Origin of the sequence: Paenibacillus sp. OV219 (genome assembly GCF_900110075.1) — a bacterium.
Taxonomy (GTDB): domain Bacteria; phylum Bacillota; class Bacilli; order Paenibacillales; family Paenibacillaceae; genus Paenibacillus_Z.
Map to the genome: position 1 here is coordinate 461,372 of NZ_FOCJ01000001.1, position 57,671 is coordinate 519,042.

Sequence of the window (57,671 nt, forward strand, 5' to 3'; positions counted from 1 at the left end):
CTCGCTCGATCTTGACGGCTCACATGCGGTATTGAATAACGGCAAACCGCTTGATCTCTCTGGGCGTACTTATATTCCAACGCTGAAAGAGGGCAAGTCGGCGATCGCGCCGCCTGCATACTCGAAGGTCGATACGTCTAGAATCATCGTTCCGCTTGCTGCGCCGCTGATGAAGGAAGGCAAAGCCTACGGCTTCTATTCCTCCTCCGTCGAGATTGCGGACGCCACGAAGATTATCCGCGATACGAAGATCGGTGATACCGGATACGCTGCGCTGCTGGACATGAACGGCAATTTCATCTATTATCCGGACGATTCTTACATCATGAAGAAGAACATCGCTGATGTTGGGGTTAGCGTACTGGCACAAGCGTTTGAGGATGCTAAAGCAATGAAGCCATCGAACTATTCCTTCAAGACAGCAGACGGTGTTAAGCAGATTGGCTATGCATATGCAACGGAAACAGGCTTTGTCGTCATGCTGGCTGTCCCGGAGAAGGAAATGACCGCGCCGATTAGCCGCATGATGACGACGACGCTCCTCATTGCGATTATTGCTTCCATTGCTGCACTCGCAGCGATTTATATTTTCTCGGTTCGCTTGGTGAAGCCGATTGTGTATATTACCGATGTCGTGAAGAAGCTAGCTACTGGCGACTTCCGGCCGCGTATTGCCGTTACGTCGAAGGATGAGCTCGGCACCCTTGCGGCTCATATGAATGAGATGCTTGATGGGCTATCCAGTATGATTGAACAAGTGTCGCGTGCTTCAGTTAACGTCTCCGCGACAGCCGATCAAATCTCGATGAGCACCGATGAGGTGGCCAAAGGCAGTGTCGATCAGGCGACGCAGGCCAGCAACATGACAGATCTGTTTGGCAGCTTGGATAGATCCATTAAGGTAGTTGCGTTCAGTGCGAAGGAAGCGAAGCAGATTTCAGAACAGACCGAGTCTATTGCGCTCGAGGGTACGAACCGAATTAATTTGACGCTTAGCCAGATGGATGAAGTGAATCGTCACATGGAGCAACTGGAGCGTGATTCGAAACAGATCGGTGAGATCATCTACGTTATTAACGAGATCGCGGAGCAAACGAATCTGCTTGCGCTAAATGCCGCAATTGAAGCGGCACGAGCAGGCGAGCAGGGCAGAGGCTTTGCCGTTGTTGCGGATGAGGTGCGTAAGCTCGCGGAGCGCAGCGGCGATGCAACGAAGCAGATCGCGGACATTATTAAAGGCATGCAGCAGAGCGCCGTGAAGAGTGTGCATGCTGTTGGGGATAGTGTCGTTCAGTTTGCGCAGACACGCGATTCGTTCGGCGAAATCGTCGGCAATGTGAACAAGACGGCGAATAAGGTCGACGAGATTTATCGGGAGAGCGAGGGACAGGCGGAGCGAGCGAATGATGTGATGTATTCCATTAGCTCGGTCGCTGCGATCAGTGAGCAGTCGGCTGCCGCTGCGGAAGAGACGGCAGCATCATCCATGGAGCTGTCCTCCATGGCGGGTCGTTTGAATAGTTCAGTGGAGCACTTTAAGTATAAATAAGTAGTGTTAATGACAATAGGCAGCTGGGCTACATACGCCCCGCTGCCTATTGTTTTATTTGAACTCCTCTATAATCGGCATATAAATGTTGAAGCTCGTACCAACACCTGCCTTGCTGTTGACCTCGATTTCTCCATTCATCCCTAGAATCAGGCTGTAGGCGACCATCATACCAAGGCCTGTACCTTTCTCCTTCGTCGTGAAGAATGGCTTGCCAACGCGCTTTAGCATCTCTTCATCCATGCCAATTCCGGAGTCCGCAATCACGATATGCGCAATGCCGTTCACTGCTCCCGTGCATTCAAGTCTCAGCTCACCTCCGCTTGGCATCGACTCAATCCCGTTCTTGATGAGATTGATTAGTGCCTGCCGAAACTTTTTGGAGCTGCCATAAATAAGAATGCCTTCGGCTTGATTCAGCAGATAGAAGCGAATATCTTGAATGGTGGAGTAAGGCACCATCATCTTCGCGATGTACGCGAGCTCGTCGTAAAGGGAGAAATTCGCTGTATCATCAATGATCGGCTTGGCGAAAGATAAATAGTCTGTAATGATGCTTGCTGCCCGGTCGAGCTCCTCCAGTGAGATTTTAATATAGTCCTTCTTCTTCTCAGACGTTAATCCAGGCGTATTGAGCAGCTGCAGAAAGCCTCGCGTAACAGAGAGCGGATTGCGGACTTCATGGGAAATGCTGGCGGCGAGCTGGCTGACGGTTGAGAGATGTTCCATCCGATTAAAGTCATAGGCTGCTGGTTCCTCGGCAAGTTGTCTCAGGTGCGCGGGTTGTTTGGAAATTGTGATATAAAATGTGAGTGCTTGAACGGCGGAATCGGCGGAATCGGCTTGCGGTACGAGCATGATGCGAAGAGGGATAGGGGCATGTCCCTTGGTCCAAAGCGGAAGCTCGAAACGCTGCGCTTCGCCGAAAGTAATGGCATGCTGGATGTGCTGATACAGGTCAGGCAAGTCTTCTTGTGCGAATAACGTATGTATGCGTTGTCCGAGAAGCGATTGTGGAGGAGGATGTGCGAATGCTTGTACGGCTGCCGGATTGGCATAGCGGATGAATGCTTCCAGATCGGTTGTTAGAATAGCCTCAGGGTGACGGTCGAATAGAATCGGATAAAGAAGTGAAGGGCTTCTTGGATTCATCTCTCACACCTCAACGTATAGTTGTCAAAGGCTGATGTATATGATTTTGTAAATAACTACCATGATCATAGCATAGAAGTCGTCTTTCGTGAACTAAATAAGCTGCAGCGTACTTGGAATGTTCCTAGCAGATTGCAGCTTATCGTGATTGTATTATTGTTTTCTGCCCTCGCTGCCCGTGAGCAGCTTCTTAACGAACCATATCGGACCGACGAGCAGGTAGATCGGATTGGAGAAGAAGGAAGGCTTCTTCCCTTCGAACGCATGCCCGATGAATTGTAAGATCCATCCGAGTACGAATAGGATGATCGCCCATTGCCAGCTGAAGATCAGCACCGGTATGGAGATAACGATCATTGGGATACCGATCGTATGTGTCAGCTTGTTCATCGGATGCTGGTGATCCTCTTTATATTTTTCCAGGAACTTGTTCTTAGCCAAGCGTGCCGCCCTCTCTTGATCTCATCATGCTGTTAACGCTACTCTATTCGACCATTTGCATCACTTTCCTCTTTCAGCTTCGATGTGCTATCGTTGTTACTATATAGGGCAGAAAGCGAGACGTGAAGATAATGAAAGTGCTGTTATTTGGTGCTACAGGCATGGTTGGCCAGAGCGTGCTGCGAGAATGTCTCTTGGATTCTGAAGTGGAGCGTGTACTCGCCGTCGGCCGTAGCAGAACAGGGAAGCAAGATCCGAAGCTTTCAGAGATCGTCCATACGAATCTTCTCGATCTGTCGGCGATTGAATCGCAGCTCTCCGGTTACGATGCATGCTTGTTCTGTCTTGGTGTCTCCTCTGCAGGGATGTCTGAGGAGAAGTATCGCTCCATTACATACGACCTCACACTCAGCGTTGCGCACATGTTAGTTCGCTTGAACCCAGGCATGACATTCATCTACGTCACGGGAAGCGGGACGGACAGCACGGAGCAGGGCCGAAGCATGTGGGCGAGAGTGAAGGGCAAGACGGAGAATGATTTGCTGAAGCTGCCTTTCAAAGCGGCGTATATGTTCAGGCCTGGCGCGATTATTCCCAAATATGGCGTCAGATCCAGGACAGGATGGTATATGTTTATCTATGCCTTTATAAGGCCTTTCGCTCCGCTGCTAGAACGTGCATTCAAGAATTCAGTCACGACATCGGATCAATTAGGCCGAGCGATGGTCAAAGTAGCCAAGCAGGGGTACTCGAAGCCGCATATCGAGAGCAGCGATATTAATCACATTTAACAGAGGAACGCAGCCCCCACCGGCTGCGTTCTTCTTATGATTACGACTCAATCATGCCGAAATCTTTGATTTGGAGCTGTAACCGGACATTTACTTTCGTCTTTGGATAGACTTGTTCCCAGTTAAGCTTCTTCCAAGCCCCATAGCTCATGCTGTTGCGAACGGCGATGCCGATCCCGAGCGAGTCGGTGCCAAGCTGCTGTAAACGCCGGACGATTCCGACCATTTCGGATTGCAGTGTCTCCTGCAGCTCGGCTATCAGCTGTTTCTTGGCTGCTTCTTTTTCCAGCTTCAGCTCACCGATATACTCCAGCATAATGCCTTCCAACTTGATCTTAAAATCGACTTCCGGCGGCGTAACGCCATTGTCTGCGCGGCGAACGGACAATTTTCTTTCGCTTATGAGCGAAGTAAGCATTGCTCTCTCCGGATGTGTTGAAGAGCTGTCCTTGATGTGAACGAGCACTTCGCCGTTCTTGAAGCTTCGAAGCAGCATGAAGAATGTGATGGATTGATCAGGATCAATATTCGAGACATACCTTTCATCTTTGAACAGCGCAATACCACTCACTTCTATCGCATCCTGCTTTAATGCAATCTGAGGCAAAATCGGGTCAATCCCGTCATCAAAATAATCGCGAATAAAATCATGGAGGGTGCCGGCTGGGAGAACATTTGCTTTCTGTTCCGTCAGCATCAACGCGCTAATCGCATCGCTGATGGATGCGATCCTTCTGTAGGGATGCATAAGGAGCTGAACCGAGCTTCCCTCTGTAATAATGAGGCGCATCCGTTCGCTGACGGAGTAATCGCGTCTATAAGAGTCCAAATGATGCATGATGCCATGCTTAGCAAGCTCTTCCCCGAACAGTAAATTTTGCAGTTGTCCGGATACGAGCTGTTGACTGACCTTGCGGTTAAGCTTCCGGCGCGCTTCTTTCGTTGACTCCGCTGTCGTCTGGATAATATTCATCTGCGTTCCTTTTGTCTGTCCCGCAATTGGAATAGCAATTGCGACATTGATTTTCATTGATGAAGCATCTTTCTCCTGATTTTGCGCGAGATCGGCAGCAGCCGATGTCACCATTCCGAGATCCTCGAGTCTCTTCTGCTCCACGCACCCTGCAAGCAGGAGCATCATACAAATAATCGCGAATTTAAGCATATTTTCTCCGTTCCTTCACCTTATGAATAAATACCAGTAGAAGCAGCAGGAGGGGCAGGCAGAAAGCGACACCGATCTCGATGGCCCCAATCTGGGATAGAAATTTCCTCGTTCGCTCCAAATTCGAAGGGAGAAGGAACATTACTAGGACGTAGATGATCATCATTACGACATAAGGCAGCTTCTGTTTCTTCGTATTTGGCCTCATTTTACTGATCGTATCAAATGCCATCCAAATAAAAATCGTCGTAATAAACAGAGCTCTGAGTAAAGTTAAGTTGAAAATAATATCGTCCAATCGCTGTGCGAACGGGGAGCGGATATTCGAGAGCATATTAAGAAGCGGATAAGACAGCTGCTTCAGCTGCCCGAAGCTGAAGAAGCCAATTGCCAGAAAGGACATGAAGCTGTAAAGTATCGTGCAGATGCCGTTGCCGATTTGAAATGCGCGGATGAGACGCGTATGTTTGTCCGAGAAGGGCATGAGGAGCAGCATAACCTCATAGCCAAGAAAAGCATAGTAGATCTCAACCATACCTTTGAATGAATGCTGTGAATTCTCAAACCAGAAGGTCGTCAGTCTGGAGAATTGAAACCCGGTACTCAAGGAGTAAGGAATCAAAGGCAGCATCCAAATGGAGAAGAAGAAGAAGAGGACGGCCGAGTTGGAAATGCCGAAGATTCCTTTACTCAGCAGGAGAAATACTAAATAGCCGAACAACAGATAGAGATAAAAAGGTGCTAAGGTTGGGAACGACAGCGAACGTAAAATTAATAAATATTCTTTGCCGACAAGCGCCCCCAGTACTCCCCATTGGACGGCTAGCAGGCAGAATAACGGGATCGTTATAAAAGAAGGCAATACTCTTCTTGCAATCGTTACGATATCGGCCCCTTTGGCATAGTGGTACACGAGTGCAAATAGTCCGATGTTAATCGCGGCGATGGATCCAAATAACGGGATAGCTGCCCAACCGTTCGTTCCGATGTTCACGGCAACTAATCGAGGAAGAGTGAATGCCGTAATCCCGTACTCCGCCGCCATGGACACATATACAATTTGGTTAAATCTGACTTTGGCACTCATTGGCTTTTCCTCCCATTGAACTTTGGATTGTTTGCAATTTCGTGGCGCACCTTGTCAACCAGCCTTATAGGGCCGCGAATGATCATATCCATCCACAGCTGCGGTTTAGGAGGTACGAACGGGTACAACTTGGAAAGGCCAAACATGTTGAGCCCGGATAGTTCGATCAATATCATGGTCAATCCGACGACTAAGCCGAAATTGCCGAAGAACCCGGCAAGAATGATGATGGCAAAGCGCAGCAATCTTATGGCAGAGCTCATCATGTAGCTTGGAATGACAAAAGAAGCGATCGCTGAGATGGAAACCGCAATAATGAGAATATTGCTCGTTATTCCGGCTTGAACGGCAGCTTGCCCGATTACGATACCGCCGACAGTGCCGATTGTCGTACCGATCTTCGTTGGCAGTCTCGCACCGGCTTCCCGAAGCAGCTCAATCGTTATTTCCATAATGATGGCTTCCATGAGCGGTGAGAATGGGACTTTGTTGCGTGATTCCATTAAGTTGGATAGCAGCTCTGGCGGAATCATCTCATAGTGGTAGGTGACGATTGTTACATATAAAGCGGTAGCTGTGAGCGTAATGAACAGTGCAATGATTCGCAGCAGCCGTATGGCCGAGCCGATGTTCCATGTCATGTAGTAATCTTCGGGAGAGGAGAAGAACTCGAAGAAGGTAGTCGGCGCGCTGAAGGCAGCCTGACTGCCATCCATGAGACCGACGACTTTGCCTTCCACAAGCTTGCTCACGATGAGATCCGGGCGGACGCTTGTAAGGAACTGCGGCATGATATGAAAGAGGCTCGGCGAGATATACTGAACAAGTGTATTCGTATCGAGCACGAGATCAGTTTGGATCGATTCGATTCTGCTTTGTATGAGCTCTACATGTTCTTTGTCAGCGACATCTTCCAGATAGAGCAGGGTCACCGAGGTCTTGGTCTTCGCTCCGACAATGAAGGAAACGCTCTTCAGACCCGGATCCTTCAAGCGGCGCCTTATTAACGATAAATTAGTGCTAAGCGACTCGGTTAACGAATCTTGCGGTCCGCTTATGACAGTTTCTGACTCACTGCTCGTGATGGCACGGGATTCCGGCTTATAAGCATCATACAAATAGGCGAGATCCTTATAAAAAATAGCGGCTTTCCCTTCAAGGATTCCTGTCGTGAGCAAGGAGGCATCCATCGTTTGTGAATACTGGGATTGTCCGAGCTTTTTCTCGATTTCGTAAGGTCCCGTATCACTGCTGCCAAATGGATTCAGCACATCGTTGTGCAGATCCGATTTGCTTGTCAGATGCCCGAAATAAACAAAGTGCAGCTGTTGAGCCGGGAAATGGTGATGGACGAGGTCCGAGCAATTCTCGAAGGATTGCAGCGTGCGCGCAAGCAGGCTTGTCTCAGTTTTACCTACGTCTCTCTTCATTTCCGATCATCCCCTTTCCTGGCTTAATCTGGTATAGTATGAAGCCAAGAGGCGACTAGTATGCAGCGAGTTGATGTAAATTGGTGCTGTCTGCATTCGTGTCTCCCGCCGAAATCGTGGTAAACTAAAACGGAAATAGAGATCCAAAGGGTGGGTAGTATGCGAATATTGAAATTTATCGTGCCGCTTGTTATTGCGCTTTGCGTCGCGGCAGGGGCAATTTATGCTTCATCGGACAGCACGTCCAAGGTGAAGGAAATGGATGCGGAGTGGGCGTTTACGCAAGCGAACCAGCAGCCGGATAAGCTGTTGATTAGCGTCATTAACGAGGCGGCCACAACGCTGGATATTGCGATCTACAGCTTGACGAAGCCGGAGATCGTCGATGCGATCAAGAAAGCGAAGAAGCGCGGCGTTGCTGTACGGATCATTACCGACCGTATCCAGTCGGCGGGCAAGTCGCAGAAGGAAGCGCTCAAGCTGCTCGGCAGCGCTGGCATCCCGCTGAAGATCAACAAGCACAGCGGCTTAATGCATTTGAAAATGACGATTGTGGACGGGAAGACGGCGACAACAGGCTCCTTCAACTATTCGAAATCGGCGAGTACCGATAACGATGAGGTGCTGATGGTGCTGCGCAGCGCCGAGGTAGCGCAATCATTCGCGCGACAATTCCAGGTCATGTGGGAGGATACCGGCGCGTTCGAGGCGATTACACCAATCATTGCCGAGGATGCCGTCGAGGTGACAGGGGACGAGGAGTCTGGCGAGCAGACTTCTGTTCCAGCCTCGCATAGTCCGCAAGACTCGTCCGGCGCCGGTGCGGCCGATGTGGTATACAAGAGCTGCGCCGAAGTTCGCAAAGCGGGTAAAGCGCCGCTGCACAAGGGCGATCCGGGCTACAACCGGAAGCTCGACGGCGACGGTGACGGCGTCGCATGTGAAGTGAAATAACAGGATAGTAGAGCAAGTGTGGCCCGCGAGTCGAATCGCGGGTCTTTTTTCTGTACAGCAGCGGCTACTCGTAATACTTTCACCATGTTCGCTGCCGCGTTCATAGGCGATAATCAAGTTGTTCCTGCGAAGAGCACTCGGCTTCCAAGGCTGGAGCTTCAACAAGGTTCCGCAGTGCGTGGCACCTGTGCCTACGTATACTGATGACCGAGCTGCGCCAGGAACTCCAATTGTGAGGGGTTCGATTCCCCACTCGCCTGCTAAGCGAACTATGGTGTAGAGTCATTTATTTCATCAGCATAAAGGAACGCTCACGCTCGCTTGCCGAGCACGATGGAGAAGTGCTTTGTAGCTCGCGGATACCGATTGCAGCGAGGCGTGCACAGACCGCCGAAAGTCGTGATTATTTATGCAGCTGCCTCTCGTTTGGGGCTAGCGAGGCATACTTTTCTCAGGTGCTTACGGCAGCAATGTGCACGGAAGCTTCTCTCTCAAGCGTTAGCTCCGTTCCTCTTCATGGGAGCGTTCCTGGCTTGATGAACCACATGAAGGATGTATTTCGATTCTCTTTAGGGAGGTTTTATAGATGTTTAGAACGATTACAATTCAGAACGACCAGCGCGGCCTGCTCTTCACGAAAGGCAGCTATACACGCTTTTTGCAGCCAGGCACTTACCGGTTCACTATGTTCAACGATGTGAAAGTCGAGTTGCTCGACGTGACGAAGCGATTCGAGGTGCCAGGCAAAGATTTGCAGCTGTTTCTGCAAGATGAGCAGTTGCGTGAAGCGCTTGAAGTCATTGATGTTCGCGACTCGGAATATGTGCTGCACTATGAGGACGGGAAGTTCGCGGGTCTCTACAAAGCGGGCAAATACGCGTTCTGGAGAGGAATTAAAGAATTCCAGACCATCCGGGTGAATCTGCTGGAGCCGGAGCTTCCTGAAGCTATTGACCGTTCGATTCTGCCTAAGCTTGGCAATACGGTTGTGCAAGGATATGATGTCGCTGCTGAGGAAGCGGGGCTGCTCTACTTCAACAATCAGCTCGCTCGCCGCCTTGAGCCAGGCAAATATTACTTCTGGCGAGGTCCCGTCGCCGTCATGGTGAAGACGGTTGATCTGCGCAGGCAGCAGCTAGATATGACAGGGCAAGAAATACTTACAGAGGATAAAGTACCATTGCGGCTTAACTTCGTATGCCACTATCAAGTGATCGATCCACTGCAGACGGTGCGAATTCGCTCGATGGAGGAACAAATTTATGTGAGCTTGCAGCTTATTTTGCGGGAGTACGTCGGCACGCTGAAGCTGGACGATCTGCTGCGCATGAAGCACGAGATCGGTGCTTTCGTGCACAAGCGGCTCTGCGAGTATCAAGGCGAATATGGCGTTCAATTTCTGTCTGCCGGGGTGAAAGATATCATATTGCCTGGAGATGTGAAGGAAATTCTGAACACGGTGCTCATTGCGGAGAAGCGGGCGCATGCGAACCTCATAACGAGAAGGGAAGAGACCGCGTCGACGCGCAGCCTGTTGAACACCGCGAAGCTGATGGATGAGAACGCGACGCTGATGCGGCTCAAGGAGCTTGAATATCTGGAGAAAATATGCGAGAAGATCGGCACGATCTCCCTTATGGGCAGCGGCGGCGGTCTGCTGGAGCAGATGAATGTGCTGCTGAAGCCGAGAAGTGAAGCGTAATGATAGGTGAACAAAAAAATGGTGGCATAAGGGAACGAGTTACTCTCGTCCTTGTGCCACCATTTTTTATGCGACGCCGTACGTCACTTTGCGAACTAAATGCTCGATTTTGTCCATCATCAGCGTATCATCAAAGGAAGCATAAATATTCGGCTTAAACCACTGGAGCTTCTTGATTTGATAATAGTCGCCAATCGCATTCCGTAGTGTCAAATTATTCTTCATCAAGTACATCGGGTCAAGCAAATGCCGGAACATGAGCTCGTCCTCGAGAATAAGCAGCGTTGCATTAAGCGAATTCAAGTAGCCTTCCGCCATGCCGCGCTCATAAAACTTCCGAAGCCGTGCATTGCGCTCGCTAATCGCCACGTCTATCGAAGCCATCAGCTGCGGATAGATCTCGCGCAAATCTCTGAAGAAGATCTCCGTGCCGTAGTTGGCGATCAGCAACGTCTGGCTGAACGTCGATTGGAAGCCTTCAATATATCCGTCACAGCTGCCTTCGATGAGATCGACATCAGCGCCGCCGCCGATGACATATTTGACAATAAGTGCCGTAAGCCGCTCGATGATCTCATCCCGCGAAGGGAAATATTTGTACAAGGTCGCCTTCGACAAATCCATCGCCTTGGCAATATCGTCCATGCGCAGGTTATGCAATCCATTAGTTTTGATGGGATGAAGCAGCTTCGCTGCATATTTATTAAGAATAGATTCGTCTGTATATCGGCAAATCGGTGCTTCGCCGCCTGTCGTCTCCATAGCGCTCACACTCGCTTTCTAGTACACAGTATACACAATGTCGACTGACAAATAAACCATTTAGTCAAACTAAACTAAAAGTGACTAAAATAGTTTACTTTATCTATGTTTTGCGATATGATCATTTTTACATAGAGCCCAAGTGGGCAAATAGGATAGGAGTAGATAATCTAATGAGTACAACAACAACGGCCGCTCCGAACGTTCGATTCTGGCCGATCATGATCGCTATTTTCTTTGGCGCTTTTCTTAGCATACTCGGGATCAGTACCATTAACGTGGCTTTGACGATCTTCATGCAAGATTTTCATTCTTCGCTAAGCACGGTTCAGTGGACGCTGACCGGATTCATGCTCTCGCTTGGTACAATTGCACCGCTGACCGGCTACCTGGGCAATCGGTTTGGCTACAAGAACGTTTACCTGTATGCGATGGTCGGCTTTGTTGCTTTCTCAGTACTGTGCGGCTTCGCATGGAGCATTGAATCGCTGATCGTCTTCCGCATTCTGCAAGGCCTCTTTACAGGTCTGGTCGTTCCGGCGACGATGACGATTATTTTCCAGGTTATTCCGAAGGAGCGCCAGCCTTTCGCAGTCAGCATCTGGGGCTTATCGGCGATGCTTGCGCCAGCATTCGGCCCTACGCTTAGCGGCTGGCTCATCCAACAGTTCAGTTGGAGATGGTTGTTCTTTATCAATGTACCAATCGGCATTATTGCGATTATCTTTATAGTTATGATGATTCCAAGCTACCGTATCGGTTCGGCGAAGAAGCTGGACGTTTGGGGACTCATTACAGTTGTACTTAGTAGCGCGTCACTGCTTGTCGGACTGAGCCAAGGCCGTACATGGGGCTGGGACTCCGCGCGTGTTATCAGCTTGTTCGCTCTTGGCGCTGCAATGCTTGTGTTGTTCATTATCCGCGAGCTGATGGCGAAGCAGCCACTGCTGAACTTGCGCGTATTCGGTAACTACCGCTTCTCCATTACGCTCTTAGCGAATACCATCATCACAATCAGCCTCTATTCCGGTACACTGCTCATTCCACTGTTCTTACAAAATGTTCAGCACGAAACGCCGATGGACACGGGGCTGATCTTGTTGCCGGCTTCGCTCATTATGGCGCTCGCTATGCCAATGGCAGGGAAGTTGTACCCGATTCTTGGACCACGCATAATGACGATTGCTGGTCTTGTCCTAATTATCTACGGCAGCTATGAGCTGACGCATATGCATAATGAAAGCACACATCTCTACATCATCCTGTGGATGTCCATTCGCAACCTTGGCGTATCGTTCGCTGCTGCGGCGACAAGCACGGCGGGTATGGAAGAGATTCAGCCGACGATGATCGGCGATGCGTCTTCGGTTACGAACTGGGTGCGTAACGTGGGCGGCTCGTTCGCGATTGCGCTCTTCACATCGCTGCTGGCATCGCACACGATCACGCATGTGGCGGAGCTGACACAAGAAGGCAAGGAAAGCGCGAAGCTCATTCCGCTGTTCTCCTTCACGATGAGCGTGAACGACGTGTTCCTCGTAGCGACCTACATCGCAGTTGCGGCGATTCCGTTCACACTGCTCGTCGGCAAGAAAACCGCTCGTACACGTACGGAAGCGGCAGCAGCATAATAAAACCACCTTTAGTAAAAGGTGAAGCCGGACCTTGGATGGTCCGGCTTTTTTGTATGCTGCTAATGGGATAGGTTTCGAATGTCTTGTCACCAACAAAGACTTCAAGGAAATAACAGGAAATCGCTCGATGATGTGGAAGTAGTCTACGGATAGACGGAAGCTGAGCATCTAATTCGGGGAGCAGGAGCTGATCGGGGATGGACATTAAGCAAGTCGTCGTAACGGGACAAAATGAGGTTGAGCTGCAAAATTTGAGTTTGAAGGATGAGGTTGGACCGGAAGAAGTGCTGATTGACACGGAGTATACGTTCATCAGCGCAGGCACCGAGCTCGCCAATTATACGGCAAAGGACGTGAAAGTATTCGAGCCAGGCCATTGGCACTCTTATCCGTGGAAATCCGGCTACGCTAACGTAGGTATTGTTCGCAAGGTTGGAGACAACGTGAAGCGAGTGAAGGCTGGGCAGCGCGTCTACACATTTGGTCCACATGCTTCGACGATTATCGTCAGCCAGCAGCAGCTTATTATTGAGGTTCCTTCGGATATTAACCCGGCGATTGCGGCATCCTCACGGATGGCTGGCGTTGCGGCGACCTCGATTATTTTGAGCGACATTCCGCATAATGCTTGGGTTGCCGTGTTTGGCCTTGGCATGGTGGGCAATCTAGCTGCGCAAATGTTCCGGAATCTGGGCTGTAAAGTAATCGGCGTCGAGCCGAATGAGCAGCGCCGCCAGCTCGCGAAGGCGTGCGGATTGGACATTACTATCGGCGGCAGCAATGAAGAAGTGCAAGAGCAGATCCGCGCCTTAACAGGCGGCAAGCTTGCGCATATTACGGTCGATGCTGTCGGCCACAGCAGCGTTGTTATGCAAGCGCTTCAAGCAACGGCGAGTCTTGGTCAGCTCGTGCTGCTCGGCAGTCCGCGCGTTCCGGTTGAGGGCAACTTGACCGAGCTGCTGTCCGACGTTCATCTGCGCTGGATTACGATGCGCGGCGGGCTGGAATGGTTCTTGCCAGTTTACTCTGAAGTGTCGACTGCAGTGTCACTCTACAGCAAGCAGGAGCTGGTGTTTGATTGGATTCGCCAAGGCAAGCTGGCACTAGAGCCGCAAATCTCCCATTACGTGAACCCAAGTCAGATCAAGGAAGCGTACGACGGCCTGCTCTATGAGCCGCAGACGTATACAGGCGTCGTGCTGGATTGGACGAAATAGCAATAACAAAACAATAGCAGTATAGAGGCGCTACCTTTGGTGGCGCTTTGTTTATTTTGCTTATTATGTGCGCGGTCCCTTCTTATACACACGTGGGCTGACCTGATGCCGCTTGCGGAATTGGTTAGCAAAATGATTATAGTTCTGGAACCCGACATCGAGTGCGACTTCCGTTGGGTGACGATCCGTATGCTCGAGAAGCAGAGCCGCTTGGCGGATGCGCATGTCGTTCAGCGTATCGACAATTGAGCTGCCGGTGGATTCTTTGAACAGGTGAGAGAGCCGAGACGGAGACAAGCCGACAGCCTTTGCCAGCTCGTCAATGCGGACAGGCTCCTGCATGCGTGTGGCGAGCATATGCTGAATCTCTTCAATGCGCGGATCAAGCTGCTTGCTCATTCTTCTTGCGAGCAGCAGAATAATATGCCGCATCGTGTTCTCGCACAGCTCGTTCCAATACATGCCGCGTTCTATGGAATCGGAGACGAGGCTGCGAAACGCCCGGTAGATACGTTTACGCACGGAGTCGCTGTCGATCGCATGAATGAGCAGCTTCTCGTTTGGCAGTAGATTCGTCTCCATAATGCGCGAAGAGAAGTGTGCCCATATGAAATGCCACTGGCTCCCTTTCCGCGTCCCATATTGATGCGGAACGCCTGGCTGCATCAGCACAACATCCCCGGTCTGGCATAATCGCTGCACACCATCAATGATGAAATATCCTTCGCCGCTGAGCGTGTACGCAATCAGCCAGTCGCTCATGCCTTGCGGCCGCCGGATACCATAGCTATCTGGCTGGTTGAAATGATCAGCAATGACGGTGTTGCCACCTTGCTCCTTAATATATGAGAACAGCTCATCGCGCTTCGCGTTCACCTGAAATCCACTCTCCCAGCATCATGGCATTTAGGCTCATTATAGCAGGATTGTTGTAGTAATCAGCATAATTGTTACTTTTGCATAAGTAGTCTTAACCATACAATAAATCTATAAGCAATGAGCATATTTATCATCATTAGGGGGAAGACGAATGACACAAGCGCTGCGTGTGCTGACAGAGGAACAGAAGAAACAGTTCGACACAGATGGCTACTTGATTGTAAAAGGGCTGTTCTCGAATAGCGATGTAACTGAAATTGTGGAGACTTTCGATAAAATAAGCACTGAGACGATTCCTGGCTATTTCGAGCCGAACCTGGAAGGGGACGGATCAGACCCGCTGCAGCGTTACCCGCGTGTTATGCATCCGCACCGCTTCAATGAAACGGCGATGAAATATATGCTGCATAACCCTGTCCTGGAAGTTCTTGCCGATCTGTATGGCGAAGAAGCGTACGCCGCTCAGAGCATGTTCTATTACAAGCCGCCGGGCTCCAGAGGCCAGGCGCTGCACCAGGATAACTTCTATTTAATGGTTGAGCCGGGCAACTGTATCGCGGCTTGGACGGCGATTGATGCTGCTTATGAAGACAATGGCGGTTTACTCGTTGTTCCGAAGTCGAATACACATGAGATTTCGTGCCCGGATAAGGCGGATGCGAAGGAATCATTCACGACTCATTATGTGAAACCGCCTAAGGATGGCGTTGTCATGCCGGTTAATATGGATAAGGGCGATGTGCTCTTCTTCAACGGCAACCTCATTCACGGCTCGTATCGGAATAAGACGAAGGATCAATTCCGCCGCGCGTTCATTTGCCATTATGCCAATTCATCTGCTACGAAGATCAGTCAACATTACAACCCACTGTACAGAGCGGACGGGTCAAAAATCGAATTGGAAAGCAATCCGGATGGCGGCCCTTGCGGCGTCGAGGTTGGAGCGGCTTTCTATCATTAATGGAATGGTTTATGTGGAGCCGCAGCCGGTGGAGGCTGCGGCTTTTCTTCCGTTCCGAAGATATGCATATTTTTTCGGTAAAGAAGAGAAGCGCAGAGGGTAGGGAAGCGGGGATAATGAAACCATAAAGAAACGAAAGCGATTATCTTGAGGAGGTCCTCTACATTGTCTAATATTGCAAACGGTAAATTGTCGCAAGCTGAGCTTGAATTCTACGAGAAGAACGGCTACACCTTATTTAAGAATCAACTGTTCAGCACTGAGAAACAGGCGGAACTTACAAATATTTTCGAGGAACAATGGAGTGTGCTTGGACGTCGCTTGAACAGCGAGCTGGATACACCGCATTTCCGCGACGAGCGACTCTTGAAGTTTCTGATGAGCGACGAAGTGCTTGATCTTGTTGAGCCGATTATCGGGCCGAACATCGGTCTATGGTCGTCCCATTTCATCTGCAAAGAGCCGCTGATCGGCAAGCCGACGCCATGGCATGAAGATTCCGCGTATTGGAAAGGCCGTTTGACTAGCTACGACAAGATCGCTACAGTATGGCTTGCGATTGACCGCAGCACCAAAGAAAATGGCTGCATGCGCGTTATTCCAGGCACGCATAGTAACGGCTTCTCCGACTACGAAGATGTCGATACGGATGACGATATTTTCACCATCCAAATTAAAAATATTAACGATGCCGAAGCGGTCTACTTCGAGCTTGAGCCGGGCGAATGCTCGATTCATGACTCGCGCATTATTCACGGTGCTACGGCGAACACAAGCGAGATGCGTCGCTGCGGCTACACGATGCGCTACTTCTCCACAGAGGCAAGCGTGATTCCGGAGAAGAACAGTGGCCACAAAATTTGGCTGGCTCGCGGCAAAGACATCGCGGGAAGCAATTTCGTTAACGTATAATAAGAACAATTTGAGCGAATTGAGAGCGTGGAGGGGAACTTGTGATGAGCGTCTATAAAGGACCGGAACGATTGACGAATGACCGATATATGACCTTGTCCGCTCCTTTCCGCTTGTTCAAGCATTCAATTGACGGGCTTATCGATACACATTGGCATGAGTTTTTTGAAATGGCCTTTGTGGTTTCCGGTTCGGGTACTCATATGTTGAACGGGGTGCCCTTGCGCTTGACGCGGGGCGCCGCTTTTTTGCTGTCACCGGCGGATTTCCACAGCTTGGAGCCGGACCCGGGCGAGACACTGCAGCTGTACGATTTTATATTTAATGATCATTTCATACGCGAGCCGTTGCCGGAGCTGCTGTTCGATCATCGGACGGCGTACACGCACTGGTATGTGGAGGAGCAGATCGCTGAGCTTGAGCAGGAATACGAACGGATCTGGGAAGAGTCGATCACCTGGCAGCCGGAGAGCGAAATTCTCATTCAAGGCACTGTTGAACGGCTGCTCATAGATCTATTCCGCAAGTGTCGAGCTGCCGATCAGCAGCAGGGTAGTGATGGAGAGCCGTATCAGGCGCTGCAATCGGCTGTGCGCAAAGGGCTGATCTATATTCAGCATCACTTCCGTGAGCCGCTGTCGCTCGAGGAAGTCGCAACCTATTGCGGCCTGTCTGCCAACTACTTCAGCGAATGCTTCCGCAAAGGGACAGGCTCTACGTTCCAAAGCTATCTGCAGGAAGTGCGGTTGCAATTCGCGCGGTCGCTGATCAAGACGACTCAGTTGCCGATTACGGAGATCTGCTTCGCTTCCGGCTTTAATACGCTGCCGCACTTTGAGCGGGCGTTCAAGAAGCGGTTCCTGCTGCCGCCGAGGGAGTATCGGAAACAATAATGAGTGACGACTCTCAACGTGAATGAAAATGTAAGCTCATATCGTTCAGCAAAGAGGATGGCTCCTGTCTTTATAGGGAGCCATCTTTTTATTTTCCAGGAAGGGAAGGTGTGAACACTTTGCCATTTTCAGTGTCAACGATTGATGTAGACTTTTTAAATAGTAGATTATATTTTCTCGATATCAGGTTGTTTAATAAATTATTGAATAGGGACTTTGGAACTAATTGGCGAAATTTTGCTGGGGACAGGGGCGCATGTGTTTACCATCGATATGAGTGCAGGAATCGATCCGACGCTGACGGTAACGATCAGCGATACGGTGACCGCAACCGTTCCAGCTGCACCGACGAATGTGTCAGCAGTCGCTGGGAACGGGCGAGCAACGATTACCTTTACTGCACCAACAGACAATGGTGGAAGTGCCATTACAGAGTATGAAGTGACAGCTTGGCCAGGAGATATTAAGGTGTCCGGATCCGCAAGTCCGATTATATTCACAGGATTGATTGACCAATGGAAGGGGCTACACCTTTACGGTGAAGGCGATTAATGGTGTGGGCAAGAGTGTGGCGTCCATCGCTTCAAATTCCGTTGTGCCGGTCACGCCGTCCAACAATAGCAATGGCGCTGATAGCGGAAACATCACTCCAACAGAGCCGGCTATGCCAGAGTCTACAGACGTTATTGTATTAGTCAATGGCAAGGTGGAGAACATGGGGAAGGCCACTGCAACCACAGTGAATGGTCAAACCGTAACTACAGTAGCTGTCGACCAAAAGAAGCTGGAAGAGAAGCTCATAGCAGAAGGTCAAGGAGCAGTAGTTACGATTCCAGTAAGTACGAATTCTGCTGTCGTTGTTGGTGAACTGAACGGTCAAATGGTTAAAAATATGGAGAACAAGCAGGCGGTAGTAGTAATCAAAACGGATCAAGCAACGTATACGCTCCCTGCACAGCAAATCAACATAGACGCCATTTCTAACCAAATTGGAAAGTCGGCTGCCTTGCAAGACATTAAGATTCAGATCGAAATTGCTACATCGACAGCGGATACGGTGAAAGTGGTTGAAAGTGCAGCAGAGCAAGGAACATTTACACTTGTCGTATCTCCGGTTAACTTTACCGTCAGAGGTATATACGAGGATACGACATTTGAAATTTCCAAGTTCAACGCTTATGTGGAACGGACGATTGCCATACCTGATGGTGTAGACCCGAACAAGATTACGACAGGTATTGTGGTGGATCCTGACGGAACGGTTCGCCATGTGCCGACGAAAGTCGTTCATATCGAAGGAAAGTACTACGCTATAATCAACAGTATAACCAACAGTACTTACACCGTCGTGTGGCACCCGATTGAGTTCAGTGATGTAGCAAATCATTGGGCGAAGAATGCGGCTAACGATATGGGATCGAGGATGGTCATTAGCGGGTTCGACAATGGCTTGTTCAATCCAAATCAAGCTATAACCCGCGCGGAGTTCGCGGCTATCATTGTTCGCGGATTAGGTTTAAAGCTGGAGAACGGAGCGAGTGGCTTCTCAGATGTGTTAGAGTCAGATTGGTACAGCAGTGCCATTAAGGCAGCTTATGCTTATCACTTAATCAATGGTTTTGAAGATGGAACATTCCGCCCGAATGACAAAATCACTCGTGAACAAGCGATGGTGATCATTGACAAAGCAATGACGATCACTAACTTGAAAGCAGAGCTTTCCGTTCAATCGTCCGACGTGGTACTTCAACCGTATGCAGATGCGGCAGATGCATCCATATGGGCAAGAAGCAGCATAGCTAATTGTGTGCAAGCTGGGGTTGTATCGGGAGAAAGCAGCACAGAGCTAGCACCGAAGAACAATATGACAAGGGCAGAGGTTGCTATGATTGTGGAGCGACTTCTTCAAAAGTCAAAACTGATCTAATGTCTGTGAGCATTTGACAAGTAAGCCATGCCGATTACGAACAGGCATGGCTTATTGTAACTTCGTTTGAGTCGGAGGGTTTCTGGATGAGAAGTGAACAAGAAATGATGAAGCTCCTTCTAGATTTTGCGATTCATGATGACCGAATTCGGTTGGTAACATTGGAAGGTTCGCGCACAAACAAGGCGATTGCTCCCGACACATTCCAAGATTATGATATTTCTTACTTTGTCACCGATATGGATTCCTTCAGAGAGAAAGACCAGTGGCTTTCCGTTTTCGGGAAACGTATCATGATGCAGAAACCCGAGGATATGGAGCTTTTTCCGAACGAATTAGGCAATTGGTTCTCCTATTTAATGCTGTTTGAGGATGGAACCAAAGTAGACCTGACCCTCATTCCGCTTCTTGAAGCGGAGGAGTATTTTGCAGGGAGCGACGGTTTGGTTGAGCTACTGCTTGACAAGGATACTCTGATCAAGAGGGAAATAATCGCAACGGATCGTCAGCATTGGATTACGAAGCCGAGTGCAAGAGAATTCGATGATTGCTGCAATGAATTTTGGATGGTTTCAACATATGTCGTAAAAGGGTTAGCGAGAAAGGAAATTCTGTTTGCGATTGATCATTTACATGGTATTGCAAGACCTAACTTATTGCGAATGATGGCTTGGTCCATCGGAATAGAGCATGGATATACCTTCAGCGTAGGGAAGAACTATAAATTTATTAATCGGTATCTCCCTGGTGAAGATTGGGAACAGCTGCTGTCAACCTATTCGGAGAATGGGTATAAGGAAATGTGGCAGTCTTTATTCACTTGTTATGAGTTATTTAGAAAATATTCAAAAAAAGTATCGGAAGCTCTAGGGTATGAGTATCCAGATTATGATGATGCCATTACGAAGTATACGGGTACTGTTTATCATTCGTTGCCGTGAACACTATATAAATCTAGTGCCCAAGATAGAAGTCTTCGAGACTTCCTCAAGGGCACTTTCTTTTGTGAAGCACTAATAGAATCTAACGCCTTCCGTCGGAATTCCGCTCAAGTGGTCCACAAGATCAGCTACATTCTCACAACTCGCCTGGCTCCCCCAATGTAGATCCCTGAAGTACACTCTTTGGCTCATTTCGCCGTAATCAGACGGAACATTTGCTGGAGTGAATCTAGCAAAATCGCATTTTGCCTATGAAATCGGTATACTGATAGAAAAGATAGCTCACAGATATCAAGGAGGATGTATGGCTACTCGATTGATTATTATTTTGACGATTTATACGGGTTTGCAGGTTTATATCGGTTGGCATTTGGACTTGTTTATTACCGTGAGTGGCGGGCAGGTGCCTGGCGCGGTCTTCTGGCCTGTGTTTGCTCTCGTTTCACTCTCATATTTGTTCGCGATGCTGCTCCGCAAATTTCTGCCGAAACCGGTGACAACGCTGTTGAAATGGATCGGTTCTTATTGGATCGCTCTTATGCAGTACAGTGTGCTTCTGCTGCCGGTGGCGGATTTGGCTGCATGGGGGATGCGCGCTGCTTCGATGACAAGACAGGATTCGATAGTAGCGTCAGGCTGGGCGGTTATTGCTGCACTTGTACTCATTATGGCGCGAGGGTCGCGCAACGCATGGAGCCCCGTTGTTCGCGAGTATGAAGTGACGATTCCGAAGTCCGCTGGCAGCTTGAAACAGCTGCGGCTTGCAGTTGCTTCCGACCTTCATCTTGGCATGACTGTCGGTCGCAAGCATCTGCAGCGGCTCGTGGACGGAGTTAATGCTTTGAAGCCTGACCTTGTTCTACTTCCTGGCGATGTGCTTGACGATGCAGTTGAACCGTTCATTCGCAATCATTACGCCAAACAGCTCGCACAGATCAAGTCTAAGTACGGCACATACGCGGTGCTCGGCAACCACGAATATTATGGCGGCGGTATCGATACGTATGTCCAGGCGATGAAAGAGGTCGGCATCCCTGTGATGCTCGATGACCATGTCCTCATTGGCGACAGCTTCCATCTAATCGGGCGCAAGGATAAGACAGATCATGCTCGCAAGAATGTAGCTGCATTAGTCGCGGACCTAGACACGAAGCTGCCGATCATTCTGATGGATCATCAACCTAGCGCAATTCGTGAAATCGCCGATGGTGGCGTCGATCTGTCGCTTCACGGGCATACGCACAAGGGCCAAATGGCACCGAACCATCTCGTGACGCGCCGCATCTTCGAGCTCGATTATGGATACAAGCATATAGCAGAGCGCTTGCACGCATTCGTCTCTTCCGGGTTCGGCACGTGGGGACCGCCGATTCGGCTTGGCAGCCGGAGCGAAATATGGTCGATCACCGTTAACTTTACCTCCCATAACAACAAATAGCTGTTGGTTACGCCTTTCAACCATCGTATAATCGAATAATAGCGTCATTTTACTATTCTGATAGACTAGGAGCCCGATATGGAACTTGAACTCATACCGTCGATACCTGCGCCGCCCGCGCGCGGCAGTATGTGGAAGAGAATGGCGAATTGGCTCTTTGACCGGGGTAAAGCGGCTCCCCAGTTTGATACCGCTGTATGGAAGGCGGCCATTGCCGGCGTATGGCTGATCTGCAACACGATACTAATTATCGCAGCGCTTGGCATGCCTACAGGCTTCGGCATCCTGTTCGATTGTGTGGTTGCGGTCCTGTTCTGCACCATCTTAATGGGGGCGGCTTCGCTCGTTATTGCTTATATTCTTGCTTTACTCTATATACCGATTCCGCGTCTAACTGCGGGAGCCAGCTTGTTTACAGGCTGCGTGGTCTGGTATGAATGCGATCAGACGGATCTTGGTGATCCGCTGTCACTCATATTAGCCGCTAGCATTACGGCAATTGGCCTTATTGGAGGGCTCGTGATCAGCCTGCTGCTGCACCGCCGCGTGCACATGGCGATCAAGCTTGCGCTTATTGCATCTGTTGCCGCAAGCATAATCAGCTTCCGCTATTGGCCGATTAATGAAACGGCTGCGGTTGCGGCTTCTGCAGACGTCCAGTCGGTGGACGAGCAGCAGGTTCAGGCGCTTCTTGCCGATGATCCTGCGGAGCCTGGATTGTACCGAGTGAAGAGCTTCACGTACGGCAGCGGTGACGATTCGCGCCGTGATGAATACGGCGAAGATGCGGAACTCATCTCAAAGCCTGTCGACGCTTCTGCTTATATTTCACGTTGGAAGTGGCTGCGCTCCTTGTTCTGGGGCTTTGACGAGAGCGCCCTGCCGGTGAACGGTCGTGTCTGGATGCCGCAAGGCGAGGGGGAATTCCCGCTCGTGCTGATGGTACACGGCAATCACTTGATGGAACAATTCTCCGACGAAGGCTATGCGTATCTCGGCGAGCTGCTGGCAAGCCGAGGGTTCATCGCCGTTTCGGTCGATGAGAATTTCTTGAACTATTCGTACTGGGGTAATATCCCTAACAACGATATGAAGGTGCGGGCATGGATGCTGCTCAAGCATTTGCAGCAAATCGCCGAGTTCAAAGAACAGGCGGGAACACCGTTCTACCACGCGGTTGATCTGAAGAAAATCGCGCTGATCGGTCATTCTCGAGGCGGTCAGGCCGTTGCGATGGCGGCCGATCGGTCACGTTGGTTCGCTGATGACAAATCATTGGCTAGCTTGAGCAGCAATAACGTATCGATTCAAGCAGTAATCGCGATCGCACCAACTGATAACACCGTTGACAAGCAGCAGGCACAGCTGAAGGACACGTATTACTTATCCTTGCAAGGCGCCAGCGACGGAGATGTCGATACGTTCAACGGCGAGCGACAGTATATCCGTTCCTCATTCTCTTCTGGCTCGGACCGCTTTAAGTCCACACTCTATATTGGTGAAGCGAACCACAGCCGGTTCAATACCGAGTGGGGTACGATGGATGACAGCTTGCCAGGCGGCTTGCTGCTCCGCAGAGCGGGCATGATGGATGCCGATTACCAACGCGAAGTGGCAAAAGTATACGTGTCCGCCTTCCTTGAAGATGCGTTGCTTGGGAAGAAGGAGTATACGCCGCTCTTCACCGATTATCGGAGAGGCGCCGCGTGGCTGCCGCAAGCGACGTATATGAACCGCTACGAGGACGGCAGCTTCATACCGCTTGCCCGCAGTGAAGAGGATTATGACAAGACGACAGAGAACAGTGGTGTGACAGCAAGCGCCGAGAAGATAATTTGGACCGAAGACTCGGCCAAAGACCGTGACGGTAAGGACAAAGGCACGCGCGGCGCTGTGCTGCAATGGAAGCAGGGAGACGGCAGCTACACACTGCAGCTGCCCGACTCGCTGACTGCGAAGCTGCAGCAGAATGCAAGCGAAGCGAAGCAGCTGACATTCGCCATGACGAATCTGGCGCAGGATCTGCCTGCGGACAACAGCGGCACAGCTGCCCCGCTTCCAGTCATTGATGTCGAGCTGCAGAGCAAGAACGGCGCAGTTGCCTTGCTGCCGCTCGCACAATTCAAAGCGGTTATGCCATTGCCATACACGACGTTTACCCGCTTCGCATGGACGGAAAAAACGATAAAGAACGGCAAGTATAAAGTGCCCTCTGAAGCGGTATTTCAAACGTTCAGCCTGCCGTTCGCGCAGTTCCAGAAGCAGAATGCTGATTTTGATCCGAGCGAGCTTACTCGTGTCACGTTCTATTTCACGAGCGACCGGGGCAAAGTGATGCTCGATGATGTCGGCATATGTAAGGTTGTTAACGTCGTAACCGAATAACGACTACAATAAAAACACCGCAGCACACGCGCTATCTTAGGCGCTGGCGACTGCGGTGTTTTTTGCTTGCTCTAGCTATCGCTCGCTTTCGTCAAGCCGTTTCACGGACCGCCTAACAATCAGCTCGGGAGGCAGCACAACTTTTTTCCAAACCGTCTTCTCCGGTCCTTCCCGCTCCCCAATGCGATCAATAAGCAGCTGCATTCCCAAGTATCCGAACTGGTAAGCCTGCTGCGCCGCTACAGTTATGAATGGGTCCATCTCCGAGTAGAGTCCGAAGTCATCGAAGCAAACAATAGAAATATCTTCGGGAATGCGTAAGGACCGGGCGCGCAGCAGCTTGATAATGACAACGGCAAGCACATTATTGCCTGCCATAATTGCGGTAGGAAGCGGGTCCATTGAAGCAATCCACTGCTCCATCGCATCCACGTCCAGCTCAGGCCCAAAGCTGGTCTCATGCACATAACGTTCATCGAACGAGAGATCGTTCAGCTTCATCGCTTCCTGAAAGCCCGCAAGCCGCAGGCGAGCGCTGCTGATTGACGCCGAGCCGTTCACGAGCGCGATGCGCCGGTGACCCTGCTCCACCAAATGTTCAACCAATCGGCGAGCGCCATCACGGCTGTCGCCGAGCACGATGTCGCAAGCGACGCCCGGCACTTCGCGATCGAGCAACACGAATGGCACATCATGCTTGCGCAGTTGTTCCAGGTGAGGATGCGACGGATCACCGGCAGGCGCAAGCAGCGCACCGTCAACCCGAGTTGTCAGAATCGTGTTGATGTATTCGCCTTCCTTCTCCACGCTCTCATCGCTATTGCCGAACAGCAGCCGGTAGCCGTTCTTGCGCGCAGCATCCTCGGCTCCGCGGGCAAGTGTAGTATAGAAAGGGTTCATAATGTCTGTAATAAGCAGAAACAGAATACGCGTCTGCTGAAGGACGAGGCTGCGCGCCATCTGGTTGGGCACATAGCCAAGCTCGTCCATCACTTTTTTTACTTTGGTGCGCGTTTTATCGCTAATCTTGCCAGTGTTATTGATAACTCTAGAAACGGTCATAGCCGACACATTCGCTTGAGCTGCGATATCGTAGATGGTTACCATAGGTTTAAGCTCCTCATAGGTCTAATCATGCATTTATATTACCTAACGGATGGATTGACAGCAAGCGGTTACATTGTTATTTTAGAGTTATCGGTAACATTTTTTATCACATTCATTCGTTGGAGGGATTCGTTCGTGGCAGATATTAGCACTCGTTATCAATCCGCTTTCCCTAAGATTGGCATTCGACCTGCAATTGACGGCAGACGCAAGGGCATCCGTGAATCGCTTGAAGAGCAAACGATGGAGATGGCGAAGTCCGTTGCAAGGCTGTTTGCTGAGAATTTGCGCTATCCAAATGGTGAGCCTGTAGAATGCGTGATCGCAGATACTTGCATTGGCGGCGTTGCTGAAGCAGCTGCATGCGGTGAGAAGTTCTCGCGTGAAGGCGTCGGCGTATCCATCACTGTAACGCCTTGCTGGTGCTACGGTACGGAAACGATTGATATGGACCTATCCATTCCGAAGGCGGTATGGGGTTTTAACGGCACAGAGCGTCCGGGCGCGGTTTACTTGGCGGCAGTATTGTCCGGGTATGCGCAGAAGGGCTTGCCGGCATTCGGCATCTACGGCAACGAAGTACAAGATACCGGCGACACGACGATTCCAAGCGATGTAAGAGATAAATTGCTGGGTTTTGCCCGTGCGGGTCTTGTTGTAGCACTCATGAAAGGCAAGTCGTATCTATCAATGGGCTCCGTGTCCATGGGAATCGCCGGTTCGATTGTGAATGACACGTTCTTCCAGGAGTACCTCGGCATGCGTACCGATTACATCGATATGTCGGAGTTCGTCCGCCGCATGGATCAAGGCATCTACGATCCGGCTGAGTACGAGCGTGCGCTGTCGTGGGTGAAGGAGAATTGCAGCGAAGGAGCGGACAACAATCCTCCGGCGCTTCAATCGACCCGCGAGCAGAAGGATAAGGATTGGGAGACTGTTGTCAAAATGACGCTTATCGCGCGTGACCTCATGATCGGAAACCCGCGTCTGGACGAGCTGGGCTACGGCGAAGAGGCGCTCGGCCGCAATGCGATCGCTTCCGGTTTCCAGGGGCAGCGGGCGTGGACGGATCATTTTCCGAATGGTGACTTCTTAGAGGCGATGCTGAACTCATCCTTCGATTGGAACGGCATTCGCGCGCCATATATCGTTGCGACGGAGAACGACAGCTTGAACGGCGCAGTGATGCTATTTGGTAATTTGCTGACGAATACAGCTCAAATCTTCGCGGATGTGCGGACGTTCTGGAGCCCGGATTCCGTGGAGCGCGTAACGGGCCATCGTCTAAGTGGCCATGCGGAGAACGGCATTCTGCACCTGATTAACTCTGGGCCTGCAACGCTTGACGGAACAGGACAGCAGGAGCAAGACGGCAAGCCAGTTATGAAGCCGTTCTGGGACATTAGCGAAGAGGAAGCACAGAAGTGCCTAGATGCAACATCGTGGCGGCCGGCTTCCCTGGAGTATTTCCGCGGCGGCGGCTATTCCTCGGATTACCTTACGCGCGGCGGCATGCCGATGACGATGTCGCGGATCAACCTGGTGAAGGGCATCGGCCCTGTACTCCAAATCGCCGAAGGCTATTCGGTTGATTTGCCGGAGCATGTGCATGACACGCTCGACAAGCGGACGGATCCAACGTGGCCGACAACCTGGTTCGCACCAAGGCTGACAGGCAGCGGCGCATTCCGTACGGTGTATGATGTCATGGACAACTGGGGCGCGAACCACGGCTCAATCAGCTACGGCCATATCGGCGCAGATCTCATTACGCTCGCTTCGATGCTGCGCATTCCAGTGAATATGCATAACGTGCCTGCGGAACAGATTTTCCGTCCGCGCGCATGGAGCCTGTTCGGCACCGACAATCCGGAGAGTGCGGATTACCGGGCATGTACGAACTTCGGCCCGCTGTATAATTAATTAGCTCGTTTCAACAGGAGGATTTCCACGATGCTTAATGGTATTCCTAAAGTGCTGTCACCGGATTTGCTCAAAATCTTAATGGAGATGGGCCACGGTGACGAAATCGTCATTGCGGACTCGAACTTCCCGGCTGCAAGCCATGCACAGCGGCTCATTCGCTGTGACGGGCATGAGATTCCGGCGCTGCTTGAAGCGATTCTCCAGCTGATGCCGCTCGATCAATATGTCGACAAGCCGGCTGCGCTTATGCAGGTCGTGCCTGGCGATACCGTTGCGACGCCGGTGTGGGACGTTTATGGTAGCATCATTCAGGAGCGTGCAAGCTTGGAGTCGCCGTTCGAAATGGTAGAGCGGTTCGCCTTCTACGAGCGGGCTCGCAATGCGTATGCAATTATCGCAACGAGCGAAACGGAGCGGTATGCGAATTTAATTCTCAAAAAAGGCTGTGTCCTCTAACGGCAGCCGTTTCAACCGGTCTCTTCGAGCTTATCGCTCGAACGGGGCCGGTTTTTTTATGTCTTTTTTGGTAAAACTATGCCGAAATGGAAAGGGGGATCAATAAGCTTCGATGAATGGAAAATCGCTTGAGCTCGGGTTCTGGCCGGTCTTTATGATGCTAACCCTCTCTGTTGGTCTGTCCTCGCATGTATTGGTCCTTCCGACGGTGCTGGAGGTGAGCGGCAGGGATTCGTGGATGTGCGGCCTTATTGCTTTTGCCATCCTCCTTCCCTGGTCGATCATCTTCATCACCGGGACGATGAAACGAACGAAGCAAGTCAACATACGGAAGTGGCTACGTACAAGGGTATCTCCGTTTGGTGCTTGGCTTATTATTTTGCCAGTTATTATCGTTCTTCTGCACTCGAGCTTTCAAACCTTCGTCGAAACGGTCAGTTGGTCAGCATCAACTTATCTTCCGGATACACCGCTGCTCGTCATCATGTTCAGCTTGTTGACGCTCGTCGGATTTGCGGCATATAGCGGGCTGAGGGCGATCGCTTATATGTCCTGTTTGCTGCTGCCCACTGTTGTCATCCTGGGCGATTTCGTTATGAGTGCGAACATGCCTTACAAGAACTATAGCCTGCTGCTTCCGATGCTCGAGGGCGGATTGGGGCCGCCTATGCACGGTACAGTCTATGCAATCAGCTGCATGATGGAGCTATCGGCACTTTTATTTATCCAGCATCATTTGCGTGGCCGCATCAAGCACTGGCAAATCGCCCTCCAGCTTGCTTTCATCGCTCTGCTGATGCTCGGTCCGTCCATTGGGGCTCTCACCGAGTTTGGGCCAGCTGAGGCCGATAAGCTGCTCTATCCGGCGTTTGCGCAGTGGAGGCTCGTAACGATTGGCAAATATATCGAGCACGTGGACTTTTTTGCCATCTATCAATGGCTCTCCGGTGCTTTTGTACGAATCTCATTCGGTATCGTGCTCGCCATCGAGCTGCTTCAGCTTCGCAAGCCGCTCACCAAAGGGATGTTCGTTGCCGGAATATGTTTGGTTTATATGATCGCTGCGCTCTTTCTTCTCGCATCGGTGAGCGCTCCCGAAGCCATTATTCAATACGCGTTTGTAGTTGAGATCTGTGTCATAGTCTGCGTTACAACACTGATTTGGCTGTTATCATTTAAAGGCGTTCCGAAGGAGGGTGGTGCGGATGAGAATTCGAAGCCAAAAAAATCCGCCGAAGCATCAGGAGCATCCAATAACCTTTGAATGGGTGCTTGATGCTGTGCAGCATTGTGGTGACGTTGAAGTTCACAAGCTGTCATACGATCGTGAAGGGACAGCAGATCGCGAGCACATCTCAGTACTGTATTGCAGCAGTATGGTTGACACGCAGTTATTGCAGAATTTGCTGCGGCCGGACGGTCTTGGTGTTCGCATCGACCCGGAGCAAAGTCCGTTTATCCAAGGCTTAGATCCCGGCAGCGAAGGGAAAGAACTATTCAATCAACTGTTCGCTGGCTACCTCATTGTGTGGAAGCCGGAGGATGGGCAATTCTACGCGATGGATTGTGCGCAGCCGCCTGGGCGGACGACGGAAGAATCAACGCTGGAGCTGTCCATTAAGGGGCCCCGTGACGGGTTCGTAGAAGAAATTGATACGAATTTGGCGCTGATCCGGAAGCGGCTGCGCTCACCGAAAATGCATGCCGAATGGTTTACAATCGGTACGGAATCGCAGACGAGGCTATGCTTGCTCTCTATGGATGGCATTATATCGCCGGCTACGCTTGAGGAGGCAAGACACAGGATTCGCGGCATCAATATCGCGGTGCTCCATGGGGCTGGAGAGCTTGAAGAAATCATCTCTGATAAATCGATTGTTCTGGTTCCGCTGATTGATTATATCGGCCGGCCAGATGCTGTCATCCAATGCATCATGAACGGCAGATTTGCCATTCTCGTAGACGGCTCGCCTGCCGCCTTAATCGCGCCAGTCAATGTCTCTCTGCTCGTCAAATCCCCGGAGGATGCCTATCAGCCGTTCTATTTTGTCATCTTTGAACGGACGCTTCGCCTGATTAGTTTCTTGTTGTCCGGTATTCTTCCGGGCTTCTGGCTTGGTTTGCTTGCTTTCAATAATGACCAGATTCCGTTTGCTCTGCTTGCGACAGTGACGATGTCCAGAATTGGGCTGCCGTTCAGTCCGCAGATGGAGCTGATTCTCATGATGATTATGTTTGAGATCTTCCGCGAAGCCGGCGTGCGCTTGCCTCGTGCAGTCGGTCAGACGGTAACCGTGGTCGGCGGTTTGATTGTAGGCGATGCAGCCATCCGCGCGGGGTTAACATCGCCAACGATGCTGGTTATTACGGCTGTGACGGCTGTGTCTACTTTTACGCTCGTGAACCAGTCCCTCAATGGCTCCGTTACCGTCATTCGGTTCTATATGATGATCGCCGCCTCATTCCTTGGGCTGTTCGGCTTCTTTATCTCCCTATTCTCCGTCATGCTGTACTTCTGCACACTGGAGTCGTTCGGCATGCCTTTCATGAAGCCGCTAGCTCCATTTGAGTTCAAAAAGATGATTACCGCGGTATGGCAGCTGCCGTGGAAATACCGAGTGAAACGGAACCTACCATGATGGCTTACAGACGCTCGCTATTACTATTGCTGCTTCTGACGCTAGTACTGCCAAGCGTCTTAGTCGGCTGCAAAGGGCGAATGGATACAAGCGATCTCAGCGCACAAGCGTTCGTGAAGGCGATGGGCATCGACTATAAGAAAGGGCAATATGTCGTTACAGTTCAATTAATGGACTTCTCCGCGATCGCGAAGACGGAAAGCCCCAAATCGCAGAAACCTTCTGTCTGGATCGGCATCGGACACGGCAAAAGCATTAGCGAGGCTAACAAGCAAATTGCGGTGACGACGCAGAGCACGCTTAATTTTGACCAACTGAACGTTGTCATTGTGAGAGAGCCTGCTATGGAAAAAATGGCTCAAATTCTCGATGCAGTTAACCGGGTACGTGTGACCAGGTACACTTCATGGATCTATGGAACGCGCAGTGAACTGAGCGATATCTTCACGGCAAGCGCCTTCTTCGAACTGTCGCAAATATACAGCTATATCTACAACCCGCTTACGCTCGAGCAGCAGAGCAGCAGCGTGCCTCCTATGACGATGCAGAAATTCGTCGCAGCCTTCAATGAGAAGGCCGTTACCGCGCTGCTGCCAAGCGTTGGGGTCTCGAGCAAAGTGTGGCACGAGAATAAGCGGCCGATTACTGTGCAGGAGCTGGATGGCGTATTTGCCTTCAAGCTAAAGCGCAAGCCGGTCTATTTGCCGTTGAAGCAGGTGGTCGGCGTGCGTTTTGCGAAAAACCCGCTCTACCGCGCACAATACACGGTGCAAGCAGGCGAGAATAAGGATGTGGCTGTCGTCGGGATCACGTACGCGAAGGTGAAAAAGAAGGTATTGAAACAGGCTAAGGGAGGGCCGAAGTTTGTGCTGCATGTGAAGGCATACGGCGACTTGACCGAAATCAGCGGATCGATGATGGTAGGAGAAATTGAAAGCAAGGCGCGCCAGCTCATAAAGGACGAAATTAAGCTCGCCTATACCTCGGGCATCCGTAAGCATGCGGATTTATTTAACTTGGAAGAAGTGATGTACAGGTATCATTTGGGGCAGTGGAAGAAATTCGCGCGCAGCGGCGACTGGCTTCCAGGCGAGGAGGATCTGCAAGTGGAAATATCGTTTAGTATCCGGAGAGCGGGCGTGTTCGAAATGCAGTAGTGGTGCTACATTACATTGCAGAGCCTACATTTCTCCATATGATGGCGTCATGCATCCATATTGATCGAATTAGAATCCCCCTATACTTGGAGACGACAAGTGAATTTGAGCGGTTTTTAGCGCGCTTCAAATAGAGTCGTTTTGTCCATAAGGAGGATACATTAAGGATGTCAATTACATTCAATGCCGAAAGCGGTATGTTCCATCTGCAAACACGAAACATGAGTTATATTTTTCAAGTGCTGCATGGCTATCCAGCTCACTTGTATTGGGGTCGCCAAATTAGCGAGCCTAATCCAGCGCGTTTGCTGCAGCGCATCGAACGCGCTTCTTTCTGTCCGACTCCGATTCCGGAGGACCGGACGATCTCCCTGGATACATTGCCGCAGGAATATCCGGGCTACGGCTCTGGCGACCTGCGTTCACCGGCATATGCGGTTCAGCTACCGAATGGTACGACAGTAACGGAGTTGCTCTACGAATCGCATACGATCATGCAAGGGAAGCCTGAGCTGGAGGGGCTGCCAGCCGTTTATACGGAACAGGATTCCGAGGCGCAGACGCTTATTATTACATTGGCGGACAAGCTTGCCAGCCTTACGGTCGAGCTGTCCTATACGATATTTGAAGCTTACGATGCGGTCATTCGTTCTGCGCGCATTAAGAACGACAGCACTGGCGTTATGCAGCTGACGCGCGCGCTCACCGCAAGCGTGGATCTGCCGCATGACCGCTTCGATATGCTGCAGCTGTCCGGTGCGTGGGTACGCGAGCGATATGTCCATAAGCGTCCGTTGACGCCGGGCTTGCAGGCAATTGAGAGCCGGCGCGGCTCCAGCAGCCATATGAATAATCCGTTCTTTGCGCTATTGTCCGAAGGCTCAACGGAGGATTACGGCGATGTGTACGGCTTCAGTCTCGTTTACAGCGGCAGCTTCTCGGCTGGTGTTGAAGTGGATCAGTTCCACACTTCACGCGCGTTTATAGGCATCAATCCGTTCGACTTCTCGTGGCGCCTTGAAGCAGGCGAGTCGTTCCAGACGCCGGAAGCGGTTATGGTCTTCTCGGGCAGCGGTCTCGGCACGATGTCGCAGACATTCCATGAGCTGTACCGGACACGCCTGTGCCGCGGCGCCTTCCGCGATGCGGTTCGGCCGATTCTCGTAAACAACTGGGAAGCGACGTACTTTAACTTCAACGCGGACAAAATTGAAGCGATTGCTGCAACTGCCAGCGAGCTCGGCATTGAGATGTTCGTGCTTGACGACGGCTGGTTCGGCCGCCGAGACAGCGACAACTGCTCGCTAGGCGATTGGGTCGTCGACGCGAAGAAGCTGCCTCGCGGCCTTGAAGATTTGGCGGAGCGGGTGCGCAGCCACGGGCTGGAGTTCGGCTTATGGTTCGAGCCGGAGATGGTGTCGCCGGACAGCGATCTGTATCGCGCGAATCCGGACTGGTGCTTGCACGTGCCTGATCGCCGCCGTTCGGAAGGCAGGAAGCAGCTCATTCTCGATCTCTCCCGTGCGGATGTGCAGAACTATATCATCGAAGCTGTGAGCGCAGTGCTGCGCAGCGCGCCGATTACGTATGTAAAGTGGGACATGAACCGCAACATGTCGGAGATCGGCTCGGCTTTATTGCCACCGGAACGGCAGCGGGAAACGGCGCACCGCTACATGATTGGCCTCTATCATGTGCTGGAGCAGATTACGTCTGCGTTCCCGCATGTGTTGTTTGAGAGCTGCTCAGGCGGCGGAGGCCGATTCGACCCTGGCATGCTCTACTACATGCCGCAGACGTGGACGAGCGACAACTCCGATGCGGTTAGTCGGCTGCGTATCCAGTACGGCACGAGCATCGTCTATCCGATTAGCACGATGGGCGCGCATGTATCCGCCGTGCCGAATCACCAGGTTGGACGCAATACGCCGCTTAAGACACGCGGCGATGTCGCGATGTCCGGCAACTTCGGCTATGAGCTGGACTTGACGGTATTCAGCGAAGCCGAGAAAGAAGAAGTGATGCGCCAGGTAGCGCTTGTGAAAGAAGTACGCGAGCTTGTGCAGTATGGCACATTCTACCGGCTGCTCAGCCCGTTCGAAGGCAATGAAACGGCATGGATGTTCGTCTCCAAGGATCAGCGCGAGGCACTCGTCGTACACGTTACCGTGCTGAGCGAGCCCAATCCGCCGCTTAGCCGCTTGAAGCTGAAGGGACTTAGCAGCGATCTGCGCTATGAGTGGGTTGGCACAGGCGAAGTTGTCGGCGGCGATGAGCTGATGCATGCCGGCGTCGTGAAGCCGCTGCCGCACGGCGATTACTTTAGCTCGGTTTTCCGGTTCAACGCGAAGTAAGCCTATCTTGTACGATCTTGTACATGTGAAGGGACAACCTGCATTTCTCCCGCATATGATGTATAGCAATTGCATCAGGAAGGGAGGTAACGATCGTGCCACACACCATCGTTTGCAGTATTACCGCTGTGCTCGGGTCGCTGCTCACGTTCTCCTTTGGTATGTGGCCGGAATCATTGACATTACTCATTGTGGCAATGGGCGTAGATTACGCTACCGGCGTTACAGCCGCGGTTAAGGAGAAGGGATTAAACAGCGAGGCTGGTTCATGGGGATTAGCGAAGAAAGGCATTATGCTGCTCGTTATTTTGCTTGCCCACCGGATCGACATTATGCTTGAGCTTAATAATATTGCAATGGGCGGAGCCATTTATTTTTATTTAGCGAACGAGCTTATCTCTATTACGGAGAACTTAGGTCGCATCGGTATTCCTCTGCCGGATCGTCTTAGACAGATTATTGAGGTATTGAAAGATAAGAGTAAATGAACGTATAGCTCTCTTCATTTGAGGTCATCCTTTTTAGGATGGCCGTTTTTCTTGTCCTCCATATGTGCGCCTTGGCAGCTGCTTGCATCTCGAAGCCGGCACTGCTATAATGAGAACAAATGTTCTTATTGTTTAGGGGCTTGGAGGGGTTACATTGGCTGTGGAGATGAATCAAGCATCGCCGCCCGTTCAAATCGGCAAGGAACTGGAGCTTGTGAAGCGATATGTGCTGCTTGGCGTCGTAAGTCAAATTCTTGATCATGACATTCGTATCGTGGGAGCAACGGCAACGAAGCTGCCGCGTCTGTACGAGTCGATGATGCGTGGTCTTCAGGATCGAGTGCTGCTGGAGTTGGCGTCGATACGCAGACAGTTTCGAGCGTGCAGCATCCACCTGTATCAGGAGAAGCGCACGACAGAGGGGCTGACGGCGTCATACAGCTGCATGGGCTATCAGCATCACTTTTCAATGCCGTGGACGTTTGTGAAAGCGGAGGCTGAGCGTCTGCTTCGGACATATTTGACGAAGTAGGGCGTTCATCGTTTTGTCAAAAAGGTGAAAAAAGTTTATTTGTTGACACAGTTTAAGGTTGAGAAGAACGGACGATCTTATGTAATATAAGGAGTAGACATTTGATGAAAAGGGGAGCAAGAAGCAATGCATAAGTGGATTATGTTCATCGTTTTCGCAGCAGCTTCGATTTTAGGCGTTGTTTTGCTGACGACAGAGCTTCCGGGCAAGCCGGTAGACGAGGCAGCATCTTTGCCGCCAGGCGTTACTCTCATGAAGGTAGAAGCATCCTCAGACTTCGTATTTGACCAAAAAGAATACAAAGTAAAGACAGGCGATAAAGTGAAGCTGAAGCTCATCAACAAGAGCGGCGTTCACGGCCTGGCAATTCCGGATCTCGGTATTGATCTTCAAGGCGACAAGATGGAGCAAGAAGTTACGTTCGATAAGCCAGGCAAGTATGAGATGCACTGTGCCGTTATGTGCGGAACAGGTCATGCGGATATGAAAGCCGTTCTGATAGTTGAATAAAGAGTAAAAGGAGCCCAAATTGCGGCTCCTTTTTTTGCAGGCTCACCTGCTAGTCGTATGAACGGCGTTTTCCTTTTGTTCGGGCAATTGTCCAGTCACAGATATAACCAAGAAGAGCGTAACTGGCAATCGTCAGGACGTACATGAAATAGACATTCACATTATGAATGTCCATAATCATGTCCGCGAACCAGGCAGGCACGCTGAACATGAAGAAGACGAAATTATGCGGATCGTATCCTGTGGAGTTATAGAGGCATAACAGGAAGCCGATCAGCGAGGCTACAATAGTAACCGGATATCGCATACTCTGCACACACCTTTGCTGGAAGATTGCCGAATGACGGCACCTTGAGTTATTATGTGACAAAAGGATGTTTCTCAATCCACTACATTGACGAGGGAGCGGTTCGCATTATGATTACGCATATCGTATTGTTCAAGTTAAAGGATGGCAGCCCGGAGAGCGTTGCACGCACCGTTCAAGTGCTGAAGAATATGGAAGGCAAGATTGATGAGCTGCTCTCGATCGAAGTAGGCACTGACGTGCTGCATTCAGAGCGTTCGTACCATATTGCTCTCATTACAAAATTTGAATCGATGGAAACACTCGCGGCTTACCAGGTACACCCTGTACATAAAGAGGTTATCGCGCATATGACTGAAGTTCGTGAAGCTTCTGCGAGCGTAGACTTCGAATCGTAGTAAAGGACGGCTTAAACAATGGGTGACGTATTTGAAATGATGACTTATCTGATGGTCGTTATTATTAGTGCGATCGTGATGGTCTTGTGGCTTAAGCGCAAAGCACGTAAAAATAAAACGAAACGGTCATAAGCAGAACAGGAGATTTAGCAGGATGTACTATGTGAATCGTGAACAGTTGAATGTGCGCTTGCATGTCATACCAGAAGTTGTTGCAGCACTGGAATTGCTGCAGCAAAGCTGGGATGGCAGCTTGCTGCAAGGGCTTGCCCAGGAGCGGGCGCTCCATCTGGCAATCGAGGCGGTTACCGATATCGGCAGCTACCTGATTGACGGCTTCATTATGCGGGATGCGAGCAGCTACGAGGATATTATTACGATCATTGCTGGCGAGGGCGTATTCCCGGCGGAGCTGCAGGAGACCTTGCTTGAGCTGGTTCGCTTGCGCAAGCCGCTCGTACAGGATTATTTCGAGTGGACAAGAGGCGAGTGGCATCCGCTAGCGGCTGAGCTGCCTAATACGCTGACGGAGTTCAAAGCGGCGGTGGAGTCGTATTTGGTGCAGGAGCTGGGGGAGTAGTCAGAACCTATGCTCTTGTCGATTTACGAAACGGTGAAAATGCGTTACATTTGCGATAGGGTTTGGAACGATTAAGGTGGTGATTGGAATGGAACAGGATGGGACGCCGTTTTCGCAGAAGGAGCAGGCATTCCGGCAGGAAGGCTCGACACGGCAGACTGTGCTTTTCTTGCTGAAGACGAACGGGCAAATGAATGCAGGCGAGCTAGCCAAGCAGCTGCAAATTACGGAAATGGCCGTGCGGCGCCATTTGAGTACGCTCGAGCGTGACGGACTCATAACGCCGACCGTTGTCCGTCAGGCAATGGGCAGACCGACGCATATGTTCAGTCTGACTGAGCAAGCCGAGCTCTTGTTCCCGAAGAACTACCACGTACTTGCACTTGATTTTCTGGAAGAACTGGAGGACGATCCGGAGACGGCACTTATCGTTGACCGGTTGTTTGAAGGCCGTAAACGGAAGCTCATTGACCGGTACGCGCACCGGATGGAAGGCAAGACACTGGAGCAGAAAGTAACGGAGCTTGCGGTGATTCAGAACGACGGCGGCTACATGGTGCAGGTCGAGACGAATGAAGGCGGCATTGTGCTGCACGAGTACAACTGTCCGATTGCCCAGGTGGCAAACCGTTATCAGCAAGCTTGCGGCTGCGAGCTGGCCTTGTTCCAGCAGCTGCTCGGCACAGACGTGGAACGGACGGAGTGCTTGGCCAAAGGCGGCGGCAAGTGTAGCTATCGGATTGGTAAGGTGGGGGCTGTCCTTTAGGACAGTCCTTTTTGCTTAGGGGAAAAACCAATATCGCTCCGCAGACCGCTCCGCTTTGGTTTTCCACCAAAGCAAACCGAAGGACAATACCGAAAGATCAGCCCCTTGTGGGGTGGCAGATAGACTGTCCTTGGTGTTCCTCAAGGTCAGCGATATTTGGAGTGGGCTAGTGCCATAAGGGCATTAGCCTATTTATTTTTCGCAATCGGAGTGTCAAGCCAAGCCCATACTGGGTATTATGTCAGTAAGAAAATGGGCATTTGCCCTGGGGGCTTACGTGAAGGAGGTGCCACGATGGAGACGATTTGGCTTGAGGCGATTGCGGTGGCGGCGTTCGTTGCGCTTGTCGCAGGCATTTTACTCTGGCTGCGCTCGGCGGACCGGAAGCTGGCGAAGCTGCTTATGGCGGCTGAGGCGATGGAACGCCATGCGGCTGTTGCCAAAGAGCAAGTGTGCGAGCTGCTTGATCCGATGACAGCGACGATGCGTAATGTGCAGAAGCAGCTGGAAGGTGTGTCCCGGCTTACGGATGCGACGCGCCGCATTGGCGATTCGGCCAGCCAGCTGTCCTTGACCGTGAGCCGGCTAACCGCTGAGTTGAATGACACGGTGGAGCGGCATGCTGCGAAATCCGGCGATAAGCTGAGGCACCAAATTACGGATGCAATGGACTGGGCAGAGGTTGGTTACGCGGTGTGGCAATTATGGCAAACGAAGCGAAAAGATAACCGCGCCTCTGCATGCTCAGGTCATGACCTAGGGCAGGATACTACTATCTAACACAAAGGAGCGTATTCAAATGGCAAAAAAAAGTGGAGCAAAAAGTTTCGTATATGGCGCGATTGCAGGCGGCGTAATCGGTTCCGTAACAGCACTGCTGTTTGCACCAAAGCCTGGACGCGAGCTGCGTAAGGACATCGCTGACGGCACGCAGGTGGTATCTGAGCATACAGTACGCATCGCTTCCCAAGTAGGCGAGAGCACAACGAAGATTGCGAAGCAAGTAGGCGACGGAGTTACGACGGCAGCTTCGAAAGCGAAAGATACAGCAAGTCAATTGATCGACAACGTACGCAGCTGGCGTTCCGGCAGCGACGACCTTGGTGTAGTCGACGCTGTAGAAGACGCAGGCGAGCTAGTGCAAGAAGCAGCTGAATCCGTGCAAGACAAAGCAGAAGAAATCGTGTCCGAACGTATCGAAGAACTGCAAACAATCGGCTAATTGATTGGTTCAAAAGCAGCAAAAATGGCTTCGCCGCTTCAGTAGCGGCGAAGCCATTTTTAATGTCTCATTTGGTATAAAGGATGGAACGAATTCGTTCTCACTAAGCTCGGAACATCAGCCTGAAATGTCATGCTGCCTCAGCATAATAATGATTGACTTATTTTCACATTTTATCTCACACACAAAAAAAAGCCCCACCGCTCAGCGGCGAAGCCTTCTTAATGAAATTAATGCGAACTAGCCGTCTGCGCGGCTGCTTCCTTCTTCTCTTCTTTGGAGCGCTGCGTCAGCTTTACTTTGCCAATCAGGAGCGCCAGCAGGGCACCTACAACGATGAACACGAGCGCATATAAGAAGACGCTGTGCAAGGAGTCAACGAGGGTTGATTTCAGCACGGGAACCATCGTCTCGATTGCTTCCTTCGGCAGCTGCTTAAGCGCATCCGGATTAAGCAGTGTATTGTATAAGCCATGCGGATCGGTATGAATCAGATCGAGAATTTTTGTTTTGAAATCTGCCATTTGGTCCGGCATCTTCGTAATAATCGGCGTCAGCTTCGTATCAAGCTCGCTGCCTGACACATGGTTCATAATGGCGCCAAGGATCGTAATGCCGAACGTACCGCCGATGGAGCGGAAGAATTGGGCGGAGGATGTAACGACGCCAAGCTCTTCGCGTTTGAAGCTCTCCTGCAGCACCAGAGTCAGCAACGGCATAACGAGGCCAATACCAAAGCCCATAATAACCATGTAGGAAGAAGCGCCAAGCCGCGTTGTGTTCTCGCTCATTGTTGAAAGCAAGTAGAAGCTGACTGCTGCGATGAGCATGCCAATCACCATCTGGCGACGGGGTCCAATCTTATAAACGATTTGACCGCCGATAATACTTGCAAGGATAAGCGCGATCATCATCGGCATCATGACGGTGCCTGATGCGGTAGCGCTTGTGCCCATAATGCCTTGCATGAACAGCGGAACGAATACTACAGCGCCGAACATGCCAAGGCTGAGGAAGAAGCCGACGCCGTTAACGGTCGAGAAGATTCGATTCTTAAACAAATGGACGGGCAAGATCGGTTCGCTTGTTCGGCTCTCAATCCGGACGAACGCGAATAAAGAAACGATTGCCAGGACGAACAAGCCGATAATCTGCCAGGAATCCCAAGCATAATCTTTGCCGCCGAAAGATAATGCAAGCAGTAAGCTGACGACACCGACGATCATCGTAACGATACCAGCATAGTCAATCTTAGGTTTGCCGACCGCACGATGCTTAGGAAGGCCCCGGATAATAAAGACGAGGGCGATTATGCCGACAGGCAAGTTAATGTAGAACACCCAGTTCCATGTCCAGTTGTCGACGATGAATCCGCCGATTTGTGGACCGATAACGGAAGAGAGACCGAAGATGCCGCCGAATATTCCTTGCCACTTCGCGCGCTGCTTTCCGGTGAACAAGTCTCCGATAATAATCATCGCCATTGGCATCATGACGCCGCCGCCGATTCCTTGAATGCCGCGGTAAATGATTAGCTGTTCCATTGAAGTGGAAATACCGCAAAGCGCAGAGCCGATGATAAAAATAATAATGCCCGTTACATAAATGAGCTTGCGCCCAAACATATCGGCAAGCTTGCCTGCAATCGGAACGACGGTTGTCGAGGTAAGCATGTAAGCTGTCGTTACCCAAGTCAGCAGGCTAAGTCCGCCGAGCTCGCCGATAATTTTTGGCATGGCCGTACCGACAATGGTGTTGTCAAGCGCGGCGAACAGCATTGCAATGATTAAACCTGTGATGAGCATGCCGCGATGCTTGAATGCTGCTTGAGATTGCTGTACTTCCTGAGATGAAGCAACAGCAGATTGTTCTGTCATCGAAATCACCCCTTGTATGGATTCTGACTGATGTGGTCGTTTAACTTCACAGCTGCGGCAGCGATATACTCAAAGGATTGCACGAAGCGTTCGATTTCATTCTCGCCAAGCTGTTGAAGAAGCTGGTCGAGAACGCTCGTATAATTCGTTCGCATCTTCGCGAGCGCTTCTGTTCCTTTGTCCGTCAGCTGTAGAAGCGTGACTCTGCGGTCATTCGCATCCGGCATGCGCGAGACGAAGCCGTTCTGAACAAGCCGGTCGAGCATAACCGTGATCGCGCTTGGCTTCACTTCCATCTGATCGGCAAGGATTGAGGCAGTAGCGCGCTTCTCGTCGGCAATTAGCTTCAATAAGTAGCACTGCGGACCCGTCAAGCCGTTCAAGCTGTGGCTTACCATTGCGCCGATCTTCCGGTTCGTTGTCGTGATTGCTTTCTGGAACCGTTCGGCATAGCTGCTGGTCATTAGACGACACTCCTTTCGCCAATAATAGTTTCACTATTTAATAGTTAAACAATTTAACTAAATAATAAAAAAGAACAGCTCTCCTGTCAAGAGCCTCTGATGGGAGTTAGCTGCTTTTATTCTGCCCATGTTCAATAGAAAAGCAGAGCGGGACTTATTGGCTGCGTACCTGCTGCCGATATTCGGAAGGCGAGAGGCCGAATGTTTTGCGGAATTGCTTGGAGAAGTAGAGCGCGTCCGAGTAGCCAACAGAGGAAGCGACTTGGTCGATGGACAGATGAATCTCACCATTTAACAGCTCTTTGGCCCGCTCCATCCGCACCTTCAGCAGAAATTGCATCGGGGAAATGCCTGTCACCTGCTTGAACATTTTGGATAAGTGTGTCCGGTGGTAGCCGAGGCTGCGAGCGAGATCTTCAATGGAAATTTGCTGTGCATATTGGTATGAAAGCCAGCGCACGGCTTGCTTGATTTGCCGTTCAATATCCGGGATGATCGCAAGCGTGTTGAACGCAAGCTTGCCGGCGTTATGCTGCCCGAGCTCCTTCAGAAAAACACGAAGCAGACCTTCAGCCTCCAAATCTGCAAGCTCGGGAAAAGGGGTCTGTTCAAACGTGCTGCGGATCTTGCGGTACAGCGATACAAGCGAACGGATGTCCTCTGCGTGAACGATTGGATTCGCTACTGTAATGCCTAGGCTCAGCAGCAAATGCTCAGAGATATGGCCTTTGAAGGCGACCCACATATAATGCCAAGGGTCGGCCTCGTCAGGGATATAGGTAAACAGCTCGTCCGGAAAAATAACGAATATATCTCCCTTTGCACATATAAAACGCTGTCCGCTGATCTCGAACATGCCGCGGCCCGAAACAACCGTGTGAACCAGATAATAGTTATGTACGGCGGGACCGTTCGTGAGTCCAGGCATCGGCTTGCCTTCGCCTGCAAACATAACCGACAACTCGCCCTGAGCAGGCTGCGTATTGTTGACGACGGAAAACTTGAAGTGGTCGGACGTACGTGCATTGATTTTGCCCATAGCAGGGGAGGCCTCACTTTCAACAACATTTTGCTACAAGTAGTGTAGTTTAAAAAACTACAAATGTACATATAAAACACGCATTATATCCTACTCAAACCGTTCATTCATGCCGTATAGTTAGGAATAGAGGAAGACATTAATCCGCTTACATTTATGAACATTATTTGGGGAGGCACATCATGCCGAAAATTACGTTTATTGGTGCAGGAAGCACAGTTTTTGCGAAGAATGTACTGGGGGATGTATTACATACACCTGCCCTTCAAGGGTTTGAGATTGCTCTGTTCGATATTAACCCAGAGCGGCTCGCCGATTCCGCGAGCATGCTCAATCATATTAAGAACACATGCGGCAGCACATCGACGATCAAGGCGTATTCTGACCGTAAAGAAGCGCTTCGCGGTGCCAAATATGTAGTCAACGCCATCCAAGTTGGCGGATACGACCCTTGTACGATTACGGACTTTGAAATTCCGAAGAAGTATGGCCTTCGCCAAACAATTGCAGATACGGTTGGTATCGGCGGTATTTTCCGTAACCTGCGCACCATTCCGGTCATGCTTGATTTTGCCAAAGATATGCAAGAGGTTTGTCCAGAGGCCCTGTTCCTGAACTATACGAACCCGATGGCGGTTCTGACGAACGTCATGAATACGTACGGCGGCATCCAAACTGTCGGCCTTTGCCACAGCGTTCAAGCATGCGTATCTGATCTGTTCAGAGACCTCGGTATGGATAAGACGGGCGTTCAATCCAAAATCGCCGGTATCAACCATATGGCGTGGCTGCTTGAAGTTAACGATGCTTCAGGCGTGGACTTGTACCCAGAAATCAAACGCCGTGCGCGTGAGAAGCAGAAAGAAAAGCACCATGATATGGTCCGTTACGAGATGATGCTGAACTTCGGCTACTACATTACAGAATCGTCTGAGCATAATGCCGAGTACCACCCGTACTTCATCAAACGCAACTATCCGGAGCTGATCGAGCGCTTCAACATTCCGCTGGATGAATATCCGCGCCGCTGCATCGAGCAAATCGGCAACTGGAAGAAGCTGAAGGAAGAACTGGTCAGCAATCCAGAGCTGCAGCATAAACGTACGCATGAGTATGCATCGTATATTTTCGAAGCGATTGAAACGAACGTTCCATTCAAAATCGGCGGCAATGTGATGAATACCGGCCTGATCACGAATCTTCCGAAAGAAGCTTGCGTTGAGGTGTCCTGCCTCGTTGACCGCAGCGGCGTAACGCCGACATTCGTAGGTGATCTGCCGCCGCAATGTGCTGCGCTGAACCGTACGAACATCAATACGCAGCTGCTGACTATCGAAGCGGCAATTACTGGCAAGCGCGAGCATATCTATCATGCTGCGATGCTTGATCCTCACACAGGCGCTGAGCTGTCGATGGACGATATCAAAGCAATGTGTGACGACTTGATCGAAGCGCATGGCGACTGGCTGCCAGCTTACAAATAAGCGATGAACTTAAAAACCGTCCGAGCTTGCCGTGCTGCCTCCTGCAGTACTGCCGGCTAGGGCGGTTTTTTATTTTTGGTGGAAGTCGTGAGCGAGAATCCGCTCCTGCCTTGAAGCGGCGTTGTTGAACCTTGTCCTATTTTGCGCTAAGATCTAGGTACCTTTTCTGAAGAGTATTCATATTCTATTGAAGTCCTGCCAAAACGTTCAAGAAAGCGGTGTGTCTGTGCAACAACCGATCGCAATTTTGGATTCTGGCGTAGGCGGTTTAACAGTCGTCAAGGAAGTTATGCGCCAGCTTCCCCGGGAAAAAATCATCTATTTCGGCGATACTGCACGTACTCCGTACGGTCCACGGCCCGCTGAAGAAGTGACTCGGTTTACAAGGCAAATCGTTGAGTATTTGATCCAATACCGTCCCAAAATGATAGTCATTGCCTGCAATACAGCTACAGCCGTCGCGCTCGAGGATATTCGCTCCCGCGTTGCCATTCCGGTCGTCGGCGTCATTCATCCAGGTGCCCGCGCGGCGAACAGCCGGACACAGACGGGGTTCGTCGGCGTCATCGGCACGGATGGAACGGTTCGAAGCGGCGCTTACGAGCAAGCGCTCAAGCAATTATCCCCTTCCACACAAGTGTTTAGCCTCGCATGTCCGCGGTTCGTACCGCTCGTCGAGCAAGGCAATTTCCGTTCCAAGGAAACGTACGATGTCGTGGAATCTTCCTTGCAGCCGCTGAAGGAGCGCGCTATTGACACGCTTATTCTCGGTTGTACGCATTATCCGTTTCTCTCGGAGACGATCGCAAGTGTGATGGGCAAGGATGTCGCGCTCATCAGCTCGGCGGATGAGACAGCCAGAGAGATCAGCACGATATTGCATGATCGCAACCGATTGACGAGAGATGGAGAGCTGCCTGTACATCAATTCTTCTGCAGCGGAGATCCTCGGATGTTTCGAATGATCGCCCAGGAATGGCTGGGAGAGCAGATCGAGCTTACACCTGTCGTCTGGCAGGTGCCGAAGATCGTATAACGTTTAACGCGAGCGTAAGCCCGAGAAGAAAGCCGTCGTTCTTGTCCCCCGGATGAGAGCGGCGGCTCTTTTGCGTGAATAGGAGTGTCATGCTACGAGCACACGCGGCATAAGCATGTGACTAGAAAGGGTGATCACATGCTTCCCTATATTGTTCAAAAGGGTGACACAGTGCTGCGCATTGCCCGCACTTATAATGTGAATGCCGCTTCTCTGCTGGCGGCGAACCCCGGCATTGCGGCGGATGAACCGTTAGTGCCGGGGCTGCTGCTGCAAGTACCGGCTCAGCATTATTTTACGTATCGGGTACAGTCAGGTGATACGCTGCTGCGTATTGCCGCCCGGTTCGCAGTGACGACTTATGCGCTGAAGGCGGCGAACCGCCCGCTGGATCTGAAGCAGCTTCATGAAGGGCAGCTCCTCACTATACCAAATACAGGCAGCTCCCGGATTGTCGATGCTAGGGCAGAATATGGCCAGCGGGAGCTGATGAATAACATCGAATCGCTCCTCGAGGCTTACCCTTTCTTGCAGAGCTATACAATAGGCCATAGTGTGATGGGCAAGCCGATTGCTGCGCTTCGTCTCGGGGACGGGCCGGTGAAGGTGCATATGAATGCAGGCATGCATGCGAATGAATGGATTACGGCGCCGCTGCTTATGACGTTCATCGAGGATATGGCGAAGGCTGCGGCTGCAGGCGAGAAGCTGTGCGGCGTCGAGGCGAGGACGCTGCTCCGGCGCGTATCGTTATGGGCTGTCCCGCTCGTTAATCCCGATGGCGCAGAGCTCGTGCAGGAGGGGCTTCCGCGAGAGCATCCTTACTATAACGAGCTGCTTCAGTGGAATAACGGCTCGCCGCGTTTTCATAAATGGAAGGCGAATGTGCGCGGCGTTGATCTGAACGATCAGTTCCCGGCCTTCTGGGAGCAGGAAGAAGAGCGCCGTGATGTGCCGGGGCCAGGGCCGCGTGATTATACAGGCGAGAAGCCTTTGTCGGAGCCGGAGGCGCAGGCGATCCATGCGCTGACGCAGGAGCAGCAGTTCGATCTCGTTGTGGCGCTGCATACGCAGGGGCAGGAAATCTATTGGAACTATCGCGGCTACGAGCCTACGGAAGCGGAAGCGATTGCGCATAAGCTTGGCAAAGCGAGTGGCTATAAGCCGATCAAGCTGACCGGCAGTGACGCCGGTTATAAGGATTGGTTCATTTTGCAATACCGCAGGCCTGGCTTTACGATTGAAGTCGGCTATGGCGTGAATCCGCTCCCTGTTGGTGCGTTCCCAGGTCTGTACGACGAGGTGCGTCCGCTCCTGATCGCTGCGTTGGAGGCAGCCCTCTAGCTTGTGCTATAATGAGCGCAAGTAGAAGGAGGGCTGCAACATGCGCAAGCTGCTTTCGCTTCGCCACTGGCGGGCGGTGTTTGTCCGGATTTTCCGTTTGCTCGGTGCAAAGGAAGTCCGGCTGATAGACAAGCTTCTCTATGTCGTTCCTGTGTTTCTGTATTGGGTGCTGCCTGATGTCATGCCGTTCATGCCGATTGACGACATTGCGGTGACGATGATTGCGGCGGAGTGGTATACCCGTTATATGGAGCGCAAATATAGCGAGCATTTGAAATAACAAGGCGATAGCGGTTGAACAATGCGCCGCGTTTCTTTACAATAGAGAGATCAGGGTCAGACGAATCGTGCCGGGAGTAGGCTTCCCAACGGCAGCAACTATAAGGAGATGAATGGACAATGAATTGCAAAATTACACGTAATGCCGCGAAGGCGCTTCGCGAAGAAATCGATAAGCCAGAGAACGAAGGCAAATTGCTGCGCGTTTTTATTACGCATTCGCACGGCGACCATGCCCACTACGGCATGCAAATGGACGAGCCTACAGAGAAAGACGAAGTCGTCGAGACGGACAAGGACATTACAGTCATTTTGGAGAAGGGCGTGGAACTGCTGGACGGCGTCAGAATTGACTACTTCTTTGTGCCACAAGAAGGCTTCATGATTTCTAACCCGACCAAAGGCAATCACGGCGACCATTAATTTGTAAACGGTTAGGGAGAGAATCATGGCTAACGATATTCGCATCTGCGACAAATGCAAACACATCAACGTGAAGAAAATGGTGCCGAAGCTGGAACAGATGGCGCCGGACACGGAGATTAAAGTTGCGTGCAAGTCTTACTGCGGCCCGTGCTCGCGGTTCGCTTTCGTTTTCATCAACGGGCGATACATTACAGCGACGACTGAGGACGAAGCGATTGAGAAAGCAAGTAAATATGTGAAGAAATAAGAGCAGAGGGGCTAACCTGCCAGATCATTCGAGGGAATGACGGTGGTGTTAGTCTCTTTTTTTTGTTGATTAATAGGAACAAGTGTTCTATAATGAGGATAAATATTCCATTAATGAATTTGGGGGATTCGTGTGGTGACCAATCAGGCGGAGCTAGTGACTCATGATAATCGGAAGGTTTATCCAGAGGTATACCAATTGAAACCGGGGCCAGTACAAATATTACAGCTTCCGGAGCTGCAGTATATTACACAAGCAACGAGCACTGTCTTTAATATGGACTACGCTTCCCAGCCGGAACCACTCGATGAGAGATGGGTCATTGCAAAAGTTGTTAACCAGATCAAGCGGATCACGAAGGAAAGATTGGCTTATAAATTCAAGCTGATGCCGCCTGAAATTGTTTGGCATAGCGAAGGGCGAGATGGCAAATATAATGTCACCTTAAAGATGCAAGTGCCAAGCTGCGTCACGGAAGCCATGTTCGAGGAGGCGCGTGCGTGCGTACGCAAAAACCTACGTGGTATCGCCGTCCCGGAGACTTCGTTTATTCGGTCAGAGTCTATGCTATGCGCACAGCGGCTTTATGTCGGACATTATCGGGATACAGAGGGTACTTTAAGGGAGATTGTAGACTTTGTGAAATAGCGTGGTTACAGGGTGAGAGGGGATCGGACCGAAATTTATTTGACCCCCTCTATGGCCCAGCATTATCCCCCTGAAACGTGGCAGACGATTGTTCGAGTTGAAATGGAGAAGTAGCTAGTGCAGCTTAGGCACGAGGTTATATTCGACGACAAGATCTGAAGCGTCCAACTCCTTGCGTGCTTCCACAGCGCCGGTGTGGCAGAAGCTCTGATCGGTTAGCTGCGCTTTCTTTGTTCCGGTAGCTCCGGTGCCTGCGATGGAGTAGCATTTGCTGTGCTCTGGCAGGCCGTCTTCAGCGGGCAGATAGAGTACACTGCCATTTGTGTACGCGCCGCTGCGGAACACGATTCTTTTGCTTGCTTGCGGCGACGCAGCTGTAATGAGCGGCGTGCCAATCATCACTTTATAAGCGCTTGTGATTCCAAGCAGATGCAGAATCGTTGGTGTAACATCGAGTTGCCCGCCCGGCTGTTCATACGTTCCCGCATGTGCATCGTCAGGCAAGTGCACGATAAAAGGTACTCCTTTGAGGATGCGGAAGCGCTCGGTTTCATCTAGCGATTGGCCGAGGAAAGACTCGAAAGGCTGCCAATCCGCGATGGAATTATCGTGATCTCCGTAGAAGAGGAAGATGGATTTATCCCATAGTCCCGCTTGCTTCAATGATTCAATCATCGACCCTAGCGCTGCATCTACATAATGAACGGCCTCGAGATAATCGCCGAACATCGTCCCTTTGAACTGCTTTGTATCGAGCTGTTGCGCGCTTTGCGGCAGCTTGTAAGGGTGATGGCTCGATAGTGAGATCAGAAACGAGTAGAAGGGCTGCTTCTCTTGCTGCATTTTTGCTATCGACTGCTGGAAGAAGGACTTATCTCCTAGTGACCAGCCGATAGGCTCGTCCATGGTGAAATCTTTCTTGCTGTAGAACTTGTCGTAGCCTAGCTGGTCGTACATCATGTTCCGGTTCCAGAAGCCCCCGTCGTATGCATGGAAAGCAGCTGTCGTGTATCCGTTATCCTTGAGTGTTTGCGGCATGCTGTCGAACTGATGCTGTGCATACCGGATAAATACCGATCCAGTTGGCAGCGGCTGCAGCGATACGTTAGCCGCCAAATCGGCATCGGACGTTCGTCCTTGCGCGGTTTGATGGTAGAAATTTGGATAATATAGCGACGACTCCAGCAGCTTATTCATGTTTGGCGTTACCGGCACACCGCCGATCGAACGGTTGATGACGAAGTTCTGGAACGCCTCAAGCTGGAGCATGATGACATTCATGCCCTTGTATTTGCCGAACATGGCGTCAGATGATTCGAGCTGCTTGCGCATTTCACCTTGAGTTTGGAACCACTGCTTAGCTACGGTTTGCTGCTCTGCAGTTACTTTGCTGTCATGCAGCCAATGCTCATTCGCATAACGGTATAGATCGTAACCGTGAAATCCAAGAACGCCAGTTACGTTATACAGCGATAGATTCCACCAGTTTCCCGTGAACAGATCGGCTGCCCACGTTTGTTTAGCCTTGTGGACAGGGGCGTAAATGAGAGTGAAGCCGATCGCGAAGATGATGATCGAAGCGGTGAGTCTTCGAAGTGCAATGGGCATGCGTCGCGGTTTGTGAAATGACAGTTCTGCCGTGCGGGTGTTACGGATTCTGCGTGCTCGTATCACGGTGTAGATGAAGAGCGGCAGAAGCAGCAGCCAGTCGGCGAAGAACCATAAGTCTTTCCCGCTAAGCAGTGAGCCGATACTCTCCCCAAGTGCACCGACTTGCCCGGCTTGCATAAGTACAGGGACCGTAATCAAGTCTTGGAAGTAACGGAAATAGATCAGGTCTGCGTACACGATCGCGGTCAGAAGGATATCGAGTACGATTAGAGCGATGAGTTGTCCGCGTGCTGGCAGCCATAACGTCCAGAAGGAGATGACGATCAGTGTTCCGGCGGCAGTCATCCAGTCATCGCGAACCATTGCCATGTTCGGCACATGAATGATGCGGTCGAATAAGCTCAGCTTCAAGAGCATCAAGGTGATGAACAGAATGAAGTCAAGCCTTTGAAGCAGCGTAATGAGAAAAAACGGCGCCTGCTGGCGCCGTGAATAGTCGAATGGTACAGCCATGTCTCATGAAATCCTTTCTGCCAAGCCGTTATTCCGATTTGTTAAGTGGAGGTAGTGGGCCAAAGAACTGATAAAAAGCACATTCGATACGACCGTTGAACAGCTTGCGTTTCTTGTCTGCTTTACGTCCAATCGTGTCCTCGAATGTACGAGATTGCGTTAACGCGAACATTGACCATGTCGGTAAGTAAAGTGCACTTAACCCGAGCTGGCGAATTGCTTTCTCCGCATCGTCTTCATCTCCGAGACGCGAACCATACGGCGGATTGGTAATGATACAGCCGTAGTCGCCTTCTGGCTTAATACGCGAAACCGCCATTTGCTGCAGCTTAATATCTTTGGCGAATCCGGCTTTTTTCACAGCGGCTGCTGCGATTTCAAGCGCTTGCGGATCGATGTCGGAGCCAGTAATTTGCAGTGGAATATCATCCTTCACCGAGTCAAAAGCTTCCTCGCGAGCTCGTTCCCACAGCTCTTCCGGCACTATCGGCCAGCCCTCGCTATTGAACGTACGGCGCAGTCCAGGCGCGATATTCCAGGCAATCATCGCCGCTTCAATTGGAATGGTGCCAGATCCGCAGAAGGGGTCATAGAGCGGACGCTCTGGACGCCATCTGCTCAATAGTACCATAGCAGCTGCCATCGTTTCTTTAAGCGGTGCTTCTGTTACGAGCTTACGGTAGCCGCGTTTATGCAGTCCTGGTCCGGTCGTATCGAGTGTCAGCATGGCGATATCATTCAGCAGCCATACTTCAATGACGAAACGCATACCATTGTCCTCGTGGAACCATTCCGTTCCGTAGACGGACTTCATTTTCTCAACGACGGCTTTCTTCACGATGCTTTGGCACGCAGGCACGCTCGACAGCTGGGACTTATGGGAGCGTCCTTCTACCGGGAATTCCGCGTCTTCGGGAATCCAATCCGGCCAGTTGACAGCCTTGGTTCCTTCGAACAATTCTTCAAAAGTGGTGGCAGGAAATTCCGCCATCTTAATAAGCACGCGATCCGATGTGCGCAGCCACAGATTAGCACGGCAAATATCTTCAGGACCGCCAGTGAAAATAACGCGCCCGTTCTCTACTTTCTGATCGGTATAGCCAAGATCTTTTAATTCGCGTGCGACGACCGCTTCAAGCCCCATAGGGGCTGTCGCGATCAGCTGCAGTTTGTCCATTATGTCTCACTCCGCCTTCACGAGTTCCGGTTGTATCCGGTCTATAAAAATCATACAATCAATATGGAATCAAATCTTGTGCAGATTCAGATTGATGAAGATTCGTTTCTGTACAAGTATAGGACATCTACGGGAATAATTACAAACATTACATGAGTACATATTCGAAAGGAGCAGGAGAACATGTCTACGGAACTGTATGTAGAACGGTTGCTTGGGGATGATGCGGATTTGGATCGGGTCCATCAGACGATCCGCGAGAAGGGGATGCCGGAGATTTCTATCGCTGCAGGATACGGCCGACTGCTGACCATGCTTGTCCGCATGTCGGGAGCGCGCAATGTGCTGGAAATCGGCGCGCTTGGCGGATACAGCGGGATATGTCTAGCAAGGGGATTGTCGGACGGTGGACGTCTTACTTCATTAGAACTTATGCAGGACTATGCAGATGTCGCGCGGGGCAGCTTAGAAGCCGCGGGTCTTGGCGACCGAGTCGAGTATCGTGTAGGCGATGCGAAAGACAGCCTTGCGGTGCTGGCTGAAGAAGGCCGCAAGTTCGATTTCTTCTTCATTGATGCGGATAAAGAGAATTACCCGCTTTACCTGGAGTGGGCGATCAAGCTCGCTAATCCGGGTGCTGTCATTACAGGCGACAACGCGCTGCTTCATGGCAGAACGATCGATCCCGACAAGAACGGCCCATCGGTTCTCGCTATGCGCCAGTTCAATGAGTCGATGGCAAGAGACGAGCGCCTCATCGGCACGCTGCTCCCAGCGTATGACGGCTTGGCGGTTGCTGTGGTGAAATAGTAGTTGGGTTGTTGAGGGAGTGAGGAGGGGCGCGCGTGGGTGCGCCTCTTTTTGTTTTTTCGGAGGTTATTTCTATGAAGGGTACTGGGTACCCCTCTTGAGTGATAATCTAGCTGATTATGTGAATGAAAGGTACTGAGTATCCCTCTTGAGTGAAAATTTAGCTGATTATGTGAATGAAGGGAACTGAGTACCCCTCTTGAGTGAAAATCGAGCTGATTATGTGAATAAAGGGTGCTGGGTACCCCTCTTGAGTGAAAATCTAGCTGATTATGTGAATGAAGGGTACTGAGTATCCCTCTTGGGCGCTTGGCGGGACAACTACGATCGGTTTCGAGAGAAACGCTTGGTTCATCTCGATGGGTTTGGCGAAGAGGTCCAGCAGACCAGCTACATAGGTGGAAAGTTGGTTTGAATGGGCGAAGAGGTCCAGCAGACCAGCTACATAGGCGGAAAGTTGGTTTGAAAGAGTGAAGAAGTCCAGCGAACCAGCTACATAGGCGGAAAGTTGGTTTGAATGGGCGAAGAGGTCCAGCAGACCAGCTACATAGGCGGAAAGTTGGTTCCTGCCCCAAGCAGCGCTTAATTCTCTCACAATAACAAAGAGACCGCCCCGAAGGACGGTCTCTCCATCAATCACCACAATCACTACAACCACATCTAACCCCCTCGCACAGCGCCGCTGTTTCCGCGCTTCCCTCTGACGAGCGTGCGCCGCACCCAGAGCGCGTTCACGACGAACAGCACGGCGGAGATGATGAATACGCCGCTGATGCCGGTCCATCCGGAGACGAAGCCGCCGACGATAGGGCCGACCATGTTACCGAGCGCGAGCATGCTGCTGTTCAGGCTGAAGGCGCGACCTTCCATGCCATCCGGCGTGAAGCGGCGCACGAGCGCGTTCACGGACGGGATTAGTCCGCCGAGGAAGCAGCCCTGCAGCAGTCGGCACAGCAACAGCTGCCACACGCTATCGACAAAAGCCTGCGGAATAAATAGCAGCGCCGCACCAATGAGCGAGATGCCGAGCACACGCTCCTGCCCGATCCGGTCGCTGAGCCGCCCGAGCAGCGGCGCGGCGATCATATTGGATAATCCAGCCGCGGAGCCGACGAAGCCGGCCCAGAACGCGAGATTAACTGCTGTGCCATGTAGCTGCTGTACATAGAGTGGCATAAGCGGCATCGGTCCGATGTTGGCGAACTGCAGCAGGAACGTAACCGCAAACAGCGACATGAGCTGAGGCACTCGGCTCAGCTGCTTGAAGCCTTCGATGACCGAGACATTCGGCCGTGCAGCTGCGACCTCGCGGTTGAAGCTCTCCTTCACGATAAAGTAGGCGAGCAGCGAAGCGATAAACAAGCTGATGCCCGTTATATAGAAGATTGGCCGGTATCCGACCGCATCCGCCAGCAGCCCGCCGAGGAATGGCCCGAGAATCGTACCGGCGATTCCGCCCGACTGCAGCGTCCCCATGGCGAAGCCCATCTGCTTCTTCGGCGTCGTGGCCGAAACCAGTGAAACAGCTGCCGGATTAAACCCGGAAATCGTTCCGTTCACCATCCGCAGCAGCAGCAGATGCCATGGTGAAGTAGCAAAACCCATCAGCGTCATAACCACCGCCATGCCGAAGCCTGAACGAAGCAGCATCATTTTGCGGCCGTAACGGTCAGATAGCTTTCCCCAGAGTGGCTGAAATAGAAACGAAGTGACAAAGTTGCCGGCAAAAATAATGCCCGCCCAAGTGGCGATTTCATGCTGGTTTGTCATCCCGATCTGGTCGGATTGCAAGTACAGCGACATAAACGGAATGATCATCGTCATCCCGCCCATGACGAGAAACTGTCCGAACCAGAGAACCGCGAGATTTTTTTTCCATTGCTCCATTGCGGTTTCTCCCGTCTACTCCATTGATTCATTTTATAGTACCACTTTCGCACCTGGACAAAACAGCATGACGAACATTGTCATATGTTTGTCAATCATGTAAGGTGTGCGGCGGTTGTTACACCTCTCTAAAAAGGGCATAATGGAAACGTAGGGAAAACGATAGAAATGGGGAACTTCAATGAGCTACAACGACCGATTCATCCGTGCTTGCCGTGGAGAACAAGTCGATCGCTTACCCGTCTGGTATATGCGACAAGCGGGACGCTACGATCCCGATTACCGTAAAATAAAAGAAAAATACTCGCTGCTCGAAATTTGTCGACAGCCGGAGCTCGCAGCTGAAGTGACGATGCAGCCGATTAACAAGCTCGGTGTCGACGCGGCGATTCTGTATTCCGATATTATGAATCCTGTCGCTTCAATCGGTATTGATTTCGATATCGTGGCGAATGTCGGCCCGGTCATTCATAACCCAATCCGCACAGCGGAAGACGTTGCGAAGCTGAAGCCAATCGACGTCGAAGGCGATCTGTCCCACGTACTGGAGACGATTCGCATTCTCGACCGCGAGCTGAAAGTGCCGCTCATTACGTTCGCAGGCGCGCCATTCACGATTGCAAGCTACTTGATCGAAGGCCGTCCTTCGAAGTCCTATATCCGCACGAAGGCGATGATGTACTCGGAGCCGGACGTTTGGTTCATGCTGATGGACAAGCTCGGAGACATGGTTATCGCTTATTTGCGTGCCCATATTGCTAATGGCGGCAAAGCGTTCCAACTGTTCGACAGCTGGGTAGGCTCACTTGCTCCGCATGATTTCCGCAAATACGTCCTGCCGACGATTGAGCGGATCTTTAGCGAGCTGTCTGATCTGCCGCAGCCGAAAATCTACTTCCCAGGTGTAGCATCCGGCGAGCTGCTCCCGACGCTCACAAACCTGAAAGCAGATGTGATCGGCCTCGACTGGCGCGTGCCAATCTCGGAAGGCCGCCGCAGACTGGAAGGCAAATATGCGGTACAGGGCAACTTGGACCCTTATGTGCTCACTGCTCCGATGGATGTCATTAAGGAGCATGCGATGGCGATTATTGATGAGGGCATTCAGGAGCCTGGCTATATTTTCAACCTTGGACACGGTCTGTTCCCAGAAGCGTCGCTGGATAAGCTGCGCGAGCTGACGGAATTCGTGCATGAATACTCGGCTCAGGCCATTGCAACAGCAGCGGCGCCGCTTAGCAAGTAGGAGGAACAGACAAGATGGCTAACAACTTAATCGGCGTTCTCGTTATGTCCTACGGAACGCCTGAGAGCATGGATCAAATCGCAGAGTATTACACCCATATCCGCAGAGGCCATGCGCCGACGCCTGAGCAGCTTGCAGAGCTGAGCGAGCGCTATGAAGCGGTGGTAGGCGGCGTGTTCCCGCTTCGCGAGAATACGAACCGTCAAGTGGCGGGCCTTCAGGCGAAGCTTGATGAAGTGGCGCCTAATCAATTCCGCTGCTATCAAGGGCTGAAGCATGCGCGTCCATATATTGAAGACGGCGTTGCGGCAATGGCGGCAGACGGCATAACACAAGCGGTTTCAATCGTGCTTGCGCCGCATTACTCCATCATGAGCGTTGGGGCTTACGTGTTGCGTGCGGAGGAGAAAGCCAAGGAAGTCGGCATCACGATGACGGCTGTAGACAGCTATCACCTTCATCCAAAGCTGATCGAAGCGCTCGTCGAGCGTGTGAAGAATGCGCACAGCAAGCTGCAAGTGAAGAGTGTACAGCCCATTAAAGTTCTGTTCAGTGCACACAGCCTGCCGGAGAAAATCCGCGAGATGAACGATCCGTATGAGCAGCAGCTGCACGATACTTCGTCCATTGTGGCGGAGGGTGCGGGCACGCCAGATTGGCAGTTTACTTGGCAGAGTGCAGGACGTACGCGCGAGCCGTGGCTTGGTCCGGACATTCTCGAAACGATGAAAGAAGTTGCAGAAGCGGGCTATAAAGGTGTGCTGTCTGCGCCGATTGGCTTCGTCTCCGAGCATCTTGAAGTGCTGTATGACATCGATATTGAAGCGCAAGCAGTCGCGCGTGAGCTTGGTCTGACGCTTGAGCGTATTGACATGCTCGGCACGGATTCGCGTTATATGGAGACACTCGCTGATTCTGTTCGGGAAGCGAGCAAGACAGCTTTTCTATAATTAAGATAAGCGTGAGAAACCTACCTTGGGGAGATGACCTGCATGCGGGGTAATGGAAAACGCGATCGCTTTGTCGTAATTGGCGGAGGCATCAGTGGACTGAGCTCCGCTTTTTATTTGTTGAAACAAGCGAAGCAGCGCGGTCGCGATGCGCTCGTTACGATTGTCGATCCTTCAGAGCGTATCGGCGGCAAAATCAACACGTTGAAACGTGACGGCTTCACAATTGAGCGGGGACCGGATTCATTCTTGGCGCGTAAGACGCCGATTATCGATCTCGCTTATGATCTTGGCATTGAGAATCAGCTGGTAGGAACGAATCCGAAAGCGAAGAAGACTTATATCTTGCACCACGGCAAGCTGCATCCGATGCCGCCGGGCCTTGTGCTTGGCGTACCGACGGAGATCGCGCCGTTCGCGAAGACGAGCTTGCTCTCTTGGGGCGGCAAGCTGCGGGCGATGATGGATTTCGTTACGCCGGCAAGTAAGGAAACAGGCGATGAGTCGATCGGACACTTCCTGACGCGCCGCGTCGGCGCTGAGGTGATGGAGCGGGTAGCAGAGCCGCTGCTCGCCGGCATCTATGCAGGGGAGCTCAATAAGCTGAGTCTTGCGTCGACGTTTCCGCAGTTTCGGGATGCAGAGCGCAAGCATGGCAGCCTGATTCGCGGCATGCGTGCCAACAAGCGGCTTGCAGCGTCAACGCCAGCTGTGGCGACACGGCTGCCGGATGCGGTGAAGAACAGCATGTTCCTCACGTTCCGCGGCGGACTTGAGACGATGCTTGAGGCACTGCATACAGCGCTGGCTAGCGCAGAGTGGAAGCTTGGCAATAAAGCAGTCGCATTCCGTCAGAACGATCCGGACGAGCATGGGGGTGACGTTGCTCCTTATGAAGTGCTGCTAAGCGATGGCGAAATTCTGGAGGCAGATGGTATCGTCATTACCGCTCCGGCATTCGATGCGGCTGACTTGCTTGAGCCTCATATGAATGTCGATGCGCTGCGAGCGATTCGTTATGTATCTGTTGCGAATGTCGTTATGGCGTTCGATAAAGCGACGCTCGGCATCGATTTCGACGGTTCTGGCTTCGTCGTTCCGCGTACGGAAGGAACAACGATTACCGCCTGCACATGGACCTCGGCGAAATGGCTGCATTCCAGTCCAAGCGACAAGGTGCTGCTGCGCTGCTACGTCGGCCGTTCCGGTGATGAGGCGGTTGTGGATTTGTCGGACAACCAGATGACCGAAGCGGTCCGCCGGGATATTCGGAATACGATGGGCATAACTGCGGAGCCGCTCTTCACCGAGATTACAAGGCTGCATCATTCGATGCCGCAGTATCCGGTCGGCCATCTGCAGGAGACGGCGAAGCTTCGGACGAAGCTCCGCGCTCAAATGCCAGGGGTCTGGGTTACAGGTGCAGCCTTCGATGGGGTCGGCTTGCCGGACTGCATTCGTCAAGGTAAAGAAGCGGCAATGGGTGTCTACAAATCGCTTATTGGCGATTTCAAATAAATTTTCAGCAAAATAAAAAGGTCACGCGGGCTGTGTTAGTCATTGAACTAACGCAGCTGCATGGCCTTTTTTATTTATTAGTCAATCGGCGGTCCGACCCGTCCTTCTCGTTCCGCTTGTTTACGATGCGCGATGCGGCTGCTGGCCGCTGCGGCGATAGCACCTACAATATCATCAAGGAACGTGTGGCATTCCGCGTCTTCTTTATCGTTAAGCTTCTTCAATATGCCTGGCTTAAGCTTGTCCACATAGCCAAAGTTCGTAAATCCGATGCTGCCGTACACATTCACGATGGATAAGGCTAGAATTTCATCGCAGCCGTAAAGTCCCTCGTCATTCTCAATCATCTCTTGCAGGGGAGAAAGGAGCTTGCCTTGCTCAGCCAGTATATCCAGCTGAATACCGGTCAATACGGCGTTCTGCACCTCGCGTTTCGTGAGCACGGCTTCA

At 51.4% G+C, this 57,671-nt stretch carries 56 protein-coding genes (2 of these 56 running past the window's edge); 39 read left to right on the forward strand and 17 right to left on the reverse strand.

Annotated elements, in window-relative coordinates; genetic code table 11:
* Positions 1-1,549 carry the 3' portion of a methyl-accepting chemotaxis protein gene (locus BMY11_RS01870; protein WP_090572770.1) on the forward strand. 344 nt of this gene lie to the left of the window's left edge, so 1,549 of the gene's 1,893 nt are visible here — the last part of the coding sequence; its start codon lies off the left edge, out of view; it ends in the stop codon at positions 1,547-1,549.
* Between the two features lie 54 nt (positions 1,550-1,603).
* Here BMY11_RS01870 and BMY11_RS01875 read toward each other — a convergent pair whose 3' ends face one another.
* Complete coding sequence (locus tag BMY11_RS01875) at positions 1,604-2,701, reverse strand: ATP-binding protein (protein WP_090572771.1); 1,098 nt, start codon at positions 2,699-2,701, stop codon at positions 1,604-1,606.
* Positions 2,702-2,854: 153 nt separating this feature from the next.
* Positions 2,855-3,142 (reverse strand): Mpo1-like protein, encoded by a 288-nt coding sequence (locus BMY11_RS01880; protein WP_090572772.1) that lies wholly within the window; start codon positions 3,140-3,142, stop codon positions 2,855-2,857.
* Between the two features lie 131 nt (positions 3,143-3,273).
* Here BMY11_RS01880 and BMY11_RS01885 point away from each other — a divergent pair, with 131 nt between their 5' ends.
* Positions 3,274-3,933 (forward strand): NAD-dependent epimerase/dehydratase family protein, encoded by a 660-nt coding sequence (locus BMY11_RS01885; protein WP_090572773.1) that lies wholly within the window; start codon positions 3,274-3,276, stop codon positions 3,931-3,933.
* A gap of 40 nt (positions 3,934-3,973) precedes the next feature.
* On the opposite strand, the gene BMY11_RS01890 is transcribed toward BMY11_RS01885, so the two are convergent.
* The 3 genes from BMY11_RS01890 to BMY11_RS01900 are packed head-to-tail and all read right to left on the reverse strand — an operon-like array spanning position 3,974 to position 7,615.
* The gene (locus BMY11_RS01890) at positions 3,974-5,098 is read right to left on the reverse strand and encodes a Ger(x)C family spore germination protein (RefSeq protein ID WP_090572774.1); all 1,125 of its coding nucleotides are present in this window, start codon (positions 5,096-5,098) and stop codon (positions 3,974-3,976) included.
* On the reverse strand, positions 5,091-6,185 hold the full coding sequence (locus tag BMY11_RS01895) for a GerAB/ArcD/ProY family transporter (protein ID WP_090572775.1): 1,095 nt from the start codon (positions 6,183-6,185) through the stop codon (positions 5,091-5,093). Before BMY11_RS01895 ends, BMY11_RS01890 begins: the two co-directional genes overlap by 8 nt.
* Entirely contained in the window at positions 6,182-7,615 is a 1,434-nt protein-coding gene (locus tag BMY11_RS01900; protein WP_090572776.1) for a spore germination protein, read from the reverse strand. Before BMY11_RS01900 ends, BMY11_RS01895 begins: the two co-directional genes overlap by 4 nt.
* A gap of 159 nt (positions 7,616-7,774) precedes the next feature.
* On the opposite strand from BMY11_RS01900, the gene BMY11_RS01905 reads away from it, so the two are divergent.
* Both BMY11_RS01905 and BMY11_RS01910 read left to right on the forward strand, forming a co-directional pair.
* Positions 7,775-8,569, forward strand: coding sequence for a phospholipase D-like domain-containing protein (locus tag BMY11_RS01905; protein WP_143069196.1), 795 nt, complete (start codon positions 7,775-7,777; stop codon positions 8,567-8,569).
* Between the two features lie 586 nt (positions 8,570-9,155).
* Positions 9,156-10,271 carry a slipin family protein gene (locus BMY11_RS01910; RefSeq protein ID WP_090572777.1) on the forward strand — a complete coding sequence of 372 codons (1,116 nt, stop codon included), beginning with the start codon at positions 9,156-9,158 and terminating at the stop codon, positions 10,269-10,271.
* A 66-nt stretch (positions 10,272-10,337) separates the two neighbouring features.
* On the opposite strand, the gene BMY11_RS01915 is transcribed toward BMY11_RS01910, so the two are convergent.
* Positions 10,338-11,033, reverse strand: coding sequence for a TetR/AcrR family transcriptional regulator (locus tag BMY11_RS01915; protein ID WP_090572778.1), 696 nt, complete (start codon positions 11,031-11,033; stop codon positions 10,338-10,340).
* Positions 11,034-11,206: 173 nt separating this feature from the next.
* On the opposite strand from BMY11_RS01915, the gene BMY11_RS01920 reads away from it, so the two are divergent.
* Entirely contained in the window at positions 11,207-12,664 is a 1,458-nt protein-coding gene (locus BMY11_RS01920) for a DHA2 family efflux MFS transporter permease subunit (RefSeq protein ID WP_090572779.1), read from the forward strand.
* A gap of 200 nt (positions 12,665-12,864) precedes the next feature.
* A complete protein-coding gene (locus BMY11_RS01925; protein WP_090572780.1) occupies positions 12,865-13,884 on the forward strand; it encodes a zinc-dependent alcohol dehydrogenase in 1,020 nt (339 codons plus the stop codon).
* Positions 13,885-13,947: 63 nt separating this feature from the next.
* On the opposite strand, the gene BMY11_RS01930 is transcribed toward BMY11_RS01925, so the two are convergent.
* Positions 13,948-14,760, reverse strand: a complete 813-nt coding sequence (locus BMY11_RS01930) for a helix-turn-helix domain-containing protein (protein WP_256217259.1) — start codon at positions 14,758-14,760, stop codon at positions 13,948-13,950.
* A gap of 154 nt (positions 14,761-14,914) precedes the next feature.
* Here BMY11_RS01930 and BMY11_RS01935 point away from each other — a divergent pair, with 154 nt between their 5' ends.
* The 8 genes from BMY11_RS01935 (at position 14,915) to BMY11_RS01965 (ending at position 24,220) form a co-directional block, all read left to right on the forward strand.
* Positions 14,915-15,724 carry a phytanoyl-CoA dioxygenase family protein gene (locus BMY11_RS01935; RefSeq protein ID WP_090572781.1) on the forward strand — a complete coding sequence of 270 codons (810 nt, stop codon included), beginning with the start codon at positions 14,915-14,917 and terminating at the stop codon, positions 15,722-15,724.
* Positions 15,725-15,889: 165 nt separating this feature from the next.
* Complete coding sequence (locus BMY11_RS01940) at positions 15,890-16,636, forward strand: phytanoyl-CoA dioxygenase family protein (protein WP_256217260.1); 747 nt, start codon at positions 15,890-15,892, stop codon at positions 16,634-16,636.
* Between the two features lie 44 nt (positions 16,637-16,680).
* Positions 16,681-17,529 carry a helix-turn-helix domain-containing protein gene (locus tag BMY11_RS01945; RefSeq protein ID WP_090572782.1) on the forward strand — a complete coding sequence of 283 codons (849 nt, stop codon included), beginning with the start codon at positions 16,681-16,683 and terminating at the stop codon, positions 17,527-17,529.
* A 258-nt stretch (positions 17,530-17,787) separates the two neighbouring features.
* Complete coding sequence (locus tag BMY11_RS29160) at positions 17,788-18,081, forward strand: hypothetical protein (protein WP_256217261.1); 294 nt, start codon at positions 17,788-17,790, stop codon at positions 18,079-18,081.
* A complete protein-coding gene (locus tag BMY11_RS01950) occupies positions 18,068-19,456 on the forward strand; it encodes an S-layer homology domain-containing protein (protein WP_256217262.1) in 1,389 nt (462 codons plus the stop codon). The genes BMY11_RS29160 and BMY11_RS01950 overlap by 14 nt, the downstream gene beginning before the upstream one ends.
* A gap of 86 nt (positions 19,457-19,542) precedes the next feature.
* Positions 19,543-20,397 carry an aminoglycoside 6-adenylyltransferase gene (ant(6), locus tag BMY11_RS01955; RefSeq protein WP_090572783.1) on the forward strand — a complete coding sequence of 285 codons (855 nt, stop codon included), beginning with the start codon at positions 19,543-19,545 and terminating at the stop codon, positions 20,395-20,397.
* A 304-nt stretch (positions 20,398-20,701) separates the two neighbouring features.
* Positions 20,702-21,835: a metallophosphoesterase gene (locus tag BMY11_RS01960; RefSeq protein ID WP_090572784.1), complete on the forward strand. Its 1,134-nt coding sequence runs from the start codon at positions 20,702-20,704 to the stop codon at positions 21,833-21,835.
* A 78-nt stretch (positions 21,836-21,913) separates the two neighbouring features.
* Entirely contained in the window at positions 21,914-24,220 is a 2,307-nt protein-coding gene (locus BMY11_RS01965) for an alpha/beta hydrolase (RefSeq protein ID WP_090572785.1), read from the forward strand.
* Positions 24,221-24,295: 75 nt separating this feature from the next.
* Here BMY11_RS01965 and BMY11_RS01970 read toward each other — a convergent pair whose 3' ends face one another.
* Positions 24,296-25,327: a LacI family DNA-binding transcriptional regulator gene (locus BMY11_RS01970; protein WP_090572786.1), complete on the reverse strand. Its 1,032-nt coding sequence runs from the start codon at positions 25,325-25,327 to the stop codon at positions 24,296-24,298.
* Between the two features lie 135 nt (positions 25,328-25,462).
* On the opposite strand from BMY11_RS01970, the gene BMY11_RS01975 reads away from it, so the two are divergent.
* The 9 genes from BMY11_RS01975 (at position 25,463) to BMY11_RS02015 (ending at position 35,392) form a co-directional block, all read left to right on the forward strand.
* On the forward strand, positions 25,463-27,253 hold the full coding sequence (locus BMY11_RS01975) for an L-fucose isomerase (protein WP_256217263.1): 1,791 nt from the start codon (positions 25,463-25,465) through the stop codon (positions 27,251-27,253).
* A gap of 30 nt (positions 27,254-27,283) precedes the next feature.
* Positions 27,284-27,712, forward strand: a complete 429-nt coding sequence (locus BMY11_RS01980) for an RbsD/FucU family protein (RefSeq protein WP_090572788.1) — start codon at positions 27,284-27,286, stop codon at positions 27,710-27,712.
* Between the two features lie 112 nt (positions 27,713-27,824).
* Entirely contained in the window at positions 27,825-28,976 is a 1,152-nt protein-coding gene (locus BMY11_RS01985) for a GerAB/ArcD/ProY family transporter (protein WP_090572789.1), read from the forward strand.
* Positions 28,918-30,351: a spore germination protein gene (locus tag BMY11_RS01990; protein WP_090572790.1), complete on the forward strand. Its 1,434-nt coding sequence runs from the start codon at positions 28,918-28,920 to the stop codon at positions 30,349-30,351. Before BMY11_RS01985 ends, BMY11_RS01990 begins: the two co-directional genes overlap by 59 nt.
* Positions 30,306-31,508, forward strand: coding sequence for a Ger(x)C family spore germination protein (locus BMY11_RS01995; RefSeq protein ID WP_090572791.1), 1,203 nt, complete (start codon positions 30,306-30,308; stop codon positions 31,506-31,508). Before BMY11_RS01990 ends, BMY11_RS01995 begins: the two co-directional genes overlap by 46 nt.
* A gap of 167 nt (positions 31,509-31,675) precedes the next feature.
* Positions 31,676-33,862 carry an alpha-galactosidase gene (locus tag BMY11_RS02000; protein WP_090572792.1) on the forward strand — a complete coding sequence of 729 codons (2,187 nt, stop codon included), beginning with the start codon at positions 31,676-31,678 and terminating at the stop codon, positions 33,860-33,862.
* A 95-nt stretch (positions 33,863-33,957) separates the two neighbouring features.
* Positions 33,958-34,350, forward strand: a complete 393-nt coding sequence (locus tag BMY11_RS02005) for a phage holin family protein (RefSeq protein ID WP_090572793.1) — start codon at positions 33,958-33,960, stop codon at positions 34,348-34,350.
* Positions 34,351-34,510: 160 nt separating this feature from the next.
* Positions 34,511-34,882 (forward strand): YhjD family protein, encoded by a 372-nt coding sequence (locus BMY11_RS02010; RefSeq protein ID WP_256217318.1) that lies wholly within the window; start codon positions 34,511-34,513, stop codon positions 34,880-34,882.
* Between the two features lie 126 nt (positions 34,883-35,008).
* Complete coding sequence (locus tag BMY11_RS02015) at positions 35,009-35,392, forward strand: cupredoxin domain-containing protein (protein ID WP_090572794.1); 384 nt, start codon at positions 35,009-35,011, stop codon at positions 35,390-35,392.
* A 49-nt stretch (positions 35,393-35,441) separates the two neighbouring features.
* Here BMY11_RS02015 and BMY11_RS02020 read toward each other — a convergent pair whose 3' ends face one another.
* A complete protein-coding gene (locus BMY11_RS02020) occupies positions 35,442-35,699 on the reverse strand; it encodes a hypothetical protein (RefSeq protein ID WP_090572795.1) in 258 nt (85 codons plus the stop codon).
* A gap of 110 nt (positions 35,700-35,809) precedes the next feature.
* Between BMY11_RS02020 and BMY11_RS02025 the strand changes: the two genes are divergently transcribed.
* The 5 genes from BMY11_RS02025 to BMY11_RS02045 all read left to right on the forward strand — a co-directional run bounded on the left by BMY11_RS02025 (position 35,810) and on the right by BMY11_RS02045 (position 38,665).
* A complete protein-coding gene (locus BMY11_RS02025; protein ID WP_090572796.1) occupies positions 35,810-36,097 on the forward strand; it encodes a Dabb family protein in 288 nt (95 codons plus the stop codon).
* A 154-nt stretch (positions 36,098-36,251) separates the two neighbouring features.
* Positions 36,252-36,677: a DUF86 domain-containing protein gene (locus BMY11_RS02030; RefSeq protein ID WP_090572797.1), complete on the forward strand. Its 426-nt coding sequence runs from the start codon at positions 36,252-36,254 to the stop codon at positions 36,675-36,677.
* 88 nt (positions 36,678-36,765) lie between these two features.
* Positions 36,766-37,443, forward strand: a complete 678-nt coding sequence (locus BMY11_RS02035) for a helix-turn-helix transcriptional regulator (protein WP_090572798.1) — start codon at positions 36,766-36,768, stop codon at positions 37,441-37,443.
* Positions 37,444-37,737: 294 nt separating this feature from the next.
* Positions 37,738-38,223: a DUF948 domain-containing protein gene (locus BMY11_RS02040; protein WP_090572799.1), complete on the forward strand. Its 486-nt coding sequence runs from the start codon at positions 37,738-37,740 to the stop codon at positions 38,221-38,223.
* 19 nt (positions 38,224-38,242) lie between these two features.
* Complete coding sequence (locus BMY11_RS02045; protein ID WP_090572800.1) at positions 38,243-38,665, forward strand: YtxH domain-containing protein; 423 nt, start codon at positions 38,243-38,245, stop codon at positions 38,663-38,665.
* 230 nt (positions 38,666-38,895) lie between these two features.
* On the opposite strand, the gene BMY11_RS02050 is transcribed toward BMY11_RS02045, so the two are convergent.
* From BMY11_RS02050 to BMY11_RS02060, 3 genes are all read right to left on the reverse strand, one after another.
* Positions 38,896-40,470, reverse strand: a complete 1,575-nt coding sequence (locus BMY11_RS02050) for an MDR family MFS transporter (RefSeq protein ID WP_256217319.1) — start codon at positions 40,468-40,470, stop codon at positions 38,896-38,898.
* Between the two features lie 77 nt (positions 40,471-40,547).
* Entirely contained in the window at positions 40,548-41,006 is a 459-nt protein-coding gene (locus BMY11_RS02055) for a MarR family winged helix-turn-helix transcriptional regulator (RefSeq protein WP_090572802.1), read from the reverse strand.
* A gap of 154 nt (positions 41,007-41,160) precedes the next feature.
* A complete protein-coding gene (locus BMY11_RS02060; protein WP_090572803.1) occupies positions 41,161-42,045 on the reverse strand; it encodes an AraC family transcriptional regulator in 885 nt (294 codons plus the stop codon).
* 182 nt (positions 42,046-42,227) lie between these two features.
* Here BMY11_RS02060 and BMY11_RS02065 point away from each other — a divergent pair, with 182 nt between their 5' ends.
* The 7 genes from BMY11_RS02065 (at position 42,228) to BMY11_RS02095 (ending at position 47,509) form a co-directional block, all read left to right on the forward strand.
* A complete protein-coding gene (locus tag BMY11_RS02065; RefSeq protein WP_090572804.1) occupies positions 42,228-43,529 on the forward strand; it encodes an alpha-glucosidase/alpha-galactosidase in 1,302 nt (433 codons plus the stop codon).
* A 226-nt stretch (positions 43,530-43,755) separates the two neighbouring features.
* The gene (gene racE, locus BMY11_RS02070) at positions 43,756-44,565 is read left to right on the forward strand and encodes a glutamate racemase (protein WP_090573491.1); all 810 of its coding nucleotides are present in this window, start codon (positions 43,756-43,758) and stop codon (positions 44,563-44,565) included.
* 138 nt (positions 44,566-44,703) lie between these two features.
* Positions 44,704-45,909 carry a M14 family metallopeptidase gene (locus tag BMY11_RS02075; RefSeq protein WP_090572805.1) on the forward strand — a complete coding sequence of 402 codons (1,206 nt, stop codon included), beginning with the start codon at positions 44,704-44,706 and terminating at the stop codon, positions 45,907-45,909.
* Positions 45,910-45,949: 40 nt separating this feature from the next.
* Positions 45,950-46,189 carry a hypothetical protein gene (locus BMY11_RS02080; protein ID WP_090572806.1) on the forward strand — a complete coding sequence of 80 codons (240 nt, stop codon included), beginning with the start codon at positions 45,950-45,952 and terminating at the stop codon, positions 46,187-46,189.
* A 119-nt stretch (positions 46,190-46,308) separates the two neighbouring features.
* Positions 46,309-46,611 carry a heme biosynthesis protein HemY gene (locus tag BMY11_RS02085; protein ID WP_090572807.1) on the forward strand — a complete coding sequence of 101 codons (303 nt, stop codon included), beginning with the start codon at positions 46,309-46,311 and terminating at the stop codon, positions 46,609-46,611.
* 25 nt (positions 46,612-46,636) lie between these two features.
* Complete coding sequence (locus tag BMY11_RS02090; protein WP_090572808.1) at positions 46,637-46,861, forward strand: YuzB family protein; 225 nt, start codon at positions 46,637-46,639, stop codon at positions 46,859-46,861.
* Between the two features lie 132 nt (positions 46,862-46,993).
* The gene (locus BMY11_RS02095) at positions 46,994-47,509 is read left to right on the forward strand and encodes a hypothetical protein (protein WP_143069198.1); all 516 of its coding nucleotides are present in this window, start codon (positions 46,994-46,996) and stop codon (positions 47,507-47,509) included.
* A 114-nt stretch (positions 47,510-47,623) separates the two neighbouring features.
* Here the strand turns inward: BMY11_RS02095 and BMY11_RS02100 are convergent, their stop codons facing one another.
* Together BMY11_RS02100 and BMY11_RS02105 are read right to left on the reverse strand one after the other, a co-directional pair.
* Entirely contained in the window at positions 47,624-49,633 is a 2,010-nt protein-coding gene (locus BMY11_RS02100) for an LTA synthase family protein (RefSeq protein WP_090572810.1), read from the reverse strand.
* Between the two features lie 28 nt (positions 49,634-49,661).
* Positions 49,662-50,810: a THUMP domain-containing class I SAM-dependent RNA methyltransferase gene (locus BMY11_RS02105; RefSeq protein ID WP_090572811.1), complete on the reverse strand. Its 1,149-nt coding sequence runs from the start codon at positions 50,808-50,810 to the stop codon at positions 49,662-49,664.
* Between the two features lie 183 nt (positions 50,811-50,993).
* On the opposite strand from BMY11_RS02105, the gene BMY11_RS02110 reads away from it, so the two are divergent.
* Entirely contained in the window at positions 50,994-51,620 is a 627-nt protein-coding gene (locus tag BMY11_RS02110) for an O-methyltransferase (protein WP_090572812.1), read from the forward strand.
* Between the two features lie 262 nt (positions 51,621-51,882).
* Here the strand turns inward: BMY11_RS02110 and BMY11_RS02115 are convergent, their stop codons facing one another.
* A complete protein-coding gene (locus tag BMY11_RS02115) occupies positions 51,883-52,278 on the reverse strand; it encodes a hypothetical protein (protein ID WP_090572813.1) in 396 nt (131 codons plus the stop codon).
* Between the two features lie 2 nt (positions 52,279-52,280).
* Positions 52,281-53,507: an MFS transporter gene (locus BMY11_RS02120; protein WP_090572814.1), complete on the reverse strand. Its 1,227-nt coding sequence runs from the start codon at positions 53,505-53,507 to the stop codon at positions 52,281-52,283.
* 181 nt (positions 53,508-53,688) lie between these two features.
* Here BMY11_RS02120 and hemE point away from each other — a divergent pair, with 181 nt between their 5' ends.
* The 3 genes from hemE to hemG are packed head-to-tail and all read left to right on the forward strand — an operon-like array spanning position 53,689 to position 57,221.
* Positions 53,689-54,753 carry a uroporphyrinogen decarboxylase gene (gene hemE, locus BMY11_RS02125; protein ID WP_090572815.1) on the forward strand — a complete coding sequence of 355 codons (1,065 nt, stop codon included), beginning with the start codon at positions 53,689-53,691 and terminating at the stop codon, positions 54,751-54,753.
* A gap of 14 nt (positions 54,754-54,767) precedes the next feature.
* On the forward strand, positions 54,768-55,703 hold the full coding sequence (gene hemH, locus BMY11_RS02130; RefSeq protein WP_090572816.1) for a ferrochelatase: 936 nt from the start codon (positions 54,768-54,770) through the stop codon (positions 55,701-55,703).
* A gap of 42 nt (positions 55,704-55,745) precedes the next feature.
* Entirely contained in the window at positions 55,746-57,221 is a 1,476-nt protein-coding gene (gene hemG, locus BMY11_RS02135) for a protoporphyrinogen oxidase (RefSeq protein ID WP_090572817.1), read from the forward strand.
* Between the two features lie 77 nt (positions 57,222-57,298).
* Here the strand turns inward: hemG and BMY11_RS02140 are convergent, their stop codons facing one another.
* On the reverse strand, positions 57,299-57,671 hold the 3' portion of the coding sequence (locus BMY11_RS02140) for a phosphatidylglycerophosphatase A family protein (RefSeq protein ID WP_090572818.1). The gene runs 167 nt beyond the window's last position; 373 of the gene's 540 nt are visible here — the last part of the coding sequence; its start codon lies beyond the right edge, outside the window; it ends in the stop codon at positions 57,299-57,301.

What these genes read in the sequence shown, in the direction of transcription:
- BMY11_RS02055 (WP_090572802.1), bottom strand. Translation starts at nt 41,006, where the DNA reads ATGACCAGCAGCTATGCCGAACGGTTCCAGAAAGCAATCACGACAACG.
- BMY11_RS01890 (WP_090572774.1), bottom strand. Translation starts at nt 5,098, where the DNA reads ATGCTTAAATTCGCGATTATTTGTATGATGCTCCTGCTTGCAGGGTGC.
- hemG (WP_090572817.1), top strand. Translation starts at nt 55,746, where the DNA reads ATGCGGGGTAATGGAAAACGCGATCGCTTTGTCGTAATTGGCGGAGGC.
- BMY11_RS02100 (WP_090572810.1), bottom strand. Translation starts at nt 49,633, where the DNA reads ATGGCTGTACCATTCGACTATTCACGGCGCCAGCAGGCGCCGTTTTTT.
- BMY11_RS01915 (WP_090572778.1), bottom strand. Translation starts at nt 11,033, where the DNA reads ATGGAGACGACAGGCGGCGAAGCACCGATTTGCCGATATACAGACGAA.
- BMY11_RS02105 (WP_090572811.1), bottom strand. Translation starts at nt 50,810, where the DNA reads ATGGACAAACTGCAGCTGATCGCGACAGCCCCTATGGGGCTTGAAGCG.
- BMY11_RS01925 (WP_090572780.1), top strand. Translation starts at nt 12,865, where the DNA reads ATGGACATTAAGCAAGTCGTCGTAACGGGACAAAATGAGGTTGAGCTG.
- hemH (WP_090572816.1), top strand. Translation starts at nt 54,768, where the DNA reads ATGGCTAACAACTTAATCGGCGTTCTCGTTATGTCCTACGGAACGCCT.
- BMY11_RS02110 (WP_090572812.1), top strand. Translation starts at nt 50,994, where the DNA reads ATGTCTACGGAACTGTATGTAGAACGGTTGCTTGGGGATGATGCGGAT.
- BMY11_RS01910 (WP_090572777.1), top strand. Translation starts at nt 9,156, where the DNA reads ATGTTTAGAACGATTACAATTCAGAACGACCAGCGCGGCCTGCTCTTC.
- BMY11_RS02120 (WP_090572814.1), bottom strand. Translation starts at nt 53,507, where the DNA reads ATGGAGCAATGGAAAAAAAATCTCGCGGTTCTCTGGTTCGGACAGTTT.
- BMY11_RS01920 (WP_090572779.1), top strand. Translation starts at nt 11,207, where the DNA reads ATGAGTACAACAACAACGGCCGCTCCGAACGTTCGATTCTGGCCGATC.
- BMY11_RS01985 (WP_090572789.1), top strand. Translation starts at nt 27,825, where the DNA reads ATGAATGGAAAATCGCTTGAGCTCGGGTTCTGGCCGGTCTTTATGATG.
- BMY11_RS02045 (WP_090572800.1), top strand. Translation starts at nt 38,243, where the DNA reads ATGGCAAAAAAAAGTGGAGCAAAAAGTTTCGTATATGGCGCGATTGCA.
- BMY11_RS01980 (WP_090572788.1), top strand. Translation starts at nt 27,284, where the DNA reads ATGCTTAATGGTATTCCTAAAGTGCTGTCACCGGATTTGCTCAAAATC.
- BMY11_RS02040 (WP_090572799.1), top strand. Translation starts at nt 37,738, where the DNA reads ATGGAGACGATTTGGCTTGAGGCGATTGCGGTGGCGGCGTTCGTTGCG.
- BMY11_RS02015 (WP_090572794.1), top strand. Translation starts at nt 35,009, where the DNA reads ATGCATAAGTGGATTATGTTCATCGTTTTCGCAGCAGCTTCGATTTTA.
- BMY11_RS02025 (WP_090572796.1), top strand. Translation starts at nt 35,810, where the DNA reads ATGATTACGCATATCGTATTGTTCAAGTTAAAGGATGGCAGCCCGGAG.
- BMY11_RS01995 (WP_090572791.1), top strand. Translation starts at nt 30,306, where the DNA reads ATGGCAGCTGCCGTGGAAATACCGAGTGAAACGGAACCTACCATGATG.
- BMY11_RS01965 (WP_090572785.1), top strand. Translation starts at nt 21,914, where the DNA reads ATGGAACTTGAACTCATACCGTCGATACCTGCGCCGCCCGCGCGCGGC.
- BMY11_RS01900 (WP_090572776.1), bottom strand. Translation starts at nt 7,615, where the DNA reads ATGAAGAGAGACGTAGGTAAAACTGAGACAAGCCTGCTTGCGCGCACG.
- BMY11_RS01875 (WP_090572771.1), bottom strand. Translation starts at nt 2,701, where the DNA reads ATGAATCCAAGAAGCCCTTCACTTCTTTATCCGATTCTATTCGACCGT.
- BMY11_RS01945 (WP_090572782.1), top strand. Translation starts at nt 16,681, where the DNA reads ATGAGCGTCTATAAAGGACCGGAACGATTGACGAATGACCGATATATG.
- BMY11_RS01895 (WP_090572775.1), bottom strand. Translation starts at nt 6,185, where the DNA reads ATGAGTGCCAAAGTCAGATTTAACCAAATTGTATATGTGTCCATGGCG.
- BMY11_RS01960 (WP_090572784.1), top strand. Translation starts at nt 20,702, where the DNA reads ATGGCTACTCGATTGATTATTATTTTGACGATTTATACGGGTTTGCAG.
- BMY11_RS02030 (WP_090572797.1), top strand. Translation starts at nt 36,252, where the DNA reads ATGTACTATGTGAATCGTGAACAGTTGAATGTGCGCTTGCATGTCATA.
- BMY11_RS02090 (WP_090572808.1), top strand. Translation starts at nt 46,637, where the DNA reads ATGGCTAACGATATTCGCATCTGCGACAAATGCAAACACATCAACGTG.
- BMY11_RS02080 (WP_090572806.1), top strand. Translation starts at nt 45,950, where the DNA reads ATGCGCAAGCTGCTTTCGCTTCGCCACTGGCGGGCGGTGTTTGTCCGG.
- BMY11_RS02075 (WP_090572805.1), top strand. Translation starts at nt 44,704, where the DNA reads ATGCTTCCCTATATTGTTCAAAAGGGTGACACAGTGCTGCGCATTGCC.
- BMY11_RS02085 (WP_090572807.1), top strand. Translation starts at nt 46,309, where the DNA reads ATGAATTGCAAAATTACACGTAATGCCGCGAAGGCGCTTCGCGAAGAA.
- BMY11_RS02000 (WP_090572792.1), top strand. Translation starts at nt 31,676, where the DNA reads ATGTCAATTACATTCAATGCCGAAAGCGGTATGTTCCATCTGCAAACA.
- BMY11_RS01990 (WP_090572790.1), top strand. Translation starts at nt 28,918, where the DNA reads ATGAGAATTCGAAGCCAAAAAAATCCGCCGAAGCATCAGGAGCATCCA.
- BMY11_RS02050 (WP_256217319.1), bottom strand. Translation starts at nt 40,470, where the DNA reads ATGCTCATCACAGGTTTAATCATTGCAATGCTGTTCGCCGCGCTTGAC.
- hemE (WP_090572815.1), top strand. Translation starts at nt 53,689, where the DNA reads ATGAGCTACAACGACCGATTCATCCGTGCTTGCCGTGGAGAACAAGTC.
- BMY11_RS01970 (WP_090572786.1), bottom strand. Translation starts at nt 25,327, where the DNA reads ATGGTAACCATCTACGATATCGCAGCTCAAGCGAATGTGTCGGCTATG.
- BMY11_RS02035 (WP_090572798.1), top strand. Translation starts at nt 36,766, where the DNA reads ATGGAACAGGATGGGACGCCGTTTTCGCAGAAGGAGCAGGCATTCCGG.
- BMY11_RS01905 (WP_143069196.1), top strand. Translation starts at nt 7,775, where the DNA reads ATGCGAATATTGAAATTTATCGTGCCGCTTGTTATTGCGCTTTGCGTC.
- BMY11_RS01885 (WP_090572773.1), top strand. Translation starts at nt 3,274, where the DNA reads ATGAAAGTGCTGTTATTTGGTGCTACAGGCATGGTTGGCCAGAGCGTG.
- BMY11_RS02020 (WP_090572795.1), bottom strand. Translation starts at nt 35,699, where the DNA reads ATGCGATATCCGGTTACTATTGTAGCCTCGCTGATCGGCTTCCTGTTA.
- BMY11_RS02060 (WP_090572803.1), bottom strand. Translation starts at nt 42,045, where the DNA reads ATGGGCAAAATCAATGCACGTACGTCCGACCACTTCAAGTTTTCCGTC.
- BMY11_RS01935 (WP_090572781.1), top strand. Translation starts at nt 14,915, where the DNA reads ATGACACAAGCGCTGCGTGTGCTGACAGAGGAACAGAAGAAACAGTTC.
- BMY11_RS02065 (WP_090572804.1), top strand. Translation starts at nt 42,228, where the DNA reads ATGCCGAAAATTACGTTTATTGGTGCAGGAAGCACAGTTTTTGCGAAG.